Below are 57671 nucleotides of genomic sequence, written 5' to 3'. Positions count from 1 at the left end.
AAGTGCAGGATTGTTTACATCTTTACTGATTTCAGCGTCTGTCCACGTTAAGTTACCGGATAGCACGAAATTATCAGTTGCTGTCCAGCGGCCTTCAAGCTCTAAACCTGTTGCTTTATATTCGCGCATAAAGGTTAAACCACTGGTTACCTCTGCTTGCGTATCTTCAGTAACAGTATCAAACAAGGTTGCGTTAACCATGAGGTCTTTCGTACCGTATTTGTAACCTACCTCGAATTGCTTCGTTGTATCGTAACCCGATGTTGTGCTTGTTAAGCTGCCGTCTGTATTCAATGTACCGCCAATCTGCAGTAAACGATCGGCAATAGCACGGCCACCTTTTGAGTAACGGGCAAAAAATGTCTGACTGGCGCTTAGCAGGTACGAACCACCGATTGAATAAGACGTATTATTTGCACTGTAATCAACAATTTGAGAAGACGCACCGGCGCGATTTAAGTTGATAACACCACCGCTAATGAAGCCGCTGTTGATTGCTGAAGCATCTTCAATTTGCTCAATAGTTCCGTTACCGTTTAGGTCGAAGTCGGCATTTCCTCCGCAACATGAGCTGATGAGTTCACCTGAAGCTTCGGTCGTGTCATGACGTACCGATGCATCAATAAAAATGTTATCTGACAATTCAAAACCAACGTTCATGTACGGCGCTTTTGTTACATAGTTTAAGTCCCACTCCCACGAAAGGAAGCTTGGTGACAATAAACCGTTTGAAACAAGTTCCACGCCATCGCCATCTGTAATTGTTAGAAGCTGTGAATTGTCACCGTCTAGAGTTTGTATAAATGTCTGCCAGCTTGACCAGCTTGTGGCGATGTCCTGGTTTGAGTAGTAATAACCTACTGTGAGGTCGATACCGTTATCAAATTCTTTACGCAAGCTGAAATCGTTGATCATGTTACCCAGATCGTTGATTCTTGTGTCGAACTGAAGGTTTGTAAATGCTTGTCCTGTGTACACTTCACCAGCGCCAGGTCCGTTCGCGAGCACAACACTTGTGCTGTCGCAATTGAGCGCATTTCCGTCACCGTCTGTAGCGCCGGCACAAAGTGCAGAAGCGAAATTCGATACATCGCCAGGGCCCGCTGGAAATCCATCAGTAAATGGGGCAATAAAACCACCTGAGATATCTGAAATACGGAACTTGTTTAATAAGAACAAGTTTTCGGCCACTTCGAGGTCAACTTCAACGCCAAATGAGTTTACTTTTGATTCGATGCCATCGCGGACGTCGCGATTCTCTGGGTTACCATAGCTGTCAAAAGTAGAAATGTTTGTGTTGTAAGCTGAGTTTAATGCCTGTGAGCTGGCATCGTAACCAGGTACCGGGCCATATTCACCATCGCCTTTCACCAATACCGGAGAAGGAAGGTATGTTGATACTTTGTCATCAAGATTTTTATAGAAGAAACGGATGTGACCGTTATCTAGCATCTTAGTGATATTGAACTTAACCTGACCGCCTTGGTCGCCATTGTATCCCGTTTCTCGCGGGCCCTCTCCACCACGGGCAAAGCCAGCAATGTGGTAGTAAAGGTCGTCGCTAATTTCACCGCCATAGCGAAAATCTAAACGAAACTCTTCGTAATCGACGCCAAATGACGTTCCAATGGCACCGCCACCTACTTCGCCCGTGTTACTGATCAAGTTAATAACACCGCCTGGCGAGTTACTGGCGAATGTTGACGCTGAACCACCGCGCACTGCTTCCACATTCGCTACTGACCAGTCGTAGCGTAAAAAGTTATCGGCATTGCCAAAGTTAATATCACCATATTCTAAAACAGGTAAACCGTCTTCATGGATTTGCAAGAATTTAGAACCACCCGTCGCAAGTGGAATACCGCGAATAGTAATATTTGCGTTACCGCCACCGCCTGAAGACTCGGCACGAATACCGGGTAATGCGCGAAATACCTCAGCGGTAGAACGAGGAGCTAGTTTAAGAATATCGTCTTCATCGAATGCACTTACAGAAACACTAGCTTCTTGCATTGTTGCACCACCCGGTGCAGCGGTAACCACAATCTGTTCGAATTTTTCTTTCGACTTTGCGTCAGCATCAGCTGTTGATGATTCCTGCGCGATAACTGAGCCCGAAAAAGCGGCGCAAATCGCTAGGGTCAAAGCGTTGAGTGTGTGATTTTTGTTCATTTTTTCTCCGGCAATGTGTTGAATTTGTTAAATCCAAGGTAGCCTCTGCCCCTTTAACGTAGGGAGGCGGCAACACAATTCAAACTTAATCGATTAAGAATTTATAACAAAGGAACAACATTGTAAACATCCTGTGAAGAGTTTTTACTCTTGCGCAGCGCCTTATTTAACTTTTATATACTAAAGTTTTAGCTATATTCAGCGGTTCACATCGCAGATAAGAAATAAAAAGCAATATCGATTAAGAACACTACACTTTCAGGTATTCAGAAAGAACTGTGAAAAAACATATATAAACAAAAGCGGGTTGCTTTAGTCGAATTTTAAAATGCCCCCGTCATATGTATTATATTCAGCCTATACTACAATCATTTAGTGCACTTAAGTTTGAACGCTTCGCTCTATTCTGTACGACTAAATTTGCTTTTGAAGTAACGCATTCAATTTGAATCACAATGAAATTAAGGCTTTATCCGGTTGAACACGTATCAAGAATCGATATCACAAACTGAAATAGAACGAGACACCACCGACATGCTAATTGGCAATAGCTTTGTCGGCTTCTTGATGACGATATTTGCCTTTTCTGGTCTGGTATTTTTCTTTGAAAGCGACTCCCCTTCAACATTTGCAAATAAACTACAGATTTGGGGAGTAATGGTGTGCGTCTCACTTCTGAGGCTAATTGATGCATTATATTGGCGCACTAATTTGGCAGGAAAAGCTTATAACCCGCGCCCTGCTTTGATTCGGTTTTCGACCGGGCTTTATGTTACGGGTTGTATTTGGGCGCTTTACTCTGTGCTTTTCTATTCATCCATGGCAACTGTCGAACTAGCAGCGACTATGGTTGTACTCGCAGCGATGTCTGGCGGAGCTGGAACCGTCCTGTCTCCTAACATAAAACTCGTCGGGTTCTACTCTACTGCTCTTCTTGTACCTATGTCGTTATGTGCGTTAATAGATGCTAGCGGGAAATTTTTTATTTTAGGTGTGCTTGGCTTGGTTTTCTGGTTTGGTATTTTCGCCAGTGCTTTTCGCTACCATCGCTTTTTCATCAGTACGTTACACCTTAAAGCTAAGAATAATAGTTTGATGGAACAGATGCGTATTGAGCGTAGTGAAACAGTTAAAGTAAACAAACTACTCATAGCTTCAAACGAAAAGCTCGATGCATCTAACGCCAACCTTGAAGCGGAAGTGGAAAGAAGAACGGCGGATTTATATCGGTTGTCTAACAGAGATCCACTGACAAATTTGCTTAATCGCAATGGCTTTCTCAAGCATCTCAACAATTTGATAGACACAACACGTGCCCTTGATAACTCGCTCGCCCTTCTATTTATCGACTTAGACGGATTCAAGCAAGTTAACGACAGTTTAGGACATAAAGTCGGCGATATTGTCCTTGCAGAAATTGCCAACAGACTTCGTAACTATACGGAAGAAAATCACCTAGGAAGATGGGGAGGAGACGAATTCGTCGCCGTAATTCCTTATGCTAATGTTGATACCGCAAAGGCCGTAGCACACGCTATGCGCAGTGGCGTCACTATTCCCATTATTGCGAACGACAATCAGGTAACGTTAGACGCCACTATCGGCATCGCAATGTTCCCCGTCCATGGCGACAGCGCTGTTGATTTAATTCAACAGGCCGACCTGACTATGTATGATCAAAAGCGTAAGCAAAGAGGCTCTATTGGCGTATTTAACGAAACGTTGCACAACGAAATAAAGCGAGAGCAGCGCCTTTGTGAACGCTTAAGATTAGCCATTGAAAATAGTGAGTTTACTGTTTTTTATCAACCTATCATTGACGTCACGACAAACTCCTTGTCGTCAGTAGAAGCGCTTTTACGGTGGAACTGCGACGGAGAAAACATCTCTCCTGCGGTGTTTATCCCCCTTGCAGAGCGCAGCGGGCTAATGCCTGAAATAGGTGCGTGGGTATTAAATAGAGCGCTTATCGACCTTTCACATTGGCAGTTCAAACCCGGCCTCGCAATGTCGATAAATGTATCAGTCGCGCAGCTGCTCGATGACAGCTTCTTTAAAGTTTTAGACAATGCCCTCAGCACAACTAAAATTTCACCAGAACGCCTCTATCTAGAAATAACTGAAAGCGTATTCGCTATTGATAAAGATCTAGTGACTAAACGAGTGAGCGAACTCGTAGCCCGTGATGTCAAAATATCAATTGATGACTTTGGTACAGGTTATTCATCTTTAAACCGTCTTCAATCTATGCCATTCAATTTTATTAAAATTGACCGCTCTTTTATACAGAATAGCTCTGAAGAGAGTGATACCATAATAAGAGCAACACTTTTAATGGCTAAAGAGTTTGGCTGTAAAACCATTGCAGAGGGCATCGAAACTGAGCAGCAAAGGCAACATTTGTCCCAGCTTGGAACCGACTATTTGCAAGGCTTTTACTTCGCTAGACCAATGAACGCCAACGACCTTATTTCTTGGTATAACGAAAACTACTAATAACCATGGCTCAACTTTATTTTTATTACTCTGCAATGAACGCAGGGAAGTCTACATCACTCCTCCAATCAGCTTATAACTACCGTGAACGCGGTATGCATTCGGTGATTTATACCGCAGCGCTAGATGATCGATACGGCGTTGGGAAAGTCACTTCTCGTATCGGCTTACAAGCAGATGCCAAGCTATACGCAAAAGGCGATGATTTGTTTGCCTCAATAAGCAAAGACTGCGAAGCGTTAAAGCCCGACTGCATTTTTATTGACGAAGCACAGTTCTTAACAAAGGCACAAGTAAAGCAGCTAGTGGACGTAGTTGATGAACTTGATGTGCCGGTACTAGCCTACGGCCTGCGTACCGACTTTTTAGGTGAAACCTTTGAAGGCAGTCACTATTTACTGGCTTGGGCAGATAAACTATCTGAACTAAAAACCGTTTGCCATTGCGGCAAAAAAGCAAGTTTCGTGGTGCGTTTAGACGAAAATGGCAATGCAGTAAAAAATGGTGATCAAGTACAAATTGGCGGCAACGACACCTATGAATCAATGTGTCGCAAGCACTTTAAAGAACTGGTTTGGGACTAAATCCCAACGTCAAGTAACCTAACTAAAATAAGCGGTCACTGAACCTCATATCTGTTGCGGGCTATAGCATTTATTGTCCGCTTCTCATTCTCTAAAAAATTTGCCACTCCCCCTTCTGCTCTTTGCCAGATTTCAATCGGCGTTATCCAAACTTTCTCGGTACTATCTAGAGGAAGTAAGAAAAAGCATTAAGCATTCTTTCTAGCCACGAATAGCCGTTTATGACCTGTATTTGAAAACACTTTTCTTAAACAATTAAGAAAACACTTGCGTATGAGTAAAACAACTACTATTGTTAAAACGTTGTAAATAATAAAACCTTTGTTTAACACACTCAGCAAGGTATGACTCATGAAGCACACCAGTACGTTTAAACCTGCGTTAATCGCTATTTCAATTACCGCCGCCCTTAACAGCGGTTCAGTAGTAGCACAAGACACACCAGACGACGAACAAGTAGAAATTATTCAAGTTTCGGGTATTCGAGGCTCTTTAATGCGCGCCCAAGCGGTGAAAATGGACAACGATTCCATTGTTGAAGCCATTTCCGCAGAAGACATTGGTAAGCTTCCAGACTCTTCAATCGCAGAATCACTTGCCCGCTTGCCGGGCCTATCAGGTGAGCGCGTAGGCGGACGAACGTCTGGTATTTCGGTACGTGGCTTCAAAGAAGACTTTACCGGCACCTCGCTGAACGGACGAGAGCTTATCGGGATTGGCGATAACCGTGGCGTAGAGTACGACTTATACCCTGCTGAAATCATGACAGGCGCCACTATTTACAAAACCTCTGACGCGTCGCTTATTGTCCAAGGCATAGGCGGCACGGTTGACTTACAGACAGTACGCCCTCTAGCAGCCCAGGAAACCCTTACCGTCACTGGGGTCTACGAACTTGGTGGCAACGATTCAGATAATCCAGAGTTCGACAATAGCGGCAACCGTTTTGCCCTTTCCTTTGTAGAAAAATTTGCAGATGACACGGTAGGTCTCGCACTTGCCATTGCATCAACGGAGTCCCCCAGAAACGAGAGAAAATACGGTGTTTGGGGTTATGGTGAGAACGATGATGGCCAAGTGCTTCCGTTTGGTTTAGACACTCAGGCCATTAGTCGCGTGCTAGAACGCGACACGATTTCAGCCATTCTTCAATGGCGTCCCACCGATAGACTAGACATTGTTTTTGATGCGCTAGATATTGATTATTCCGACTCAGGTGTTATTCGCGGTTTCATCGAACCCTTCGCTGCGGCAAATGTAAGCGGTACAGGCATTAACAACTCGGGCACGCAAGTTAACGCGAATCCAGTACTGCGTACAGATCCCGCGCAAAAAGATGGCGAGCTTCAAACCTTCGGTTTAAATATCAAATACGACATAACCGATGAGTGGTCTCTTACTTTAGACGTGGCAGACAGTGAGTCGAACAAACGTGACTTGCGTGGTGAATCATACGCTGGTTTAGCGCGTTCTGGTGCGCTCGGCGAAGGGCAATTAGGTTCACGTCAATTCGAAATGAGCACTGATGGTATTTACTTTACCGGCAGTAGCGGCCTTGATGCATTCTCTGATCCCACCATGTTACAGCTTGCGGGTCCTCAAGTTTGGGGGGGCGGTATGGCTAACATTGCCGATCAGTTTACCACCGATGTTTTACAGGCAAATGGTCAACCTTACAGCTATTTCAACGCCCAAGATGGCTTCCTGAACTTTGCTGATTTTGAAGAAGAGCTGACCACAATACGTTTTGAGGCAGTTGGTTATGTAGATTGGGGAATCTTCAACACTTTTACGGCTGGCGTAAACTATAGCGACCGATACAAAGCAAAAGATAACAAAGGTTTCTTCGCAACCGCATCATCTTATCCATTTTCTGAAGCGATCCCTGAGCAGTATCTGTACAACGGCTTAGCTGACTTAACCTGGGCTGGCATGGGTTACGTTGTAGCCTACGACGGCTTTGCCCCTTATAACGATGGTGAATATACGCTTAATGATGCAGGGCTTCTAGAACCTGATCGTTTAGGTGATACCTACACCATTGATGAAGAAGTAACTACACTATACGCCCAGCTAGACTTTGAGACTGAAGTTCAAGGTTTCAATGTAAAAGGTAACGTGGGTGCACAATATGTACAAACGGACCAAAGCTCAACGGGTTTCATTGGTATTGTAGGCCCGAACTTTGCCGTGTGTGACGACGATGGCAACCAAGTGGTTGATGCGGACTGTATTATTACCGATGGCGATGATTACTCTCACTTCCTACCTAGCCTGAACGTAAGTGTCGAACTTAATGAGAATCGCTACCTGCGCTTGGCGGCATCGAAAACCATTAGTCGAGCGCGTATCGACCAAATGAAAGCATCGGGCTTTGTTAAGTTTGATCAAAATATTGAGCTGATTGCTACAGAGAATTCTGAGGCGGCGGTGAGAGAGTTCGGGTCGCCTTGGTCTAAATTTACGGGTAACCCCACCCTTCGTCCGTTAGAAGCCAATAACTTTGACATTTCATTTGAAAACTACTTCGATGAAGAAGGTTATGTCTCAATTGCGCTTTTCTATAAAGATCTGGTTAATTGGACCCGCGACGGCAACCAGCTTATTGATTTCACGAATGACGTAACCAATGACGGTGCTAACTACTTCATCCCTGGATTCCATGACAGGATAGTGGACGTTGCGGGTAACTACGGCCCGCAAGACACGCCTTACGAAGTGGGCGATTTAGTAACTCCGCCAGACCAAGGCTTCTATTCATTCTTCGAAGATGGCCTAAAAGGTGAAATGAAAGGGGTTGAGCTAACGGCCAATGTTCCTTTGAGAATGCTCACTGACTCTCTGGATGGATTTGGTATTGCCGCTTCTGCGACAATCCTAGATGCGGAGCTTGAAGATGGCACAGCCATTCCAGGCCAATCAGACAATACGTACAGCATTACAGCGTACTATGAGATGAACGGCTTTGAGATTAGGGTTGCGGCAACCGATCGTTCTGAGTTCCTCACATATCAGCGTGGAGGTTCAAACAAAATTGAGCCAGCAACTCGTAACGCCGTTACCCAAGTCGATGCTCAAATTAGCTACGATTTTGCAGATAGCGGAATTGAGTACTTGGAAGGGCTAAGAGTATCGTTACAAGGCGTCAACCTGACTGATGAGAAAGAAGAAACCATTGATGATGCGGGCATTGTTACGCTCCGCCGCGAGTTTGGTCCTTCTTATATGCTAAACCTCAACTATTCGTTCTATTAAAAGGGACTATCCCTTTTGAACGTACGAAAATAATGGCACGCATCTTTAGATAGTGGATACGTGCCTAGCATTACTGCCATGTAAAGTGTGGCAGTAATGCGCAACTCTGATACTGTTTAATTTTACCCTTCTTTTATTGCAGAGCCTTTAATGACAACACCACACCGAATTGTTATTGCTGGAGGCGGCACAGCAGGTTGGATGGCTGCCAACCTTTTAGCTCACCGCTGGGCTAATCAAGCTGTGACCATCACACTCATAGAATCAGAAGACATTGGCACAATAGGCGTAGGCGAAGGCTCGACACCGACTCTCAAGCGTTTCTTCCAAACTCTTGATATTCCTGAGTATGATTGGATGGAAGAGTGCCAAGCAACGTATAAAGTTAATATCAAGTTCACGGGCTGGAATGGCAATAATTCACACAGCTACTCTCACCCCTTTATTAGCCAGTTAGATGTTTTTAGTGAACGGGCATTTCACGTTAACGCCTTAACCAGAAGACTGGGCCTCGATGTTGAAACTCGACCTGATAAGTTTCTTATGGCTGGGTATTTGGCAAAGAAAAACCTTGCTCCACTTCCCTCACATAATTTTCCATTCGATATAGAATACGGCTACCACTTTGACTCTCTAAAACTTGGACGATTCTTACGCGAGCGCGCTAAATCAAAAGGCGTATATCACGTTGTTGGTAATATTGAATCGGTGCATACCTCACCATCTGGCGACATTTCACGTCTCGTCTGTCAAGACGGACAAAAACTTGATGGAGACCTGTTCATAGATTGCACAGGGTTTTCAGGGCTCCTTTTACAAAAGACGCTAGGCGTACCGTTTAGGGACTTTAGTGACAACCTATTCAATGACTCGGCCGTTGTGTTGCCTACCCCTTCATGCGCTAATTTACCGGTTGAAACCGAATCGGTTGCCATGTCGAACGGTTGGCGTTGGCAGATACCGCTTCGTAACCGCACGGGAAACGGGTATGTGTATAGTCAGCAGTACCAAGAGAAAGACGCTGCAGAATGTGAATTGCGACGCGCATTGGGGATGGAAAATACCGATGTTGAAGCAAAGCACTTGTCTATGCGTGTAGGTCAATGTGAAAGGCATTGGGAGAAGAATTGTCTTGCACTAGGCTTGTCGCAAGGGTTTATTGAACCTTTAGAAGCAACGGCACTACACCTAGTTCAAACGAGCATCGAGCTTTTCGCGGACAACTATTCTTTCAACGAAAATAGTGCTCAACAGAGACAGGCGTTTAATCAGGAAGTTTCAGAGCGCTTTGAACGCGTCCGAGATTATATCGTGTGTCATTACAAGCTAAACGGGCGCAACGACAGTGACTATTGGAGAGACAACAGAGCTAACATGAAGCTGTCCGAATCACTGCTTAGTTTACTAGATGTGTGGTACAGAAAAGGGGATATTGTTGAGGAAATAAAGCGCCAAGGTATTGGTCGACATTTCAGCACTACGTCGTGGCACTGTTTGTTGTCTGGCTATGGTGTATTCCCGCCACCGGCACTCAATCAGCCCGCTTCTTTGAAGGAAAGCGGCGATCTTTTTGAAGAAAAGAAACTTGCCGCATTTTTTAATCGCTGCTCGTTAAACTTTGATAAGCAATCTACCTTATTTAACGCGGGCTGAACCTCTTGGCTCAGCCTATACCGTCTCGCCGACTTGCAATTCAAAAGGCAGCGTACTCTTTGCTGTTACTTGATTAAGCAGTGCTTTTGTTGCTTCTACGCCTTTGCCACTGCTGGATTGGCAAACTGTAGTAAGACGCGGGCGCGCGCGCTCGGCTTCCCCAATACCATCAAACCCTGTAATTTTCAGCTCTTCCGGTACCTTAATATTCATATCCAAGGCTAAGTGAAGTAGCTCAAGGGCTATAATGTCACTCATACACAAAACCACATTAGGTCTTGGAGAGCTGGTCAGTACTTCTTTGGCTGCCTGTCTTGCAAAGTGTCTGTCACTTTCTGGAAGGTGCCAAATACGCTCATTGCTTACCGTGATGTTCTTTTCTTCAGCGGCCCTTAAATAACCATCAAGTCGACGGTGAGCAATTGAGCTGTCTACGTCAATCAACGGACTATCGTAAATACGACATGTAGAAGGCGAGTCAATCAGGCGAAGCCCAAAGATTGCCACATTGTCACCTTCATTTAACGCATGAGACGCAACGCGATAGGCCGCCTCTTCGTTATCAATATTAATAGATGGCTTGTCTTCGATATCAAAGTCAACGGTGACCACAGGTTTTGGCGACACTGCCAACTCCGCTACCAAGTTACTGTTGCGCGGTTGTCCGTAACAGATAAAACCATCAACAAAATCTACAACATCAAGAATGCTGTCAGAGTCGCCCGCGTACAGTAACAAATGCTTGCCATTTTCTTGAAGCGCAGAAGAAACACCTTTAATAAAAGTACTCGCGACGGGGTCACTCACCATATATGAAATGCTGTCGGCTAATACTAAAGCCACAATATTTGATGTGCCCTTTCTGAGGATCTGTGCTGCTTTATTGGGGCCGCTGTAACCAATCTTTTTGCACTGCACTAAAATCTCTTCGCGCTTCGCTTTTGATAATTGGTCCGGGCGGTTAAATGCATTTGAAATGGTTGCCGTTGAAACGCCCAACTGTTCAGCAACATCTTTTAGGGTAAGTTTTGTTTTATTCATTATTTTTAGCTCTTTTCACGAAACTAACTACCCAGATTTAAAAACAAAAAAGGGTAGCAAGCGTGCGCTCTGACTACCCTTTGACTATATCATTAACTTAAACGTTTAACGCGTGAAATTTAGCGCTAATTCGATGAGTTGTGTAACAAATTGCTCAATGGCATAATTTTTAGAAATTTTCGCTCTTAGCGCGTGCCAAAGATTTTGTCTCCAGCATCTCCTAATCCCGGTAGGATATAGCCTTTCTCATTCAATCTATCATCGATTGCGGCGGTAAAGATATCAACATCAGGGTGTGCTTCAACAACGGCTTTAATGCCTTCAGGCGCAGCAACAAGGAATAGTCCCATTATTTTTCGACAGCCTTTCTTTTTCAAAAGGTCGATTGTTGCAATCAAAGTACCGCCAGTGGCTAGCATCGGGTCAACAATTAGTGCAGTACGTTCATCAATATTTTTAACCACTTTATCAAAGTAGGCGACCGGCTGAAGCGTATCTTCATCACGGTACAGACCCACTACGCTAATCTTCGCATTTGGAATTAGTTCAAGTACCCCTTCAAGCATACCTAGGCCTGCACGAAGAATAGGAACGACAGTAATTTTTTTGCCTTTAATTTGTCTTACTTCTACCTCATCGCCCGACCAGCTTTTGATCTTAGCCCTTTCGGTAGGCAGTGTTCGCGTTGCTTCATAAGTCAGAAGGTTCCCTACTTCAGAGGCAAGCTCGCGAAAGTCTTTGCTGCTAATTTTAGCGTATCGCATAAGCCCTAGTTTGTGCGCAATAAGCGGGTGGGTAATTTCGTGAACGGCCATGTAAGACTCCTTGTAATCGATTTAGCTATATTTTAACCCAGAAGTATTTTAGTTAAAGCGATTAGTCGTAAAAATATGTTTATTCAATGCTTTAAAACGCCACATCAACGCTAGACAGAGTGGATAAATGCTATAACCTATTGCGTAGGCTATAGCCACAGTTCGTGGCGCAATTCACGATCATGAATGTATAGCGCTCGCTATGAATTGTCGTAGTTACGCGCTAATGAGATCGATTGAGAAAGTTTCAGGAAGTTCAATTTTCTCAAAACAGCCGAATCAAACTTACTATTCAAACCATGTTTATCTATGTCAAAAGGAATTGTTTATGCATTCTTACGCTAAACGTTTTCGCTATTTTGCTGTAATGGCACTGAGTTTCTGTGCCCATAATGCCTTTGCACAATGGGAGCAAATCACTCCTGAAAATGAGGTGGTGGTATCAGTACCTGGCGGCGGTGAAAAAACCGTGTACCCATCATGTTCTCTTCCCGCTTTACCGGGACCAGAGGGGTTAGCCCCCAACCCATTCTCGTTTTATTTCGAACAAGGAGAAAGTGATAACCTACTTATCTACTTCAATGGTGGCGGCGCCTGCTGGGACAGTGCCACTTGCTTAGCGTCAATGCAGCTTGAGTTTGACGACAACCCGATGTCGCGAGCCGCTTATAACCCATCAGCCGTAATCGAAAATACGCCATTTATTTCAGGCGGAATATTTGAAGATACACAAGAGAACCCTTTTCAAACTTGGTCAAAAGTTTTCATTCCCTACTGTACTGGCGACCTACACTTAGGCTCAAAAGACACGCAGTACGTCGACGAGCTTGGTATCGTTACAGGTCTACCTGGTGCCGAAGTTACTTTAAAGCACCGTGGTCACGACAACGCGCTAGTTGTTATGCAGTGGATTAAAGAAAAACTGAACAACGATGATTTATCACCCAACAAAGTGCTACTCAGTGGAAGCAGTGCGGGCGGTTATGGTGCAACGTTCAACTTCCCCTACTTCCAATCGCTGTTTGGTCGCACAAAGGTTGCCCTCTTCGCTGATGCGTCGCTTGGTGTTATATCCCGAGGCTTTACGCAAACAGTCCTAAACTATCAAGGGCCATGGGGGATAGAAGATACACTACCACGTAATTTCCAATCACTGATTGGCAATTTTAACCATCTAACGCTCAATAAGCAGGTGATGCTGCGATTAGCTTATCAGTACCCTTGGAACCGTTTTGCGCAATATTCAACAGGAACCGACATTGTTCAAATTCAGTTTTCTAAAATCTCTGATCAGGTCTCTAGAGGTAATTTAGACCCAACGACATGGGGTGTAACAGAATCTGATTTAGGCTACATACTTGGCTGGCAGCTTCAGGCTAATGCGTCACTTCATGCGCTGTCAGCTTTCACATGGAATTATCAATTTTACCTTGGTGAAGGCACCTGCCACATGGTGCTAAACGATTTTTGTGAAGATAATGCTTTCCCAGTATCCTCACCTAGCCCATTTTATAATGAGCAGAGTGCGCGGGGTATTTCCTTTAACGAATGGCTACACACGTTTGCTACGTCACGCCGCTTTAGAGAAAATAGCGCGGCATACTATCACTAGGATACGTAGTGCGAACTTGTAATAAAAAGTAATCAATAACATGGCAAGTCCAACCCAGCAGTGGTTGGATTAGCCATATTTTTACCTGCGGTAACACGCCGCGATTACGAACATTTTAAGTCTCGCTGAGTGGGTAATAATCTATAAGGACTGGTATTAAAACTAGGATTTGTCGTTCCTTGCTGTGCATTTATGCAGCAACAAATTAACACGCCCTACTACCCAACTTGTAAAGTAGCACCATCAGGCATAGTTACTTCAATTTTCATGTTCCCGCCAACCGCAGCTAAATATGCAGCCGCACGTTGAAGTGAAACGTCCTGAATACGTTTTGATTCCAACTTACTTACACCAGAAGCTGTGACCGATAACGCCATTGCTACTACTTCCTGTTTAACTCTGTGCTGCTTTCTGATGTCACCTAATGTGATTTCTTTCATTGTCTTTTACCGAGAATTACGGGCATTAAAAAAGCCCAGATGGTGATACCTTCTGGGCTTTTGCAAAACGTTCTACCTGCAGTGCCCAGAAGCCAATACTTGCCCCTGAACACCGACGGTCAGGTGCAATCAGTAATTAAAATTATAAAAATAACCAGTTGAAACGTTTTGCATGATAATTCTCTTTTCACAATGTGCTTGTACAAACGACCCTGTGCCGCGACTAAGCTAAATGTTGAGGCTTCGGTGCTTTTCAAAAATTCAGCAGCGGCCTTATGTCACTTATCCTTAACCATACCATGTAGATAAGCAATAGCAATGACTTTCCAAAAAGGAAAGTGTCTAAAACATGCTATAAGTGCGTGATTAGACAAGAAGTGCCTTTAAAAGGCTACGCTATCACCCACCGCCGCTTGCTTGAGTGATGCTAGAAAATTGGGGACCTGGTCGTTTCCTTCTTCAGGAGACCAGCTTGCAAAACCTTTATCATCGGTGACTTCGTAAGGGCCCTGTTTAACTTCCATGAAAACTACTGGCCGGTGGCATACCGTTGCGTGCCAAGTGTTAGGAGGAATCTCAATTCCGCTGGTCTCTCCACGAGCCGTTAGCGTTACTCTGTTTTCAACGTCGCCATCGTCGCTGAAAAATAGAATGTCCAACTCGCCCTCTACCACCATGAAGAACTCCCACTTATGAGACTGTACATGTCGATGAGGCCGCACGTAGGAGTCAGGCATCATTGCAATAAACAAACGCTGTACCATGTCGGTATAAGATTTATGTACGTTCAAATTAGCCCGTCGGCGAGGACTTTCCTCAGCCGACTGTTTAAGCGTTTCAAACAACGCTTTATCAAAATACTGAATCTTATCCAACATCACTCCCTGTCTACTATTGCGATAGTAATTTAAAGCGTATCGCTCCTCCCCCCGATGGCGCAAGCTTTAATGACAAGACATCGGCAGACGTGACTACCTTTTTCTCGATGTTCATTGCGTAGGGGTTTGATTTCCAATGCGCTTTCTCTCCATCTAGATAGAGCTGCGCTTCATACTGCTGACCTTCCTCTAGAAAGGTTAATGGCAATGATAACTCTCTGGCTTCTTCATTCGTAATCGCACCAACAAACCAATCGTTTCCAGAGTAGGATTTGTGCTTGCTCGCTTTACGCGCCATTACAATATATTCGCCCACTTCCCCTTGAAGCGCTTTACTATGAGACCAGTCTGTAGGGACGTCTTTGATAAACTGAAACGCCGGTAAATTATTCTCATAATTACGAGGCAAGTCTGCAGCCATTTGGATAGGGCTATACAGCACTACGTATTGGGCCAGTTGCTTGGCAAGCGTTGTTTGAGGGCGCATTACCTCTCCTTTGCCCCACTCTATTCCGCCGTCATTTTTCCGAACATAGTCAAAGTTGAAAATGCCAGGTGTGAAATCCATCGGACCAGCGAGCATGCGAGTAAACGCCAACATAGGAATATGGTTGGGTGGATTAGGTGCTGCCCACCCTGAGTTGTATTCCTGACCACGAGCGCTTTCTCGCGATATCCAGTTTGGATAAGTACGGCGAAGGCCGGTATCTTTTACCGACTCATGAGTGTTGATAGACAACTGATATTTCGCAGCGGTTGTGACGTTTTTAATGAAATGATTTACCACGTCCTGGCTGTCGGTATATTCATAGCGCAGTACGTTGTTGTCGTCGCGTACTTTGAGATTTTGGCCGTGGGCAACATAGCCCGTTTTAATTTGAGAGACCCCCAGCTTGTTGTACAGGGCAAAACCGTCTTCCATCTGCGCTTCGTAGTTGGTTATTCCCCCCGAAGTTTCATGGTGCCCTATTAACTTCACGCCGTAGCTGGTCACCGCTTCAATATCAAAGTCTGGATAGCTTTCTGTAAAAGAAAATAGCTCTGAATTCGCTATCCAATCACCGTCCCAACCTTTATTCCAACCTTCTACCAATACACCATCAAAACCGTGTTTAGCGGCGAAGTCCATGTATTGCTTTGTGCGCTGAGTAGTAGCACCATGCTTGTTTCCAGAGCCCCACGTATACTCATCAATGTGCATTCCCCACCAAATACCTATGTATTTGCCTGGCTCAACCCAGCTCACGTCACCGAGTTTATTTGGCTCATTAAGATTCAAAACAAGGTATGAATTAACCAAATCCGTTGCGTCATTTCCTAACGTAATAGTGCGCCATGGGGTAACAAAACTGCCAGTTTTATGCACTAAACTCCCGTCGTGACGAGGTGCCAGCGACGCTGTAAAACGCCCTAACTCTTGTCTTTTAAGGCTCATACCCGCGTAATCAACAAGGGCAGCTTCATGAATAGCGACATGGGTGCCGTTTTCATATTTCACCGTGAATGGCGTGTGAGCGGTGTGAACGTCTTGCAGATTAGTGGATTGATAAACATATTCATATCTATCTCGACCATGGGCAGGGATCCAAAACGCTTTTGCTTGATGAGAATCGACTAAGTTAAATTCAGTCAGCTCTCTAGTAATTATGCGGTTACCGCTTGCAGGTAGCTCGTAGCGAAAGCCGATACCATCGTTAAAAACTCTGGCTCTTACAAGAAAAGTGCGGTCTTTATCGCTTGGGTTATAGAACTTGACCAAAAGCTCATTGTGGTTGTCGCGAATGTCTCGCTGCTCTCCCCACGGCTGCTGCCATGTTTGATCCACCGTATTCCTGCTTATCTCTTCTACTTTAAAGTCGCGATATAAAGGGGCGGCTTTTGCAAAAGTAAAACCAAGCTTACCGAGCCCTAAAACGGGTTCTCCGTTAAATGACACCCGATATTGCGCTAATTCGCCATCATCTGTGAACGATAACTTTACTTTTTTATCTGGGGAGAGAACCGACAACTCATTAGCTATTGAAGGCAAGGAGACGGCCAATAGAAGGAGCAAAAATACGCGCATAAAATATCCAACAAAAGTTGTTAACCTAATGTTAGTATCAAGTAATAGCGAATTTTTGCAACCTATTTCTTAATCGATTAAGCCTATTTTTTAGTTAGCGCTTGTTTTTCTTCATCCTACGGCTTTGTTCTTGACGCTTCTCTTCTCGTTTTTCTTTCCGATCTTTCTTATCAGGCGTTAACGAGCCTGTTTTGAATTTTGCTTTACGCTTGGCTTTCGCTTCAGCTTTCTTCGCCGCCTCAAGTGCCATTTCTTCTTTTTCAACTTCCAGCATTTCTGGTGTCTCTAGGGTTATTCGCCCCAACTTACCCGACTGCAGTTCTTTAAGCAGGATCTCGCATATTTTATGAAGATTTACGCGACCACCCGCTTGAATTGCTCCACGCGTTTTGGCGGCGGCTTCCAGAAACTCTATTTCAGTATCTGGCAACTCGTCCAGCTTATAGCGCTCCTTCATTACTTCTGGATACGCTTTAATAAGGTAATCTGCCGCAAAAAAACCGACATCGTCGTATTCCATGGCAGTATTTTTAACAGCGCCCGATGAAGCTAACCGATAAATTGAATGTGGGTTTTCAAGCTTAGGCCACAGTACTCCCGGTGTATCAAACAAGATAATACCGCTGCCTAAATTTATGCGCTGCTGGCTTTTCGTTACAGCTGGCTCGTTGCCTGTTTTAGCAATGATTCGGTCGGCTAAAATATTAATTAGCGTCGATTTACCCACGTTAGGTATACCCGTGATCATAGCTTTAATTGCTTTTGGTTGACCGTCTTTATACGAACAAATGCTTTTAACCAGCTGCATAATTTGCTTGCTGTTGCCCGGGTTATCGCTAGAGGTCGTGATCGTCTTCACGCCGCGCTCTTTCTCTAAGCTCTCCTGCCAGCGCGCAGTAATTTCTGGGTCTGCCAAATCATACTTATTAAGAATTTTAATACAGGGCTTATCGCCGCGTATTTTTGCAATTTCGGGGTTTTCACTGGAATATGGAATACGCGCGTCAAGCACCTCAATAAGAATGTCTACTTGATTAAGCGACTCTTTAATTTCTTTCAGGGCTTTGTGCATATGCCCAGGGAACCATTGTAATGCCATGGTTAATTCCTATCGTAATCGAGTTGAGGGGCTGAACTTAACGGGTTAATTCATAAGCGCAAATATTCACAGCGCTGGCTAAATTTAGCGAGTCAATCTTACCGCTTCCCGTAATGGTATACGCCTTTGCGTTAAGCTGTGATAGTGCGTCAACAGGCACGCCACGGGCTTCGTTACCAAACAGATAACACTGATAATCACCAAAAGTGTCTGAGGTAATATTGTCACCGTTCATATCCAAAAAAGCGAAGCGTTCGAACCGCTCCCCTAGGCTTTCAAGCGCCACGTTTAATTCCATGTTTACATGGAAAATAGCCCCCATACTTGAGCGTACAACTTTCGAGTTGTATGGATCTACGCTATTTGGGCTTAGTAATAATGTAAAATCACCAAACCACGCTAGCGTTCTTAGTATGGTGCCTAAGTTGCCAGGGTCTTGAACTTCATACAAATAAATGTACTTTTCGGCACTGGATTTGTTTGCTGAAATGCTGGTTTGTGACCGCTCTGAATATAACGCGGAGTTAGGAAGTGGAACGCGAGCAATAATACCTTGAGGTGATTTGGTATCGCTTAGTTGCTGCATTTGTTGAGACGATACCGTTTCTACCTTCATATTAGAGGCTGAAAAATCAAGTCTTTCTTTCACCCACGCCTCATAATCAGCTGTCACATATAGGGTGATATCACCTAATGTACTGCTGTCATGCTGAGCAACATTAATTAACTCCAAAACTAAGTGCTCTCCTTCCACCAAATAGAATCCGAACTGCGTTCTAAATTTCTTTTGATGAAGCTTTTTCACGTCACTTAGTTTCATTTGCACTGCCCTTTTTATAACTTTCGGCGCAAGTGTAAGGTATGAAACCCAAAACGCAAAGCGGCAACGCTTAATAGTGCGGTAAAAAAGGCGTCATACAATTACCAATAGGAGAAGGAATCACCTATCTTTTTTGAACAACAGTAATACTCTCGGGGCTGTTTAGTACCGCTTTAGAGAGGCTTAAAGCATAACCAGGCCCTTCATTGTTTAAGATATGGGAAGGTAAATAAAACGTTTTAGCAGACTCAGCACCGTACATTGCCGCGTCTATTCGCCACCAACGCCCATCAAACCAAAACTCATTCCATGCATGCCCAATCGCTTCTACAGTGCTGCCGTCGTCAACTATTATCGTACCAACGACGACTCTGGCTGGGATAGCCAGCGCTCGTGCTAATGCGGCAGAAAGTACCGCGTACTCAGTGCAATCTCCGCTTCTAGATTTCGCAACCGTCGATGCAAAAGAGAAGCTGTGAATATAAGAAGGCTCAGTAATATAGTTTGCAATGAATGCTTCAATCTTCGCGCCTACCTCAGCAGAGTAACTCTCTACTTTTGTTTCTTGAACGCTAGCGCCTTTGCCGTCATCCTCTGCTTTTAAACCTTTACCATAATCAGACAAGAAAGCGTCGGTTACTGCTTTAACCGACGCTTCTTCATAGTCAATTACAAACGTATTAGCGAGATATTGAGAGTCTGGGGATTGGGCATCTACCACCGCCATCACATTCTCACTTATCGAAAGCCTTAAAACACCATTATGGTGACCTGCTACTTCTATGCCACGCCACTGGCCTAAAACCGAACTCACTAAGTCGGGGTCGTAAACCTTTACATCAAGCAATATCTCTTTACCAAGGGGCAACGACACATTTTCGCTTAACGTTAGAGGAATTACTGCGAACTTAGGCGAGCTTTGCGCATAAACAATGTTGGAAGCCCAAATGCTAAGCAATAATGTGATAATAGCGACTTTTTTCTGACTATTGTATGTTTCATAAGTTATCGAAAGCCGAGTTACAACTCTGTTGGCTTACCAGACACATACATGGGTGAAATGTGGAAATCCATAGGCCCCATTTTCATTTCAGCGTTTTGCATGATAAACGCCTCATCCACTGTATAGTTGACTTTAAAACCTATGACGTCCGCAGTCAGTTTTAATAAGCCATTTTCAGTGCCATTTTTTTGCAACTCTGTAGCTGTCGCCTGGGTGGGGTCTGTGTCAGCATTCCACATATAATAGGTAGCCGACGTTTTATCTGATGCCGCAAGTTTTTGCGTTTCAAGATAGGCACCAAAGTTTGAAATAAACTCTCCGGTGAAAGCGAGTTCAGAAGAAATTGCCTTCCCTTGAATTTCACCTTCTAACACCCATTTATCGTCTGGCATAGAAACGCCCATCGCAGAACTTAATTCACTATTTTCTACTGCATACTGATAAGCGTTAATTAGCGTACCATCAGCCCGGCTCCAAGAGCGAACGCGAACATCAGTGGAAGCTACCGTGTTTTCGTCGACGGGTAATATTAACGATGTTGTCTCAACAATCTCCACATCGCCGTCGGTATCTTTTATAAACTTTTCCGACACTACTCCCACTAATTCGCCGTGCATTTTCATACCATTAATAGCGTGAAAGAAAGGCTGCGGGTTTGAGGATTTGTCTACGGCATTCACAAAAGAGGCAAACACGTCTTTAAATGTTTCTCGGTAGCCGACTTCATTGTGTAAACACACTTGAAGCCCATTTGCTGTTTCAGCAGACATCCCCTTGAGCAGGCCCGACACGCGCTGTTCAGGCTCACCAAGGTTGTACAGCAAGTTGTAGGCGAAAACCGGTGTATCACCCATCGTTGACATATCTAAACTAAAATTAAACTGGCTATCGAGCACTTTCTCCTGTGCTTTTGAAATATTGGATACTGCATATTTCATCATATTCACAAGAGAGTTTGCTAAGCCGTCATAGTCTTGAAAAGCCCAGCATTCGACGGGAGACTCTGAACCAATATCAACGGTAAAATACCAATAGTCATCAATTGGTTTAGCATCAGACCACGTACCAATAGCGGTTGCGTTGATAGGAAACACCGGTAGCGAGACTCGGGTGCGAGGCAAGTCCCTCGCCTCTTTCTTCAATGATGTATTAAACCACTCAGGTAACTGTTCGCTTGTTACATAATCTTTAGCGCTCAAAGGTGAAGCAACAAGACCTGACATTAAGCCGCATACAAGCAAAGAACGTTTCATCATTTTTAATTCCTTTTAACTTTAAGGTTTTTATTTATTAGTTCAGTTTATTCTTCAGCGACAACATAAATTTCACCGTCGTAAATACCTTGGACGGTAAGCTTCTGGCTTGCCAGTGCCTGAAGGTAATCAATATGCGCTTGTTCCACTTTCTGTCCAGGAACAATAAGCGGAATACCAGGCGGATACGGTGTAATTAAACCTGCTGCAGTGCGTCCAACGCTGTTTTGCCATGGAATGGCTTCCCTAGGGCTGAAAAACGCTTTTGACGGAAGGTCATCTAAATGAATTGGCGGAATGTCTGCCGGTAACGGACTCTTGCTCTTGCGCTTGCTTAGGTTAACGGCGCCATCATCAAGACGTTTTAACGCGTTGTATAGCCTTACAATTTTAGAGCGCATTCCACCTAGCGTAAGCAGTACTAGAATAGTGCTATGAGTGAACTTCTCTATTTCTAAACCGACTTCGTCCATCAAGAAACGATGTATTTCTTGATTAGAGTAATCTAGCGCAGATACGTCAATTAAGATTTTAAGCGGGTCGTGCCCAATGTTATCGCTTTCAAAGTGGGAAAACATATTCGCAAAGTCACTAGGCGAAAGTATTTTAAGTCGCTTGAACTTGGCCATTTGCGATTTGAGTTCGGCAACATTGCTTAATAGCTCATTAAGGATTTTGTAGCCTTCCATTTCCAGCTGCTGACGACATACATCAAGCGAGGCAATCAGTTGATACTTGGGCGAGGTACTGGTGTGAATTGCAAACACTTCTTTAAAGAAGTCTTTATCGAAATCTGGATCGTTTACATGAATAAAGGATGCTTGCGAGAACGCCGACACCACTTTGTGCGCAGAGTGAGTAATATAGTCTGCCCCAGCGGCGATAGCCGAGTAATCACGCAATGCAGGGTGGAACAAGGAATACGCAAACCATGCTTCGTCAATGAACACTTTAATGCCATGCTCGTGGGCTAAATTTACGACTTGCTTAAGGTCAGTCAATAACCCGTCGTAGGTACAGCCCGTCAGTACGATAAGTTTAGCATCAGTATTTTCTTCAATAAGCTGCTTAATTTGCGCCATTCTAGGCGGTGAGAAAATACCGTATTCAGGGTTAAATACACTGTCTAAATACACTGGCATAGCGCGCGCCTGAATAATGCCGTAGTGCACTGACTTGTGGCAGTTTCTGTCGGCAATTACTTTGTCGCCCTCACGCAACAGCGTCTGCAAAATGATTTTGTTTGATGTCGAAGAGCCGTTCGTGACGAAATAGGAATGGCGAACTTCAAATGTATTCGCGACAGCGGCTTGCGCTTTGCCGATAGCGTGAGTGCCATCTGATAGTGAGCCCAGCGAGTCTACGCTTACCGATAAGTCACTAACAAACACGTTACGACCAAAGAAGCGATAAAAATCACTGATATAGGGTGAATTTCTAAAGCTTGCGCCACCGCTGTGACCTGGCGTATGCCACGAGTCGTTAGACTCCACTACATAGTCTTTGTATTCAGTCCAAAACGGCGTTTCGTTTCTATCATCAAAGTCATTGATGATATAACCCAAAATGGACTCTGGGTCTGAAATAATGTCGTTACGATAGAAGAATGATTCAATGCCATTGGCTTGGTTTACAATATCCAACCCTTTTACTGCATCGCCTAAGACATACACGGGGAGTTCAGGGCGAATGCGTTTAATGGCGTCGATAACTCTGGCGTTATTATCAATAACAGCGTTGCGTGCAGACGACTTTTCGCTTGTGGTTTTCTCGTTCGCGTTTTGTGAACTAACGCTTTCGGCTGCGGGGCTCGTATTTTCATTAAGTACGCCATTTAAAGGTACTACGTCTGTTAGCTCTTTAACCTTCGCCACCACATCCCAGCTAAATACCACAGCCTGAATGTCACCGTCTTCACGAACAAATTGTAGTGCTTTTGCAACGGAGTTCGCTTCAAGCAGGCTTATTTCAACGTCACTTCGGTCAAAGTAAGTGATGGTGTTGCCTATACTCGAAGTGATTTGTTCCAATAAATCAACAGCATCTTCTATAACAAGAATTTTTAAATGAGGGCGCATTAACCAACCATGTAATTAATAATGAGCATTTAGCGCTAGGCTAAAACTCATAAAACTAAGAATCAATAAACTAAGAATCTATAAACAAAAACAGTAAAACTAAAAATAGTGTAACTCTGAATTTCATTGGTGTCGTGTAAACTCTTGCTATGTAGTAATAAAAGTGCGTAAACGAATTGGACGAGGGCTAAATCACGCATGCACACACCTTCCCTTCAGAACCAATTCCCACACGCTTATCTCTCAAAATCAACGGAGCACACGAAGAACCTACGAGAATTTCTACACTACGCGAAAAATGTGCTCCCTTCTATTGCATCTACAAAGAAAAACGCCTGGCCAATACATCATGACCACTGTTTTATGCGGGTGATTTTAGACAATATTGTCGGCTGTGCGTGGTATGAGGTCATTCCCTCGCCGGCCTATAACGACCTGACCGACGAACAAGCCAGCGCAGCATTAAACCTTGCCAAACAAATAGCCACTGAGAGTGTATCGCTTCACGCACTCAACCAACGCTCGAAACAATGGCGCAATAAGCAGCTGAAGTTGGAGTTTTAGTATGACAAAACGAACAACCATTAACGACGCAATTTTAATAGAGGATGGCCAAGACCTAGAGCGAATTGTGAAAGACAAACGTGCGCAGTGGAGGGCTAATAACGCTAAAGCGCGACGCAGGCAACGTCGATATAAAAAGAAGCTTATTGCAGAACTTCCGCGAATTATTACCGATATTCATAGCACATATCCAGAAGATGAAGCCTAAAGCACTATCATAAAAGAAATCAATTACCTACAATCACTGCTAGAAAGTTGCGCTTAACAGAGTGTAACGTAAATTAATTCCTCCCCAGAAAGTGACAGGACATACCATGGCGTTTAATTTAGCTATTAATAACGATATTGCAGTAATCACCTTTGACGACGGAAAAGTTAACGCCGTAGGCTTTGATCTTATTCAGCAGTTCAACGATGCCTTAGATGAAGCAGAGCAAAACGCAAAAGCGGTTGTATTACACGGCGGTGAAGGCAAGTTTTGCGGAGGGTTTGATTTATCGGTAATGAAAGCCGACGACAAAGCAAAACAACACGAGTTGGTATCAAAAGGCGCTGAATTAATCGTACGCCTATATAGCTTCCCACTACCTGTAGTCGTTGCTGCAGAAGGTCACAGCATTGCAATGGGCGCAATTATGCTTATGGCTGCTGACCTGCGTATTGGTAAAGACGCAGATACTAAATATGGGCTTAATGAAACCGCCATTGGTATGGTGCTGCCGCCTTTCGGTATGGAGCTAGCAAAAGCCAGACTAGCGAATACATCTCAAACTGAAGCATTGCTTTTTTCACGTATTTACCAAGGTAAAGAAGCAGTGAAAGCGGGCTTTATCGACGCTGCGGTGCCTCAAGAGCAGGTACTAGCGACAGCCATGGGTTATGCAGAAAAGTTGAAGATGTTGCCTAGACAGTCTTTTGCTGAATCTAAGCTTCAGTTGCGTAAAGAAACGATAGAGAAGATGAAAGCTTAGCGATTATGTTATGACAGCGCGTTGAGACTGGTTGTTTCAACGCGCTGTCTAAAGCAGTTACTTTATGGGCCCCGACCGGCGTTCTATCTCTTCTTTAAGTGCACTTCGAAGGCCTAGCTCAAAACTTAATTCCGCAAGCACAAATAGTGGTCCTATGGCCAACCCCATTATGTCGTCGACAAACGCAGGCTTTTTACCCTCATAGTGATGACCAATGAACTGTAGCACCCAACCACCAATAAAAATGCCAAGTGAGATAGCAAGCCATGTTCCCATTTCATTCTGTGCGATGGGTTGAGCGAAATAGACCATAGCCCCCGTAATAAGCGTCATCACTATGCCAAGTTTTATATCTAACTTAATGTAGAACGCATTACCAATTGCCCAAACAAAGAGCGCTGGGCTTATGATCATATCTCCAAAAATTGGCGCGCTAACTAGAAACGCAGGCTTACTTAGTAGACAGAAAACCGAGAAAACAATTAGCGGAATACCGACATAATGGGTGTATATGTTTCTTTGATCTCTGTGGTACTTGGCGTACTCACTCAAGTGCTGTTCTAAATTTTTCATACTGCGTCACCCATAAGTTATATCAAGGTGTTAGTTTACTCCGTTCATTCGCTTACGAACTGTCGTTTTGACGACAAAGTGGAGGTATAGTGGTGCTCTTCGTGCTATTTGAGCTCAACGATTAAAGATGAACTTAGTTGGCTATCGCGAATCATAGTGAAATTGATTAAAAACAATTGGAGTTTTCATGACTTACAGGAAGTACCTTTGGGCTTTGACAGGTTCTGCGCTTCTTTCTTTAACAGCGTGCAGCTCGGTCTCCTCTCTCTATTCAAATGAAAGTGAAGGTAGTGAAAAGCATACCGAAGGCAAACCACTTACGTTAGCGGACAGTCATTGGCAGGTTGAAAGTATAGACCGAGCAGGAATTATCGATTTCAGCCATGTTACGCTTAACGTAAATTCAAACGGAGACACTAGCAGAGTAAGCGGCAGTACAGGTTGTAATCAGTTTACCGGAGCGCTAGATGTTGATGATGCCGATACGGTATTTAGTGATAAAAGCTCAGCTGAATCCTTTTCCACTGATAAGCTCATTCTCACCAAAAAGGCATGTGCGCCTGCACTGATGAAACAAGAGCAACGCTTCATCGAAATGCTAGCCGCATCGGCAAGTTATTCGATAGTGGAAAATACTTGGTTGGTGCTTTACGACAGTAGTGGCAATGAAACGATTAGAGCGATTGCTGCACAGATTTCTCAATCGACGACAAACAAATCGGCAAGTGCGACAAAAAGTAATGTAGATACGAAATTGTCTGACCTGGCTTCATCGCAAAAACAAGATGTGGTTGGCTCAAATGAACAAGAGTCGACCAAAACGTACAAATGTGAAACGCCTAATGCCAATCTCGCTACATTACGTGTAAATACGCTTGGGCCTGACACATTGGCCTTATCATTAAACAACACCCATCATATTGTACAGTTATCACGTTCAGCATCGGGGGCAAAATACACCAACAACAAGAACGTAGTGTTTTGGAATAAAGGTGATGTTGCTACCCTATCGATCAACTCAGGTTATTACCATTGCAGTTTAAGCACCTAAAGCGAAATCGACGCTTACTTGTCTGTTTTAGGCTTAGTCTCTACCTTAATATTTACCTCACATGATGAAAGGGCCTAAGCTGCCCTTTTAACTTCTCTTTTCAACAGCATCAAATTGCGAAGAGCAATTGCTTTTAGCCCCGCATGGTTAACCCTTACCTCCAACTCAATTAGTTTCAGTTAAACATTTTCGCACCTTTAATTGATCAATCAAAAAGGAATTAAGTATGGGGATAGCTAATTCTTTATATATTTAATGTTTACACTTTTACTATTTAAAATCAATCGCTTACCAGCGAGTTTCACAGGTTACTCCTAGTAATTACGCGTCTGTAACAATGCTCACAAGTTGAAACAATAGTTAGAACACTATACAATTTATTTTTATTGAACGACCAATTAAAATAAAAGCATCAGTAAAAAGACGTGCGACATTGCGTTTTAAAACCTTCAATAATGCGTATTTGGCGCAGTAGGTAATGATGTTTTTTACAGGGTGACTTTTACAAAACGAAAGTGTTCTATTCGTGCAAGTTAACAACTCAATAGAGAAAATAGTTTCAACACTATTCATCATTTTGAAACTATTTCTACGTATTAGGTATTCGTAATAGAAGTTAATTCGCAGTACCCGCAAATTGGCGAAAGTTTTAGTCCTTTTAAAAGTAGGAGTTTATGCATGTCATTACCGACTTATCAGAATTTCATTCACGGCAAGCCGATGGCAAACAAAAGCAAAGAAACCTTTGCAGTAACCAACCCCGCAACCGGTGAGGTAATTTACCACGTAGAAGTGGCTGATGAGTTTATTCAACAAGAAGCAATTAAAAGCGCTAAAGAAGGTTTTTCAGTGTGGTCAGCAATGATGCCAATTGAAAGAACCCGCATTCTTAATAAAGCGGTTGCATTGCTTCGTGAGCGTAATGACGAACTCGCTAAGCTTGAAGTACTCGATACCGGTAAGCCTATTCAAGAAGCCGACTGTGTTGATATTGAAACTGGCGCTGATGTCATTGAGTACTATGCCGGCCTAGCTCCTACTCAACTAGGTACCCAGCAACCTGTGGGTGGCGATTTCTTCTACACGCGCAAAGAAGCGCTAGGTATCTGTGCCGGTATTGGCGCATGGAACTACCCTATTCAAATCGCTTGCTGGAAATCAGGCCCAGCCCTAGCCGCAGGTAATGCGTTTATATTTAAGCCGTCAGAAGAAACCCCAATGGGGGCGCTTAAACTGGCTGAAATTTTCACCGAAGCTGGCGTACCTGACGGCGTATTCAATGTGGTTCAAGGCGCAGCACAAGTAGGTCAGTGGCTTACAAACAGCCCTGACATAGAGAAAGTATCGTTTACTGGTGAGGTAGGCACAGGTAAAAAAGTGATGCAAAGCGCCGCTGCGTCGAACTTAAAAGACGTAACAATGGAGCTTGGCGGGAAGTCACCGCTTGTAGTATTCGAAGATGCCGACATTAGCCAAGCTATTAGCGCCGCTATGCTTGGTAATTTTTATACCCAAGGTGAAATCTGCACTAACTGCACCCGTGTTTACGTTCAACGTTCTGTTTATCAAGCCTTTATTGATGAGCTTAAAGCCCGTACCGAAAACAACATTGTTATGGGCGATCCGCTTGACCCTAACGTAAACCTGGGCGCACTTATTTCTAAAAAGCACCAAGAGCTGGTACTTAGCTATATTGCCAAAGGAAAAGAAGAAGGCGCAACGCTGTTAACCGGCGGGAACGCTGCCTCTCCGGCATCTGCGCCAAATGGCTATTTTGTTGAGCCAACAATTTTCACTGACTGCACTGACGATATGACTATCGTTAAAGAAGAGATCTTCGGACCAGTAATGAGCGTGTTAGTTTTCGATGATGAAGACGAAGTGATCGCGCGCGCGAATGACACTGAGCTAGGTTTAGCTGCCGGTGTATTTAGTAAGGATATCCAGCGCGCGCACCGCGTTATCCACCAGCTTCAAGCCGGTATTTGCTGGATAAATGCATATGGTAACTCTCCGGCTGAAATGCCTGTAGGCGGCTACAAACAGTCTGGCATTGGACGTGAAAACGGCGTTGAAACGCTTAATAGCTACACACAAACCAAGTCGGTTTATGTAGGTATGAGCCAAATTGAGAGCCCGTTTTAAGCCGCAGTAGGAGTACATATGCAGACATTTGATTACATTATTGTTGGAGCAGGTTCTGCCGGCTGCGTGCTAGCGAACCGCTTATCAGAAAACCCAAAGCACAAGGTGTTGCTACTGGAAACCGGTGGCTCAGATAAAAGCATTTTCATCAAGATGCCAACGGCGCTGTCTATTCCTATGAATACCGACAAGTATGCGTGGCAATTCAACACTGAAAAAGAGCCCTATTTAAACAACCGTGAAATGCACTGCCCACGCGGTAAAGTGTTGGGCGGCTCGTCATCCATTAACGGAATGGTATACGTACGCGGCCACGCTAAAGACTTTGATGAATGGGAAGCTCACGGCGCAGAGGGCTGGAATTATCAGGCGTGCCTACCCTATTTCCAAAAAGCAGAAACCTGGTACAAAGGTAACGACGCGTACCGAGGTGGCAATGGTGAACTCGGCGTTAACAACGGCAACGAAATGAAGAACCCGCTTTATACGGCCTTCATTAAAGCCGGTGAACAGGCGGGCTACGATATCACTAGCGATTACAATGGTAAGCAACAAGAAGGCTTCGGCCCTATGCATATGACCGTTAAAGATGGTGTGCGCAGTTCGGCAAGCCGTGAATATCTTGACCCGATAAAATCGCGTAAGAATTTAACTATAGTGACTGGCGCGCTGGTTACTAAAGTTGTGCTGGAAGATAAAACCGCAAAAGGCGTTGAATATGTAGTTAACGGCAAAGCCGAAACTGCCGCCACATCTAACGAAGTGATTTTAAGTGCCGGCTCTATTGGCTCGCCACACATACTGCAACTTTCTGGAATTGGCGACAAAGAGATTCTTGAAAAAGCAGGTGTTGATGTTAAGCACCACCTGCCGGGTGTAGGTCAAAACCTGCAAGATCATTTGGAATTTTATTTCCAGTACAAGTGCAAACAGCCAATTACGTTAAATCGCAAACTGGGCTTAATTTCAAAAGGGTTGATCGGCGCTCGCTGGTTGCTAAACCGTTCTGGGTTAGGCGCTACGAATCACTTTGAATCTTGCGCGTTCATTCGCTCAAAAGCAGATGTGGAGTGGCCTGACATTCAGTACCACTTCTTGCCTGCCGCTATTCGATACGACGGAAAGTCAGCGTTTGATGGCGATGGTTTTCAAGTGCACGTAGGTCACAACAAACCTAAAAGTAGAGGTAGCGTAACCCTTCAGTCGGCTAACCCGACGGTTCCACCTAAAATTTTGTTTAACTATTTGCAGCATCCAGATGACATCGAAGGGTTTAGAGCATGCGTAAGACTTACACGAGAAATCATCGCACAGTCAGCATTCGACGACTTCAGAGACGGCGAAATTCAGCCTGGCGAGCACATTCAGACGGATGAAGAAATAGACGCTTTTGTGCGTGAAGCTGTTGAGAGCGCTTACCATCCATCATGCTCTTGCAAAATGGGTGAAGATGAGATGGCAGTGGTAGATTCTCAAACCAATGTTCATGGCATTGAAGGGTTGCGAGTGGTGGATTCTTCTATCTTCCCCACAATTCCAAACGGAAACCTAAATGCGCCAACCATCATGGTGGCGGAAAAGGCTGCAGACATCATTCTGGGTAAACCTGCTTTGCCACCACAAAATGTACCCGTGGATATTCACCCGCATTTGCAAACAAAGCAACGCTAAATTTTTAAACTATCTCGCACCAGTGTGCTTGTTGTTAAAACAAGCGCACCTTCCACAGTGCCTACATACCGCCTTTACTATAAGGCTTTAATGTGTAGTTGGGTGGACTGTTTAATAACGAAAAAAAGGAAAAAACATGTTTCATTTTTATCAATATTGGGAGGGTGATAATGACAGTATGGCTTAGTGCAGGCATTATTTTCACTCTACTTTCTGTAGCCTATATTTTGTTTAAATGGGGCAACATGAAAGTGGTCGGCGTAACGCCAGTTAGAACCTTTACCTTTATTGCCATTCTCTTTACCTCAGGTTTGGACGTGGGCCTTATTATGTTCCCGCTCACTGAATTTGCTGGTTATGCTGACATAAGCGCAAGTCCTGAATATGCCTTCACCAATCCGCTCGCCATTGAGTTTGGGTTCTGGGGATTCTTAATTTGGGGATTCTACTTTCTTACTTGTTTTTATTTCTGCGTAATCGAACCTAAAGTAAAGTTCTTCGAGCTTCCTGTTGTTAAGTTCGTAAACAACGTTGTAATCATCGGAACCTGTGCTTTCACGGCGTTTCTATTACTGTCTAACCTTCCGTGGTATTTACCGTCGATAGGCGACGGAGAATCTGTCGTGCCTGCGTTCTACTTGATTGTGTTTGCAGCCATTGCTTTTGCCGTATATTCGAGCACTAGCATTAAATACGTGCGTATATTAAGCCTAACAACCACATGGGTATTCATCGCCCTCATTGTTGGCATGTGGGCGGCAGCATTTGTATTTGGCGAAAGTGAGATAACGGCTTATTTTACCAACCTAGGTCTTATTGGCGGGTACTTTGCGAACATCGATAACTTCGTATTGCCCATTAATGAGTATCACGAGTTCTATCTATTCTGGTGGTTCAGCTGGAGCATCATGATTGGTCAGTTTACGTCTCGCTTCGTGGGCGGTCTTAAAACTTATCAAGTTATGCTGGCTATGATGGTCATTCCATCTATTCCCATTGCGGCTTGGTTTTCAGTACTGTACCACTATCACAGTGCAGGTATTCCTACTGAGGGGATAACCAATTTAGCCATGGTGTGTGTGGGTGTCGTCTTTGTGATCAACTCACTTGATTCACTGATTAGACTGTACACAGATAATCTAAACATGACCGTTGAACGCATCGGTAAAGGCAATTACATTACTCTCAATATCGTGGCGCTTTCGCTACTCACGCTGCTGTTCAAACTAGACTTCTTGCAAATTCAGTGGGTGGGTGCGTTAGTTATCGCTATCTTCTTTAGCTGCTTTGCTTTCATTCTAAGTCAGAAGTTTAAATCGGTGACGGCCATCAAAACATCGCCGAAAGAAAACAAAATCGACTTTACCAAGATAGAAAATCTCAACTAATTAAATCAATCACTTCTTACCTCATTAACATTGGCTCACTTTGAGCCAATGGGGGTAAGTGTTGCCCGAAACCGGCGTAAAAGCGCATTAACTAGGAAGCGGGCCAAATAAAACAACGATAAAAACAGGTGTTTAACAATGAAAAAATTGAATTCTTTTTTTACATCCGCGCATATTTTCACAGTGGCTATTGTCGCAGCGTTATATTCTTCAGCTTCATTCGCTGATTGGAGCGCCAATATCTCTGCGGTTTCAGATTATACCTTCAACGGCGTTAGCCAAACGCAAAACGACCCTGCACTACAAGGCGGTGTTGACAAAGCATTTGATAACGGCACTTATGCAGGCACGTGGGCATCAAATGTAGATTTTGGTGGCGATACAAACCTTGAATGGGATTTTTACGTGGGTCGTTACCAAATGCTAACCGAAACGGTGAGTTTGGACTACGGCATCGCTTATTACTCTTATCACGGTGGCGATGATTCAAGTGATGGCAATTACCCAGAGGTGTATACCAAGTTTGGTTATGCCAGTGACTACGGTAGCTCAGAACTAAACTTCTGGTACACGTGGGATTACTTTGGAACAGGCGCAAAACACGCTATCGCAATGGTTGCTCATACCTTTGAACTAGCACCCAACCATCATTTACGTGCAAGCTTTGACGTATCTAACTCACTAGACAGTGACAAGTGGCTGTGGAATGGTGATGACACCTCTTTCTACCACTACCGTTTGGCTTACCAAACAAGCTATGAAGGGTTCGATTTCGAAATTGCTGCTGAAAACACCAATCTTGATTTTGATACCGCCGATGAGCGCATTGTGTTTGGTGTATCAAAAACCTTCAGCTTCTAAACGTTGAATTGGAAAGTGGTTCTTCAGAACAAGAGCCACTTTCCTTAGCAAATGCTATGCGTGCTCGCACTACGCTGCTTCAACTGTACTCGGTCAATTTAACTTAGCGATACGACGGTTAAAAAGTCCACGCAACAAAACGACTCAATTTACTTCCCTGTCCCATATCAATCACTTTACACTGCGCAGCACCGTAATAATCAATACTGGTTTTAATTGGTTTCAAATGGGCACTCTTCGACACCAAGCAGGTGAACCATTCTACATTGTCTTTTACAGAGACACTCTCTTTAACCATGCGCTGAATAAAGGCAAGTTCACCGCCTTCGCACCACAGTTCATTCGCTTGGCCCGCAAAATTCAAGTTTGCGTCCTTACCTTGGTAAGCGGCATTTTTACCTTGTAGCTTGGATGTACGATGCCCAAAACCTTGCTCACGATTATCGGTGAACTTCGCACCACTTCGTTTCTGTTTATTACGGGTTAAATTAGATGTCTTCCTTCGCGTGCCTGACAGTGCCTCTTGCGCAGACTTATGAAACGGAGGATTGCACATAGTAAACGTAAATCGTTCATTTGCTTCAATCACGCCGTTGAAAATACTTGCTCTATTCAATTGTTTACGCACTTGGAATTTATGGGCTAACACACTATTTTTACTAGCAATAGCTTTAGCACTTTTTACTGCGACGTCGTCAACATCACTCCCTACGAACGACCAGTCATAGGATGTAACGCCGATAATAGGATAGATAGCATTTGCGCCTACGCCTATATCAAGCCCACGAACGTTTTGATCTTTCCTCTGTTGACTCTGCTCACCCTGCGCACTGCTGCTCGTTGATTTCAATAAATCAGCAATACCGTGGATATAATCTGCTCTTCCAGGTACAGGAGGGCATAAGTAGCCATCAGGAATATCCCAATATTCAAGGCGGTAGTAGTGATGAAGTAAGGCCGCATTAAGCACCTTCACCGCTTTTGGGCTGGTGAAATCTATACTGGTATTGCCGCTTTTAGCACGAACGAGAAAAGACTTGAGCGCTGGGTATGTCTGGCACAGCGTATCCATAGGATAGCCGTTCTTGTGAAGATTTTTTGGGTGCATGAAACGCTACTTTTTGTGTGAAACTAAGAACTGGGATTGCACGTTTTCATCGAGCAACTGGGCACCGCTACCTTGGGCTGCCACTTTATCGTCGGTATTGTAAAGCCTACAGCGATCTAATGACAAACACCCACAGCCAATACAGCCTTCTAACGACGTCTTCAAACTGGTCAGCGCGGCTATTTTTGCTTCGATATGCTGATTAAACACCGTACTTAATTTTGCCCAATCAGCTTGTGTTGGCGTTCTGTTGTCTGGAAGTGTAGACAACAGACTCTTTATCTCAGCAAGGGAATACCCCATATTTTGCGCAATCAAAATAAAGGAAACTCTGCGAATGACAGAGCGAGGAAATGCTCTATTTCCGCCATTTGTGCGCACAGAAGGAATTAGCCCTTCGTTGGCATAATAGCGAATTAATGAAACAGCATTGCCAGTACGTTTAGCAATAAAGCCAATGCTTACCATAGGTTCTGGTGCCATAACGCCCCTTTTCCAATTTCAAAATAGCGGGTAAAAATCGCTTGATCTAAAGTTAGCTTTAGATATTAAGCTGTTTTTCGTTGATTATCTACAAAAGGAAAAACACATGACAACTGCATATTTAGAGCACGCGAATATCACCGTTGAAAACCCAGATGAGCTAGCCAGCTTACTTTGTACGCTATTTGGTTGGAAAGTACGGTGGAGCGGCGGCGCCAAAAATGACGGCTACACGGTGCACGTAGGAAACGATAAAGACTACCTAGCCCTTTACAGACCTAAAACTATCAATGATATTGAAAGCGATTATAAAACCCTCGCCAATATCAACCACATCGGTATTGTTGTGCCTAATTTAGACGAAACAGAGCAGCGGGTTCTGGCACTAAATTTCAATACTTTTAGCCATGGCGATTATGAACCAGGTAGACGCTTTTATTTCATGGCTCAGCAAAACATAGAAATTGAAGTCGTTTCATATAACTAAGGCTATCAGGTTATACACCTAGCTGAACTTTCAAATTTAGTGTTAGATTAACGTTACCCCACTCGTGCGCGTTTTACTTTGTATTTGTGTTTGCTAGGTTTGTTTACTAAAAATGAACGCGCACTGTGGTCATTTTAATAATAATAGACAGGAAACATGGATGAGAAAGTTACTAGCGATAAGTTTAGGTTTAGTAATGTTATCCCTATCGGCAAACGCATGGGCGAATAACATTCTTAGTATGAAACAGCGAAGCGAGCTGATTGATAAGATCACCGTTGAACGCTTCAATTCCGTGCTGCCCCAAATTATGGAGCGTGAAGGCATCGACATGTGGGTGTTAATGTCCCGGGAATACAACGAAGATCCCGTTTTAAAAACCATGTTACCTTCTACTTGGATTTCCGCACGACGTCATACCATGTTAGTCATTTATAACCCCGGCAATGGTCAACCGCTAGAACGTTTGGCTGTTGCAAGATATGCGGTAGGGTCACTATTTAAAAAAGCGTGGGATAAGGAAGCACAACCCGACCAGTGGAAGGCATTGAAACACGTTATCGAAGCCCGGAATCCCGCTAAAATTGCCATTAATACGTCTGATTCATTTGCGCTCGCTGATGGCATGACCTCTACCGAACACGATAAATTTATGGCCGTACTTCCTGAAGCGCTGAAAAGCCGCGTTGTAAGTGGCGAAAGACTCTCAATCGGTTGGCTGGAAACGCGCAGTGACCTTGAAATGCAATATTATCCGGTACTTACTCAAATTGGTCATTCACTGATAGCAACGGCATTTTCAAATGAAGTTATAACCCCTAACGTGACAACTACAGACGATGTGGTGTGGTGGCTGCGTGATCAAACGCGCGCTTTAGGGCTGACCAACTGGTTTCATCCTACTGTCTCAATTCAACGTAAAGACAGTGAAGTCTTCGACCAAATTACCGCGTTTAGCAAGCGTCCTGGTGAAAACATCATTCGGCCGGGCGATCTCATTCATGTCGATTTCGGCATTACTTACCTTCGACTTAATACTGATCAACAGCAGCATGCTTACGTGTTAAAGCCTGGTGAAAAAGACGCGCCAGCTTCACTTAAGGAAGCACTTAAATCTGGAAACCAGTTGCAGGACATTCTGACCGGTAATTTTAAAGTAGGCAGAACAGGTAACACTATTTTGAGTATGTCGCGGCAGCAGGCTATCGAACAAAGCATTACACCCGCTATTTACACCCACCCGCTTGGTTTTCATGGGCACGCGGCAGGTCCAACGATAGGAATGTGGGATGCACAGGAAGGAGTGCCAGTTCAAGGTGACTATCCAGTGTTTGCACAGACGGCTTATTCGATAGAACTCAATGCAGCAAGCTTTATTAAAGAGTGGAACAAAGAAATTAGAATTATGCTGGAAGAAGATGCATTTTTTGACGGTCAGTCAGTAACCTATTTAGATGGCAGGCAAACTGAGTTTCATTTGATTCATTCAGATGAAAACCAATAACTATAGGTGGAGCGTTACGCCTATTTTTAGGCCTATACGAAATGAAAAAACTGAACGGTGCGGCTAAAGGTTGGCCGATGCGAGAAGACTTACGTAGAATTAAATCAAGCGAAGCGTAAAGTGTCAGGCCTTTCGCCCTTTCAAGCGAAAGGCCATGAAACTGTACTAAATATTAGCAGTAGGTTGCTATCCTAAAACGCAGTCTTATTCAGCAGCAGTGCGAACAACTACGTTCTCTGCACTGTATTCGCGAACGAAATCAGACATTGTTTTGTGGTTACAAATAATGTTCTCACCTTCCAAACCAAACTTCGCTAGTGCCGCTTCTTTACCTACTGAAAGCGCTTCTAGACAAGCCTGTGACGCAACATCTTGGTTTTTAGCAACAAGTGCTACAGTTTTCGCGTTTTCAGTCGCCTTGTTGTTTTTGTACATGTAAGCAAAAGTGCGAAGTGATTCGCCGTTGCAACGTACAGATGCACTGAACTCTTCTGCGTTAAAACCTTTTGAACGGATAAGACGCAATGCTGGACCAAAACCATCTTCAGCAGCAGTTAAACATGCTTGTGTTTCGATGTTGTCGTTAATTGGCTTTAGTACGACATCTTTTGCGAAAGATTGAGTGGCAGCAACAGATAGTGTTAGAGCAATTGCGAAAGTAGACAGTTTCATTTTTGAATTCCTATTTTGTAACTAAATTAGATATCACCTGAGTGATGAATACATTATGAACAATACTTTCAAAAAATAAAGCATTTTTCGTAATTTAATTACAGAAATAGCAAAATAAACAGACAGATCACGACAAAACTGAAAGTTATTTACAAAAATCAACATATTTTATATAAAATTTTACATATAAGTCTTTTTAGTTACAGATTTCCAAAAGGTCTACTAGGGTTAAACTTCCACTATTTGAGATGGTTCATTGAAGTTAGACCGAACGACTTGATCCCTTCCACTGCGTTTCGCCTCATAAAGAGCTTGGTCAGCATCATTTAACCATTCGTTAAGAGACTTAAATCGATCATCAAATGCTGATACACCTATGCTTACTGACACTTTTCTTTGTCCAAGCAAAGTACAGTCCTCTAGCTCTCTAACTTTAACTCTGATCCTCTCTGCTATATCCATGGCTTGCGCAGCATTTAGATTATTAAGTATTACTGCAAATTCTTCACCACCGTAACGACCTGCATAATCTCGCTCTCTAATACAGTCCATCACCTGCCCAGAGACCATAGAAATAACTTTGTCACCCACTGTATGACCGAAGTTATCGTTAATAGATTTGAACATATCGATGTCAATAAAAAGCAGTACTGCCTCTTCGCTTCTACGACTCTTACTCAACATGGAGAACGTTTGCTCCAGTTTCATTTGCAAGAATCGACGGTTGAGCATTCCCGTTAATAAGTCTGTTTTGTTTGCGATTTCAAGCTTTTCGTAAGCTTTTCTCTTGCTTACAATCATTTTGACTAAAAATATCGCCATCAATGAAATGGAAACGATACAGAAAACAAGGAGTTGATTAGTTTGTTCTAGCTGACGTGCTTTGTCTCTTGAATCAAATAGTGCCTTACGCTCCTGCTCTTTCGCATTCGTTAGCTCTTCCAAGTAATTCAAACGGTCCATTGTTACGTCAAAGCGGAATCGCCTAAACTCGGCTTGAATCTGCTTTAATGCACTCGCAACGTTACCCTGTGACGATGAAAGCAGTGTGTTGGCAATTTTGAATTCTGAAGGCTCGTCCAAGCCATTCGAATTAAGTACGTTACTTAAATATTCTGACAATTGATTTGCTCGCTCTAGTTGACCAAGGGAGGCGAGTAACTCAACTTTCAAAAACTTACCTTGTAACTTCCAGCGCTCGGGTACTGAATTGTGGCCATTTTCAGCCTGCTCCAACAGTACGAGAGCTTCTTTGTTTTTGCCTAATAAAAATAATTGTTCAACTTTCTTTAGTGAGGCAAAGTAGATCTCGTTTTGATCCTCAGATGCGGTCGCGTAGGCCAAATATCGATCGGTGTAAGTGCCTACAATATTGGGGTCACCTATTTGCTTTAGAAAGTAGCTAATAACGTTGTAAAAATGAATGAAGTATTTAACGGGTATATCATGAGCTTCACAGAAGTCTATATACCGATTTAAAAGCTCAATTTTGATAGAGGGAACGTTTTCTACTACATAGGCAGCGTGTAAACCCATCATCAAATCCCCCACTCCAGAGTTATTTTCTGATAAATAGTTTACTTCCGTGCCAAGAAGCATGGCCTCTCGACTACTCCTTTCAGATAGCGCGACAAAAACAATATAGTTGAACTTGAGTGCTTCTTTTACCTGTGAAGAGAGACCGGAATAGTACCTTTTTAAATCATCACTTCCAGCGCGCTTCCCTTTGACCCTGTCCAAACGGCTTAAAATAGCGATTTCGGATAGCTTCGCAAAAGCGAGTTGGCTTTCAGACATAGTATTCAGAGCGTTTTGTTCAATTGCCTTTACTTGCTCTAGTGCGAGTGAATATTCGTCGTAAGATATATAGTAATACATCAACAATTTACTCAACTCGAACTTTGATTGAAGCGGCGAACTCAATGCACCGAGTTTATGGAGTTTATCTTGAGAAGATGCATCTAATTTATTGGCTAACCGTTCCAATAATTTTTCAGCGCTATCGGCATAAGTCCTATCAGCATTCAATTCAGAAAAATCATTGATATTAGCTAATGCCTGTAGACTGAAAAGACAGGTGATCAATAGATAATGTTTGAGGCGCATTTGAGTTGACTTCATTTGAAGGGAATATAAGGACTGAGAATGCTTCAAGACGTGCTCCCCTATTTTAGTTATAACTTAATGTATAGCACTAAAACTTCTTTAAGGAGCAAACGCTTACCTATACTTCAGCAAAAACGTCGAAAAAGAACCAACATTTTCATCCTAGCAACCTTTTAACTAGCCTCTAGGCTCGAAGCATCAGCAAACCCTTATATTACTCTAATTCGTCAACTTAAACAATTAAGTCATGCATCCAATTTAGTGAAGGCAACTGCTGCTCTGGTTGGTAAAAGAGTCGATTTAGTCTACCTAATAAATTAACCGAACGGCTGGGATCGTGCGCTTTAACCCTATGTTCACTCTCGGTTAGCATGAATTCCCAAGGCTGAAGATTGAGTTCGTCTACTTCTTCCTGCCTAACGCCCAGTGATTGCAATGTTGACAAAATTCGCTCTGTTTTACTTTCGGCAATAGGAATGATTTCGTTGCCGTATAAATCATCGAGCGGCGCATTGATAGCTTCTAACGCGTGATTTATTGCTGCCCACACTTCATCGTGGTCAAACGCCCAGCCTCGCGGAGCATAGTACCCCTCTATTTCCCACTCAAACTCTGCGTTGCTTACAGCAATAGAGCTTTCTGCTTCAGGAGAATAAGCTAGATCAGGTTTAGCGCCAATGTTGTAGGCGTCTACACTCATGGCGACGCAAATGATCAAATCACCACAATGTTGCTTGTTTGTGTAAAGCGCTTCAAATGCTGCCCGCTTAACCCCCATCCAACCGTGTACTCTCGAGGGTTGTTCAACAAAGTGTCTTACATCATCGGGTAAGTCTTCGCCATAGGCATTGATGAGCAGAGGAAGCGGATTTTGATCTGGCGCTTCGTCTGGCATCCACACTTCGTATTCTTGTCGGTTGTCAGCTTTTCCGCGACTTTTAATTCCGAACGACAAATTCACAGGGCGGCAAATACTTCTATCTTCATCCACTTTGTGAAAATACTCAGAACGCATACGTTTAATAAATGGCGCGTCTAGCCCAGCCAACGCTGCCGTTGGGTAGCGATACCCTATTTCACTATGCTCAACCATATGTAACGTGGGAATAGCCTGTGTCAGCTTATTCTTCAAACCCGACAACGCATGAACTTTAGGCAGTACAATGCTTCTCTCTGGCTCTATGGTAAGCCGACTTCCATCTTCGGTTACGAACTTTGGCGTTTTATGAAATTCATACCCCGTAAACCCCAAGGTATCTACAGCGGCGTTTCGATACTGAGAAAGCTCATTGAAAAGCGCTGTATGATTGCGAATATGCTTAAATAACGGTCTTGATGCGGTCATCTTCTCTCCATTTACGCTACTTCCATTAGAGCTAATTACACTTAGCGTTCTATGCGGCCAAATAATTACTTACCGTCTCATCTTTCTGACTGTTCTCACACAATACATCTATATGTGAAATTTACGCTCAACTGTGTGTAACGTATCTGTAACCCTCTTTTTGAGCTGTTTACCTTTAATCTCGCTTAGTTTTGATTTAAAAAGCGGTGCCAAATTTGTGCGCCAGCATCATCGTACCGTTTTACTAGATTACGGTAGCGCTCACGCATTGCTACATCTGCAAGTGGCGATGGCAATAAGGGGTCAAACACCAAGTGGTATAACGCCCTGTCTCCTATCACATAAGATTCTTTGGTTGCTTCTTCAAGGGGTAAAGACGTTAATCGAGCAAGAGATTCCTCTATTTCGATGCATCCGTCTTTATAAAGTGCCTCTAGGTTTAGGTGGCTCCATAATCCCATCGCCCTGCTGTGTGCTTTAGTGTCAAAGTCGCTGGCACTAAACACGAGCGCCTTTCTCGATAGACCAAGTGTGTAAAGTTTGTCTCTTACTTCGCCTGCTCCGCCTGAGAAATTGTTCGGTCTGAGGTAAACGTCGTTTGTCAGCTTTCTCATCCCCAAAAGCTTCAGCGCTCGTTCATTATTTCTGAGCTGCTTTTTATCACTTTTAGGAAGCGTGCTGGTTTGAGCGACAACCCAATCGTTTTGCCAGGGTACAAGCCCATCCTCATCCTCTCGCCACTGATGAATTTCCTTTGCAAAACGAATGCCTTTGTCGCCCAGCTTGTAAAAACCGCGTTCAACCAAGGTAATAAGCTGTGCAGACTGTAAACGCGTGAGCGTTACCCGAATGTTATTTTCAGAAATATCAAACAGCGCCCCTACGCGAACAGCTGCGCTGGCATTCATTTGAATATTGTCACGGGAGCCCAATAGCTTTAGCAGTAGCTTTCTTGCATTGGGCTTTTTCTGTTTTTCTAATTGCAAACTCTATTTACTTCTTTGTCTCAGATAGGACGTAATTTTAATTAAAATATAAGTTGGCTTAAGGCCAAACATATACGCATTCATCATTATATAAACACGCGCCGCGCACAAACATTACATGAAATACCAATTTACAACTATTAATGTAATGTTTTAAGGTAGTACTTGGAGATAGTGCTTTAACGTAGCCCTTTAAAGTAAAAGCCCATTTCAAGGGTACACCTTGTATATTCACCAAGTGGAAATGCCATGACTTCATCAAATCGATTTGTTACGCACGTTGTAGAAAACCAACCCACCATTTCCACGCCCTACAATTTGTGGCGTGATGACACCTTACTGCGCGTGTTAGTCGATCAGCATTTGCCATCATCCCACCAGCATGACGAAGGGTTATTAGGCCAGTATGGTCAAATCGCGGGGGATGCACTTATGGCTCACGGAGAGCTTGCTAATAAGAATAAGCCAACTCTCCACACATTCGATCGCTATGGCCGCCGCATTGACGATGTTGAGTTTCATCCCAGCTATCACGCGCTTATGGAAAGTGCGATGCAGCACAATGTACACAACTATTCGTGGAAGCATGAAGGCATTGAAGGCGCACACACCTTCAGGGCAGCGCTAATGTATATGCATTATCAGGCTGAGTCTGGCACGTCTTGCCCGCTGACTATGACCCACGCAGCTATTCCGGCCATGCGGTATGGAAAACAGCTGCCGCCCGTATACCTAGAGAAAACCATTAATGGTGTTTATGATCCTCGTTCCCTGCCTGCTAGTCAGAAACATGGACTGACTATTGGTATGGGGATGACTGAGAAACAAGGTGGGTCGGATGTTAGGCGTAATACCACTACAGCGGTGAAACAGGCTGATGGAAGTTACCATATCGTAGGGCATAAATTCTTTTTCTCAGCCCCCATGTGCGACGCTCATCTTATACTTGCGCAAGCCGAAGGCGGACTAAGCTGTTTTTTGCTACCAAGGTTGTTGGAAAATGGTGCACTCAATAACGTGCGAATTCAGCGTTTGAAAGACAAGCTGGGTGACTGGAGCAATGCATCGTCTGAAGTTGAATTTCAGGAAGCCACGGCATATTTGATTGGCGAAGAAGGCCGTGGTGTGCCGGTGATCATAGATATGGTGTCGCTTACGCGGTTAGACTGTATGATTGGCTCATCAGCACTTATGCGACAATCACTGATTCACGCCTTACACCACGTAAGTCATCGCGACGCATTCGGCAAGACCTTAGTCAATCAGCCTTTAATGCAAAATGTGTTGGCAGACCTCACCATTGAATGTGCGGCTGCTACTGCACTCACTATGCGCGTTGCCAAAGCGGTTGATAGTGCATCGAGCGATAATCATGAAGCTGCACTGGCAAGGCTGGCCACCGCCATTGGAAAATACTGGGTTTGTAAACGCACGCCTATGTTTGTTAACGAAGCTCAAGAGTGTTTAGGCGGTATTGGTTACGTTGAAGAAAACCCCATGCCACGATACTACCGCCAAGCGCCTCTGAACTCTATTTGGGAAGGAAGCGGAAACGTACAATGTTTAGATGTATTGCGCGCACTCGCCAAAGAGCCCAATGTTAAAGAGGCTTTGTTTAGTGAGCTTAAAACACAAGCAGGCAAAAACAAGCACTATGATATTCATCTAAGTAAGCTATTCGACGAGCTATCAAACACGCAGAATATGGAAACGCGCAGCCGATATTTAACAGAACAAATGGCGCTAGCGCTACAAGCATGTTCACTTCTTGCTACGTCACTTAATAACGACAACGCCCTTATCGACATTGCCCACACCTTCTGTGAATCAAGGCTTGGGAATGCATGTGGTTTTGCCTTCGGTACATTACCCGACACCACACCGTTTGAGAAAATTATTGCCTTTGGGCAGGTATCGTCTAGGAAGCTATAATAAAGCTCCTGTGCGCAAGAGGAATTAACTCACAACTTAAAAAGGGTTAACCGAATACCCTTTTTGTGCCAGGCGCGCGTGGGCTGTCATGGCTGACAAATCCATTTTCACTCCGTCTATCAACGCACTTTTTTCAACGCCATGGGCAGCGGCAGACTGCCCACACACTATTACGTCTACACCTTTCTCCATCAACGCTACAAGTAGCGTTTCGTTTCCATTCGGTAAGCCCTTACGCTCTTTGAAGTTTGCAGTTTTAAGCACTTCTTCTGTGGCAGAGCCGTGAACGACAAGCGCAAGCGAAAGATTTTCCTGCTTAACGCCGTTGGCTACGTGCATATTGATAAACCGTGCCAGCGACTCAAACTTGCGGTTTACCTCACCAGGGCTTGCCGCTTTGGCTACGTCAAACGCAACCTTGAACGTCTGATTTTCAGGAAAACTTACGCCCTCAACATGAGCATGCTTGCCGAAAGTGTCAAACACAGGGCCATAATCAAAATCTGATTTAGCTGAAGCTTGCCCGGCTACTAAGAGTGCTGCTGCAACCCCCAGTGACGCGCTGCCAACCCCTTTTGTGATGCTCATTGCTAATTCCTCGAACTTTAACGCGCAGGTAGCGCTGTCTTATACACTTCAAATGTCATGTCGCTAACATCACTACCCGCATCTTGTATTTTGCTATTGGTATAGTAAAGCGCATTGTTGTAGATACTAAAGGTATCAGCCCAATTCACCACATCACCTTTCACAAGGGTGCGAAGGTCTAGACTTGGCGTAAGGTACTGTACTTCTTGCTTTTCCAGGTCAGCTAAATAAACATTACCTTGATGAAAAATCATGCCATCTGGTGCGCCTGTTGTCGCTACTTTTCGCACTTTTTCTGCCAACACGTCATTTGACGATTTCTCGATGTCAGATGTGTTAATGGCATACAGCGAATAACCAGACAATGCGTGAAAATATAGTGTGTCGTTTAACGTATCAAGCGCGATCCCGTCAGACTGAACAGGCATAGTAAAGGGTTTGCCCTGAATACTTAACGCATCGACTTCAGCTTTAGTGGTTTTATGGTTATCTAAAATACGATAGCTGGTATTGTCATCAAGGTTATATACCACTAAACCCGCGTGAGCCGAGTCGGTCATATAAATGCGATTCGTTTTTTCGTCTACTCGCAAGTCATTAATGTACGAATCAGGATGGTAAGCGTCTTCGCTAAGTATCAAGGTCCCTTCAATTTCGTTTGAGGCTAAATCAACGACAAACAAGCGAGGTTCATCCACTACACCTTTAAACTTGGGGTTTCGGGTGTCCAATACATACAGCTTATCCTTGTGCGCAACCACTGACTGCACCGCTAAAAAGCAGTCTTTTCTTACTTCGCTTTGTGCCACACACTCATTTGTTTGGCTATTAGGGTAAGCGACAAATTCTCCAGTGTCGGTAACCTGAGCTACGGAAAAGCGAACGCCGTCACGCCAGTTAGGCGCATTCACAAATACACGACCATCATTACTTACCGTAACACCGGTAATTTGCGTGCCCTTTATGTCGCCCACTAATTCAACATTCGCGTCTGATGAATGTTGCGCGATTGCATTTACAGAAAAAAGTGCGGCGACAGTGGTGGCAAGTAACCCTAGTTTTATACGCTTTGTATTCATGTCCTTTTACCTTTAATTAGTGGCTTCGCTTGTCAGCACACACCACAAAGCGGTGCGCATTAACAAAACTGAATGGAATAAAGCATACGGTCTTATCGTGAATGTGGAACACCTTTTAGCGGCTTATCTATGCAGGCTGACGAAAATCAAGTGGTGAAACTAGCTTTACCACTTATGAGATCCAAAACACGCTATGCTCTCGTTTAAGTTAAGAGCTAACAAACTTTACTGAAAATTATGCACAGCAGTATGATGAAAAAACGTGAAACTGGTTTAATGCAAAAGGCAAAGTATTTGAAAACAGTGCTACTTTTAACAGCATGTATGGTCGTGGTTGCCGCATGCAGTAGCAGTAAGCCTCAAGTAAATATGGATGAAACACAAAACTTTGCCGATATTAAAACGTTCTATATTCAGCCTCCTCTAAACCCAATCAACGCAACGCTGGCCAATCATCTTTCCTCAGCCATTACCCAGCGCCTCATTGAGAAAGGCCTCACCCCATCTTCGGAGGAGGACGCCGATATCGCGGTGGGATACCTACCTTCCACCACCACTAAAGAGGATGGCACCACCTTGAATCTAGGGCTGGGCACCGGAAGTTACGGTCGCTCTGGCGGCATTTCATTGGGCAGCATTTTTAGCATTCCGGTTGGAGAGCAAACCACGCTTCAACAAGGGCTTCAAATTGACATGGTTAAAGACGGTACATTTATTTACAGCGCGTCGGGAGCGGTAGAGCTGGAGTCGAAAGACAGTATCAGCATTCAAAATAAACTTGATGAACTCGTCATCAGGCTCCTTGAACAATATCCGTCTAACAGATAGCTCACACCTGGGTCAGCAATAAGAACCGACTTCTTCGCTAAGGGCTCGCAAGAGCCCTTACTCCATACAAACTCTTCATAACGATGAACTTGGCGCTGATTTTGCGTATGAATGCCTATATTAGGTCCCCCACTTTTATGCCCCACGCTATGAAGTGAGCTACACAGAGTCAGAAATGGATACCACATACAGCCACTTGTCATCTTCACCTTCACTATTCAATTACTTGGGCGACACAGCAAATGCCCAAAGCGCACTTCAAGATGTTGTAGAAAAATCCAAGCAGGCTAATGCTCTCGGTGATGCGTTCAGTGCGTTTAATGGTGAACTACAGGGCAATCAAATTGACACATATCTTGAAAAAATAGAAAGCGGCGAGGCCTCAATCAACGGCAACACAATTGCAAACTATCTCGATTTTAATCGGCAAAAGCTTGCCTCGGAGTTAAGTAATTTAGCGGCAAAACTTGGTATTTCAGACGATACAAAGCTAACGGTGAGTAAAGGCGAGCTGGTGATTGAAAGCAGTCAGGGCGAGCAAGAGCTTGATAAAACCATGTTGCGCCTACAACAGTACCTAGAAAAGGACACCAACCTTACGTCACTTATTCGACAAACATCTCGTCTGTCTCAGTTCAAAGAATGGGGAGATGCCACGTCATTTGCATCAACACTACAAGAGAAAGGCACTGACGAAGCGACTATCCAGTCATTTTTAAAAGAAGCTCGCACGTCAGTGACGTCTGACAATACGCTGATATTCAATAAAAACGGGTTCGGCTTTTCTTCCGATGGTAAAACTGATGCGCTAATTGATGCACTTGATAAGCAGTAAGAGCAATCTTACAAAGTGAATAAGTCACTATTCATTACCTCCCTCTTACACGAGAGCAGATAAATACCGAATATCACAAATTAAGAATCACTTTTTCTGTGCGAAATTAGAGGAAGTCGACGCGAAATAACGCTATGCTTGGCTGCATGATGAAGTGCAGATTGACATAATGGCAGCGCAACAGCCGCTTTCCGTTCAGCAAAACCTAACCATTAGGTTATTGCGCGTATTGCGATACAACAAAGCACGTATTGAGCGTGCACTTACGCTCATGCCTGAAAAGCACAGGCCGCTTTTTCATGTGCTTCCCTTTCTTGTACATGTTAACCACGAAGCCCTTCCAGGATATGTGGCCCCACTCACCTCGGGTGAAACCGTTCCATTTGGTATCAACAATTACTCGTTTAGACCTGATGTAGAACAAGCTTTGCAGCGCTGTTTTCCTGCACAGAGTCACTTGTTTTCAGACATTAAGCAAATTTGGCCAAGACAGCGGGCGGTTGATGCACTGGTTTTAATGGGTAGCGTGGGGACTATTGCTCAGACTGACGACTCAGACTTTGATTTTTGGGTGTGTATTGACGGTAAACGTTTTTCGACGACTGAGCTGACTTTACTTCAACAAAAGCTAACAGCCATTGAAAAATGGGCGGATAACACCTTTGGTATTGAAGTGCATTTCTTTTTATCTGAGATAGATAAAGTTAAGCAAAACGATTTTGGCGTCGCTGAAGGTGAAAGCGCGGGCTCGGCGCAAGCCCTGTTTCTAAAAGCTGAGTTTTACAACACCAATATAGTAGTAGCAGGCAAAGCGCCGTTTTGGTGGCTTACTCCAGAGAAAACAACAGAGAAGCAGTATCAGGCTATTTACAATAGTTTGGAAAAAGGCGGCTCACCAGACGTAGACTGGTTCATGGACTTAGGTCACCTAGAGCGACTAGACGCAAGCGAACTTTTTGGCGCCGCCATCTGGCAATTAGGCAAAGCCATGGACTCGCCATTCAAGTCCGTATTAAAAATGGCAAAGCTTGAAGTATACCTTGCCAATATCTCTCACGGACAACCACTGTGCAACCTTTTGAAAAAGCATGTACACCGCGGTGCTGAAGCTCCAGGGCATGTTGCAGATATCGACCCCTACGCACTCATGTTTGACGAACTCATCGCTCATTACAAAGCCAATGGTCAGGCGGAAGATATTGCTGTATTGCAGCAGTGTTTATATTTGAAATGTGGGTGTACATTGAGCCACCCGCTTGTAGAAGGTGAGCAAGCGAATTTCAAACGCAAAATTATGGCCTCGTACGCAAAACAGTGGGGGTGGAGCCGCAAACTACTTGCCCACTTGGATAACCAACAAGATTGGACATTCAATGAACGTGTGCAGCTGAGCCGTCGAATTCACCGCTTTTTATTAAAGTGTTATCGCCGCATCTCCAAAGAGATTAGTCACCATCAACAGGTGATGGATCAAAAAGACATGACCGTTCTAGGTCGCCGATTAAGTACCTATTACGCTAAAAAGCCGGATAAAATTGAGTTTTTGCGACGCGCTTTTGACGAAAGTCTTTACTGTGAAAAGATCACCATTGCTATGCGTCAGCTCAAAAATGGTGATGAAGTATGGTCAGCCTATGCTGGTGATTTACTGAGCAAATCGGGCATTATCGACGATTCACAGAAAGTTACTCAAGCAGCTAGCGCCATTGCACTGATGGTCTGGCTTGTGTCGAGCAAAATAATAGATACAAACAGTAAGGTTTATCTCGATTACAATTACGGTGAAGTGAGCGAACTAGACTTGAACGATTTGCTTAAGCATTTGTGCAAGTATTTTCCTCCAGTCAAAGTATCGTCACTACCGCGTAATGACTTGCTGGCGCCAGAACGCATAACGGCATGTTTTGCCATTGTGAACTTCCCCACCCTACGCCAAAAAGCCACGGTAGAGAATGTATCCATTCTTTATACGACGTCTTGGGGTGAAACCTTTTTGAGACACGGCAGCGACGTGCTGGATACGCTGTGGTACGACTTACAAGAAGTAACCCCAAAGCCGCCGTGCTATGTAATGGTGCCACGTGGAAATCAACAAGCACGAATACTCGGCGAGTTCTTAGAAGCTAACGAGCTTAATTTCACCGTTTTATACTGATACGTCCAACGTAACGCTTTCAAAGAAGCGCCAAGCGTAGCACTCCATCTCACACTATCTCTCCGTTTAAAAAATATGCAGAAAAAGCTTGCGCTTTAGAATTACAAGTGTAATCTAAAAACATGGACTACAAATGTAATCAAAACAAAAGACGTCGTAATTATGAGTAAAATGTCAGACAAACCCGAAATTTCAAACGCTGAATTTGAAGTGCTGGACGTACTGTGGGACGACCATCCTGCCACGTCGAACGAGGTTATTGCGCGACTGAATGACAAAAAAGACTGGCACGAAAAAACCGTAAAAACCTTGTTAGGCCGCTTGGTAAAAAAAGAAGTGTTAGGTTTTGAAAAGCAGCAGCGCCAGTATCTTTATTATCCACTGATTGCTAAAGAAGACTATACAAAGAAAGAAACCACGAGTTTTGTTAGCCGACTGTTTAAAGGCAAGATCGCCCCTATGGTCGCTGGTTTTGCAAATCAAAACTCGTTATCTAAACAAGATGTGGACGAGCTCAAAGCCCTTATCAAGAAATGGGAAGAAAACAATGATTGATTGGATTATTGCTCAGCAGGGTATTTTGTCGCTAGCGCTTGTTTTACTCATGGTGTGCGAACACTTTTTCACTAACAAAATTGGGGCTTCGCTTACCTATAAGCTATGGGCGCTGATACCAGCTTGCCTCATAGTCAACAACCTTCCAATGTCGCTGGTTAACATTCCATCGAATAGCTTTGCTCGCTATGTGGTTGGCGTTAAGCCCACATTAAACACCGTAGCGTTCGAAACCTGGTTTACTGTATGGGCAATTGGCGTAAGCGCAATTACAGCCTATGTCTTAGCGCATCATCTTAAAATATGGGCATCGATAGGAAAGCGCAACGCTATCCACACCAATGCCTACTATTCCAGTAAAGCTACCACACCTATGCTATTTGGTTTTATCTTCCCAAAGGTGCTTATTCCCTTCTCATTTAAAAGTGCATTTTCGATTCAACAACAAGCACTGGTATTAGAGCATGAGAACGTACATCGCAAGCATTACGATCACCTGTGGAACGCGTTAGCGCTGGTTATCGCTATTGTATTTTGGTTCAACCCACTGGTTTGGCTTGCGCTAAAATCCTTCAGAATTAATCAAGAATTGGCTTGTGATCACGCAGTACTGAAAGACAAGACAGACAACGAAAAACTCACCTATGCAAAAGCACTCGTGCAGTGTGCCGAGCATGGTTCAGACGCCCTGCACTTTACACGCGGGCTTTACCCAACCTTTGGAGAAAAAAGGACTATGATCAAACGTTTAAACGCGATAAAGCAACCTATGCGTAACAATAAAGTACTAGCTGCAGGCGTACTTTCAATTGCCGCCATGCTCACCATCAACACGGCTTTAGCCAATGCGCCAGTAGCAGAGACAAAATCTGAAGCTAAGATTAACCAGGCATCGCCGGTTAAACGAGTTCCACCAAGCTATCCAGAAAAAGCAGCACAGCAAAATGTTGAAGGTTTCGTTGTACTCTCCTTCGATATTACTGAAACGGGCGCTACAGATAATGTAAAAGTAGTAAAATCAGTGCCTGCTGGCGTGTTTGATAAAAGCGCAAAAGTTGCCCTGAAACAATGGGAATACAAGCCTCGTATTCAAGGTGGCAAAGGCGTGAGGCAGACCGGCCTTCTGGTGCAGCTAGACTATCAACTCGGAGCCTCTCTTGATACGGCGAGTGTTGAAAAGAATGCTTCCCCTGATGTAGAGCGTATAATCGTTCCACCCAAACAGAGCAAGTAAGCCCCAAAATTATCAGAATACTAAAAGGAGCGTATCGCTCCTTTTAGTGTTTTGTCTAATTGACTTAGTTCCTGCCTACTGCACACTACCACTCGATCACCCAAGTCTCTTATAAAATGTAAAGTGCCTTTACAATTTCTATAGAGAATTTACGACCTCACTACGTTAGAATGTGAGTATTTACACACCTGAAAACTTCTAATTTATGGAAGGTTTAAATAGTCGATAGCGCAATTGCTATGGTTATTTTCAATCAAGTTACTCCAGACGGGCTTTCGCTGCTGGTGTACAAAAAGGAAATCTATAATGAATCGTATCGTTTTAGCACCTACAGTGCTTGCCCTTACTTTTTTTACTACTTGTGCTAATGCCAATATTGATCAGCTTAAAGGTCTGTTAGGCGGTAAGAAAGCGGAATCGACAGTTACTTCCAGTAGCCTAACTGAAATGGCAACCAGCGCAGCATCTAATATCGACTTGGCTAGCTTAGTGAGTTCAGTTGCAGGTAACCTTAACGTGTCTGAAAACCAATCGGAAGGTGGCATAGCGTCAATTATGAACTATGTACAAGGCAACCTTTCAGGCGCTGATTACGCCCAGTTGGCAAACAGCATTCCAGGTATTGATGCCCTGCTTGAAGATGTTCCCTCTCTTAGTGGTAACTCAGCAGCAAGCTCAAGCTCTTCACTATCAGGCTTACTCAATAAGGCCTCTGAGTACAGCTCTACACTTAAATCGGTAAACGACTTAAAGCAACAATTTGAAGCGCTAGGCCTTTCAACCGATATGATTGCCAGCTTTGTCACTCAAATCAGCTCGTATTTAAATGTAAATGCAGATGAAGAAACACAGGCGTTGTTTAAATCTGGCCTAGATAATTTGCTAACCGCTCTGTAACCTGTCTAAGGCGTATTAATTCTCTTCTACAATCCAAATTAATACGCTTTAACTTTTTTTGCAGGGGCTTTTAGCTTGGTGAAATAGCAACTCCTGTTTATCTTTTTACACTCAAATACACAGCCTAATCGCCTATGCAAAATGCAATGTCTCTGTTTTCTACGAAGCCCAAATGGTTTCGACTATCCACTTATCTTGTTCTCATCTACCTTACTTACGCGCTTCTTATCGGCGTAGTTACGCCTGCGGTGTTAAAGGCAAAGTTACCCAACATAGTGAAAGAAAACACTGGAAGAGATGCTGCTGTTGAAGATATTGCAATCAACCCTTTCTTGCTAAAAATAGAAGTGACTAATTTTGTTATCTATCCAAATATACACTCTTCAAATGAAAGCGAAGATAACGCCGTAATCCAGAACCAAGAAAATCATTTCTTTAGCGTAGGCAATGTTTCACTGGACGTTGGATTCTGGCAATCACTTTTCACCTTCACTCCTGCCGTTGAATCGCTAACCATAGACGAACCTTTTGTTTCCATTGCACGTTTAAGCGAAAGTGAAGACACACAAATCTTCAACTTCTCTGACATTCTTACCCACGTAGAGAAACGCAGTACAAAAGCACCTGAAGAGCCTAATGACACTAGCGAAGGACAAATTCCCCGAATTACGTTACGTGATTTTGCACTTAACGAAGGGCGAGTGGTTATTGAAGACAAGGTGACCAACACCCTACTTGATTACCCAGAATTGAGCGTTGACTTGCAAGATTTGGATACTCACGCTTTGATCAGTTCAAGCAGTGTTGGCAACAAAAACGCTAACCCTAAAAGCGATAAAAGTGAGAGTGCTCAATCAAAAGGTAAGTTAGCGTTCAACCAATATCAATTTAACTTGCTCACCGCAGAGAAAGGTAACATCGCCATTGATGGCGAGTTTCAGCTATCTCCGTTAAAAGTTACGACAGACATAGCAATAAACGATGTAGCGCTTACGCCGCTTTGGTCACTTTCCAAAGATTTGATAGAAGCAGATTTAGTAGACGGCAAGGTTAACTTAAGCTTACATGCTGAAGTTTTTGAACAAGATACAGCCTTCCAGTTTATTCTAGAGCGTGGCGAATTTGCTGTTAACAACCTTGTGTTTAACGCTGGTTCTTCGCCTGCCACAACAGGCACCGCCAAGAGTTCGCAAGAGATCATTGCCATACCCGCGTTTGCCATACACGATATAAACGTAAACGCATTAGAACAGCAAGTTAGCATTGCTGAAGTTGCTTTTGACAACGTTCGAGTGTCGGGCCTATTTGACAAGTCAGGGCTTGATTTACAGCGTCTGTTTACCCCCAAAAGCCCTGCGGCAGATGCTACATCAGCTAACGCTAACCCCAGCGCAGCGCATATAGGTAATAGCGCAGCGCAAAAGGGAAATAGTGAAACAGAAGATGAGGATGTTTCTAACGTAGCAATCGACAGCACAGAAGAACTAGCACATGACACTTCGTGGTATGTTGAGCTTCACCAGTTTGCATTTAATGACGGTAGCATTGACCTTATAGAGCGTAGCGTAAGTGACGGTACTTACTACCGCATCAGCAACCTCAATATTAAAAGCGGAAAAGTCACTACTGACTTCTCTAAACCTATTTCCTACACCACCAGTTTACATGTCTCTGCCGACCCACAGACGTTTAGCGACACATCCAAAGGTGCACTAAGCAGTAGCGGCAGCGTAGTTATTGCAGAACAAACTGTGCAGGGTAAAGCAGCGATTGAGCAACTGGTGCTAAGTCAGTTCCAGCAGTACGTTTCTCCCCACGCAAATGTGACCCTTGAAGATGGGCTATTTAATTTAAACATTGAGTTTGATGGGGCATTTAAGAACGCCGCTGATAAAGACGATATAGACTCATTAAACGTTAAGGCGAGTACTAGCATTGATAATTTAAGTGTATTGGATGACGCCAGCTCTCCCCTACTACAATGGCAGTCTTTAAATGTAGACAACATTGAATTTGACCACGCATCGAACCAGCTACGCGTAGACAACATTCACCTACAAGCGCCATTTGCACGACTTATTATTGATGAAGCTAAACAGACCAATGTGAGTAAGCTGATTGTCGCTTCATCAGACAAGTCCGCTAACAGTGAAAGTGCCAGCGAAAATGGCAGCGCAACCACGTCGAAAGCATCAAACGCAAACGTGCCTGCGGGCACTACAGCTGAGCCTTCACAAGCCAACGAATTGGCCATTGCCGTTAACACCATATCAATAGAAAACGGCAAAGCGTACTTTGCTGACCATTCATTAACTCCAAAATTTGCGTCTGCTATAGAAAGTTTAAATGGCAAAGTATTGGGAATTGACTCTCGCTCAACTTCCCCTGCCAATGTTGATATCACCGGAAAGATAGACAACTATGCTCCGGTCAAACTAGCAGGCACTATTCACCCATTAAAAGATGATATAGACCTTGATTTAGATTTTTCAGTCAAAGGCGCTGAACTCACTTCAGTTAACCCCTACTCAGGCACCTACATGGGCTATTACATTGACAAAGGCTTGCTGTCTTTGGCTGTGCAATACAAACTGAATGGTAAAGCACTGGAAGGTAAGAACCGTGTGGTTATTGACCAATTAACGTTAGGCAAGAAATCGAATTCTGAGCAGGCATTGAGTTTACCACTTGGGCTTGCCATTGCGTTATTAGAAGACAGAAACGGCGTTATCGATTTGGGTTTGGATGTGTCTGGCGATATCGATAGTCCGGACTTCAGTTTCGGCTCCATTATCCTCAATGCTATTGGCAATATTATTACCAAAGCTGTTACTGCACCGTTTTCGCTACTTGCGAACCTGGTTGGCAGTGACGACGAACTCGACAACGTTGAGTTTGGGTTTGGAGAGCATTCGCTCAATGCGGACGCTCAAGAAAAACTGAATACCCTTGCCAAAGCCCTTAAAAAACGTCCAGGACTTAGGGTTAATATCGAAGGTACTGTCAACGCCATGTCTGATGCAAGTGCCCTAGCGCAACGTCAGTTGAACACTACACTTTTAACAAGAAGCGGCTATGCTGATTCATCTGCAACTACCGGCAACGTTAGTACTAACGAAAAATATCTTGCTGGCGGTGAAAATGAAAGTTCCAACACCCTTGGCAGAGTACAGCGCGACTCAATAAGTGGCAGTAGTATCCCACTGGAAGGCCCGTTAGCCGATGCGCTTTTATCCTACTATGTTGAAGTGTTTACACCTGACCTTAATCAAGAATATGACAACATGGTGGCGCAGCTTTACCCTGAACTCGCAAATTCAGACAATGAACAGAGCCAAAAGAGTGCTGATAACAATAAGGAAGTCATTAACGAAGAAAGTGTAAACCGAGCATTAAGCATTGCCCGATACAACAAACTACGTAACAACATTGATATCCCTGAAAGTGACTTAATCCTTCTGGCTGACGCGCGCAGTAAAGCGGTGAAAGGTTATTTGGCAAATGAAGCTGAGGTAGAAGCGAATCGCTTATTCTTGCTTAATACTCAGCACGACTTACATACCGAATTTAGCGGTGTGGAATTAACGTTAGAAGCGAAGTAATGAACGGGTTGGCTTGAAAATAAAACCCTATAATTTAGGGTTCCATAAGGTCACTAAACAAAAAAGGGTAGCTTATTCAGTTAAGCTACCCTTTTTTGTAAACAGTGACTTCTGATACTACTTGCTACTTAAAACCCAGCTAGCAAATGGTACCGTAGTGCGTGCCTCGCCTACTTCTTCAAATGGGGCGCGCAAGTTGCGGATACGTTAGACGCGTTGAAAATTTCAATCCAATAGCCGTCTGGGTCTTTGATAAATGCGATCCCTTTCATAGAACCATCATTGAGCCCTTTTTGAAAAGGAACGTTTAGTGATGCAAATCGTGCACATGCAGCTTCAGCATCAGGCACATGAAAACCAATGTGCCCAAAACCTTTTGGCTCTGTATTTCCGTTGTGATAATCCACTGTTTCTGGAGTATCACCCCAATTGTGGGTTAGCTCCAACATGGCCGGGCGACCAAAAGTTTGCTGAGTACGTTCGTCTACATCGTCAGAAATATCAGAGAAATCATCACCTGCCGCCAAAAAATAAAGGCTGAATTTCATTTCTTCAAAATCTAGACGCTTAATTAGCGTCATTCCCATAACTCGCGTATAGAAATCTAGCGAACGCTTGGGGTCGGCAATGCGCAGCATAGTTTGGTTGAACACAAAACCTTGTGTCGCGGCATCTTTCTCTTCATACAGGCCTTCGGCCTTATCGAAATGTCGGCTCATAATAGTCGTCCTTAGCGATATAGATAATTAAGGCAAGGCAATCTTGCTTTGCCTAAAAACGAGTGCATAGAAGTGAGGGGTAATTTTCTTTTCACAACAGCACTTAGTCTATCCTCTTACGCGCTTTACCTCAGATGCGTTTTATTCAACGTCTATTTTTACAGCGCTTTTATTTTTTAGGGAGCTTTCCCCAAACCGAACCTGCATCACTTTTTTTCACTGGCGACACTTTAGTATTGGTGTTTTTGCCAGCCGCTTCTTTTTGTTTGCTAGCGCCTTTATTAAATGAGCTTGGCTTAGTACCAGAAGTGCTTGGGCTATCTGATTTTTTAGGCGAAGTTTGTCGCGTGGACTCCGGTCGATATTTTTTCACCATACCTTGCAACAAATTGCGAACCACTTGATCGCCAGCAGGTTTAAAGTTGCGATGGTCTGGCTTTCTAAAAAACGCCGACAGCTCACCTTTACTCATTCTAAAGTCTGCTAATTTAAGCACCGCTATCATATCGTCATCTTTATAACTCATCGCAATACGGATTTTGCGCAGTACTTCATTATTACTTAATCGCTCTTTTGGCCCCAGCTCTTGAGGCATTTGCCCTTCTTGACGACCACGATTTTTAATAATCAATCCATCTAGAAACAGCGCAATAATCTTATCGCGACACGGCAGATAGCCCTCTTCGCCTTCCCGCTTCATCACAGCATGTAAATAATCAATTTCCATGTCGTAGTTCACTAATTTAAAAATACTTATGGCGGCGGTATCGTTGATAGCTAATGCATAACGAAGGCGACGTAAAACATCGTTGTGGATCATGGAAATGGGCCTGAAAAGTGGAGTAGCTAGTAATTGGTATGGATTAAAGTGTAGCGCAACGCGCGCTTTCGCATATTTTACACTACTTGGCCATTCGCATCTATCGAGAGTGTTCCCTTACTCAAGGGAGCCACCAAGACGCAGCAACTTGAAGTGGCGAGGGGTCGTTGGTATCAGAGACCCAAACAACGAGGGCGTGTTTTTTGGCTTTTATATGAGTATTACTGGGCAAAGGCAGACTAGCCACATATTGCTGAGTATGAGCATTGTCGCCGTTGCTACTCAATAACGCGTTTTCATAATCGACTACTATAAAGTCGTGAGTGAGTTTACGCCCAGCGTTTTCTCCCCGCTTGACCGAGGTTTCTATGCCAAAGCCAAGTAACGCAGCGTGAACAACTAGCGTGTTCGATGTACTTCTGTTGATATTGTTGAAGGACACATCAACGATGTTGTTTTGAACCGAAGCATGAAGCGCACCAGACAGAGGGGCGACTCGGTTAGGTAACGACTGCCCCCGAAACCATCCATTCCAAGCACGACCGTTTAAAGCAAAACCAGGCGTGGCAATGGTGTTTGCTTTGCCTACACGCTTGTAGTCTCGCTGCCGTTTACTAAAAGTACTGTCAGCAAATGGATCCTTCCAGCCTAGATAATCCCAGTAGTCCACGTGAAAGTTAATGGGAACCAGTTCAGTCCATAATCTATCGCTCTCTACTAACCCTGAAATCCATTTTTCCGCAGGCGGACAGCTGCTGCAACCTTGGGATGTATAAAGTTCCAAGACGATTGTTTGGTTGGGCGAACTGGTAAGTATAAAGGGCACGTCTGTTGATTCATTGGTTGCTATATTTGTTGCTACGTCTGTCGCTACATCTGTTGCTAGCAGCGGCGTAGATGACAGCGTAGTTAATAGCGCTGATTCTGACGCTAGTGCATGGGCTGAACCTGACGTTTTGCTCTCATTAGAATGCAGAGTGAGGGCAGCTTTAACTATGGGGTTCTTTGTGGCTTGACTTGAAGCATTATCAACGTCGCTATTTGTAGATGTTGAAACCTTCGGTTTTTCCGGTTGCGCATTAATACGCCAGTCATAATCAATGAACCGCAGTTTATAATTCTTAGGAATAGGTTCGACTAGATACGGGTTAATGTATTGAGGTAAGTCCTTTGCTTTTCCTGAAGCGACAAAGTCTTCAGTATAAAAATCGAGGATTTCCGAAACGTACACGCGCTTGCGTTTGTCAT

At 43.9% G+C, this 57671-nt stretch carries 46 protein-coding genes (2 of these 46 only partly in view); 23 read left to right on the top strand and 23 right to left on the bottom strand.

The window, feature by feature from the left end; all coding sequences use genetic code 11:
• Nucleotides 1–2172: the 5' portion of a TonB-dependent receptor gene (locus AWH61_RS10290; RefSeq protein WP_075177001.1), read on the bottom strand. 339 nt of this gene lie to the left of the window's left edge; the window shows 2172 of its 2511 coding nt (coding positions 1–2172); it begins with the start codon at nucleotides 2170–2172; the stop codon falls past the left edge of the window.
• 477 nt (nucleotides 2173–2649) lie between these two features.
• On the opposite strand from AWH61_RS10290, the gene AWH61_RS10285 reads away from it, so the two are divergent.
• The 4 genes from AWH61_RS10285 to AWH61_RS10270 all read left to right on the top strand — a co-directional run bounded on the left by AWH61_RS10285 (nucleotide 2650) and on the right by AWH61_RS10270 (nucleotide 10160).
• Nucleotides 2650–4668 (top strand): putative bifunctional diguanylate cyclase/phosphodiesterase, encoded by a 2019-nt coding sequence (locus AWH61_RS10285; protein WP_075177000.1) that lies wholly within the window; start codon nucleotides 2650–2652, stop codon nucleotides 4666–4668.
• Between the two features lie 5 nt (nucleotides 4669–4673).
• Nucleotides 4674–5252 carry a thymidine kinase gene (locus AWH61_RS10280; protein WP_014950261.1) on the top strand — a complete coding sequence of 193 codons (579 nt, stop codon included), beginning with the start codon at nucleotides 4674–4676 and terminating at the stop codon, nucleotides 5250–5252.
• Between the two features lie 351 nt (nucleotides 5253–5603).
• Nucleotides 5604–8507 carry a TonB-dependent receptor gene (locus tag AWH61_RS10275; RefSeq protein ID WP_014977109.1) on the top strand — a complete coding sequence of 968 codons (2904 nt, stop codon included), beginning with the start codon at nucleotides 5604–5606 and terminating at the stop codon, nucleotides 8505–8507.
• 150 nt (nucleotides 8508–8657) lie between these two features.
• Nucleotides 8658–10160, top strand: coding sequence for a tryptophan halogenase family protein (locus AWH61_RS10270; protein ID WP_075176999.1), 1503 nt, complete (start codon nucleotides 8658–8660; stop codon nucleotides 10158–10160).
• Nucleotides 10161–10175: 15 nt separating this feature from the next.
• Here the strand turns inward: AWH61_RS10270 and AWH61_RS10265 are convergent, their stop codons facing one another.
• Entirely contained in the window at nucleotides 10176–11201 is a 1026-nt protein-coding gene (locus tag AWH61_RS10265; protein WP_075176998.1) for a LacI family DNA-binding transcriptional regulator, read from the bottom strand.
• A gap of 185 nt (nucleotides 11202–11386) precedes the next feature.
• Entirely contained in the window at nucleotides 11387–12016 is a 630-nt protein-coding gene (gene upp / locus AWH61_RS10260; RefSeq protein ID WP_014999131.1) for a uracil phosphoribosyltransferase, read from the bottom strand.
• Nucleotides 12017–12344: 328 nt separating this feature from the next.
• Here upp and AWH61_RS10255 point away from each other — a divergent pair, with 328 nt between their 5' ends.
• Nucleotides 12345–13628, top strand: a complete 1284-nt coding sequence (locus tag AWH61_RS10255; protein WP_039228476.1) for a pectin acetylesterase-family hydrolase — start codon at nucleotides 12345–12347, stop codon at nucleotides 13626–13628.
• A 218-nt stretch (nucleotides 13629–13846) separates the two neighbouring features.
• On the opposite strand, the gene AWH61_RS10250 is transcribed toward AWH61_RS10255, so the two are convergent.
• The 8 genes from AWH61_RS10250 to AWH61_RS10215 form a co-directional block, all read right to left on the bottom strand.
• The gene (locus AWH61_RS10250; RefSeq protein ID WP_014950268.1) at nucleotides 13847–14068 is read right to left on the bottom strand and encodes a helix-turn-helix domain-containing protein; all 222 of its coding nucleotides are present in this window, start codon (nucleotides 14066–14068) and stop codon (nucleotides 13847–13849) included.
• 383 nt (nucleotides 14069–14451) lie between these two features.
• Complete coding sequence (locus AWH61_RS10245) at nucleotides 14452–14946, bottom strand: WbuC family cupin fold metalloprotein (RefSeq protein ID WP_075176997.1); 495 nt, start codon at nucleotides 14944–14946, stop codon at nucleotides 14452–14454.
• 13 nt (nucleotides 14947–14959) lie between these two features.
• The gene (locus tag AWH61_RS10240) at nucleotides 14960–17011 is read right to left on the bottom strand and encodes a glycoside hydrolase family 97 protein (protein WP_075176996.1); all 2052 of its coding nucleotides are present in this window, start codon (nucleotides 17009–17011) and stop codon (nucleotides 14960–14962) included.
• 94 nt (nucleotides 17012–17105) lie between these two features.
• Nucleotides 17106–18110 (bottom strand): ribosome biogenesis GTPase YlqF, encoded by a 1005-nt coding sequence (gene ylqF, locus AWH61_RS10235; protein ID WP_075176995.1) that lies wholly within the window; start codon nucleotides 18108–18110, stop codon nucleotides 17106–17108.
• 37 nt (nucleotides 18111–18147) lie between these two features.
• The gene (locus AWH61_RS10230; protein WP_075176994.1) at nucleotides 18148–18930 is read right to left on the bottom strand and encodes a TrmH family RNA methyltransferase; all 783 of its coding nucleotides are present in this window, start codon (nucleotides 18928–18930) and stop codon (nucleotides 18148–18150) included.
• 124 nt (nucleotides 18931–19054) lie between these two features.
• Nucleotides 19055–19804 (bottom strand): transglutaminase-like domain-containing protein, encoded by a 750-nt coding sequence (locus tag AWH61_RS10225; protein ID WP_249922636.1) that lies wholly within the window; start codon nucleotides 19802–19804, stop codon nucleotides 19055–19057.
• A 146-nt stretch (nucleotides 19805–19950) separates the two neighbouring features.
• The gene (locus AWH61_RS10220; RefSeq protein ID WP_075176993.1) at nucleotides 19951–21189 is read right to left on the bottom strand and encodes a hypothetical protein; all 1239 of its coding nucleotides are present in this window, start codon (nucleotides 21187–21189) and stop codon (nucleotides 19951–19953) included.
• 44 nt (nucleotides 21190–21233) lie between these two features.
• Nucleotides 21234–23264 carry an aminotransferase class I/II-fold pyridoxal phosphate-dependent enzyme gene (locus AWH61_RS10215; RefSeq protein ID WP_083605909.1) on the bottom strand — a complete coding sequence of 677 codons (2031 nt, stop codon included), beginning with the start codon at nucleotides 23262–23264 and terminating at the stop codon, nucleotides 21234–21236.
• A gap of 363 nt (nucleotides 23265–23627) precedes the next feature.
• On the opposite strand from AWH61_RS10215, the gene AWH61_RS20230 reads away from it, so the two are divergent.
• From AWH61_RS20230 to AWH61_RS10200, 3 genes are all read left to right on the top strand, one after another.
• Nucleotides 23628–23828: a hypothetical protein gene (locus AWH61_RS20230; protein ID WP_249922635.1), complete on the top strand. Its 201-nt coding sequence runs from the start codon at nucleotides 23628–23630 to the stop codon at nucleotides 23826–23828.
• Nucleotide 23829: 1 nt separating this feature from the next.
• Nucleotides 23830–24036: a hypothetical protein gene (locus AWH61_RS10205; RefSeq protein WP_014977119.1), complete on the top strand. Its 207-nt coding sequence runs from the start codon at nucleotides 23830–23832 to the stop codon at nucleotides 24034–24036.
• A gap of 106 nt (nucleotides 24037–24142) precedes the next feature.
• On the top strand, nucleotides 24143–24799 hold the full coding sequence (locus tag AWH61_RS10200; protein ID WP_075176991.1) for a crotonase/enoyl-CoA hydratase family protein: 657 nt from the start codon (nucleotides 24143–24145) through the stop codon (nucleotides 24797–24799).
• Nucleotides 24800–24856: 57 nt separating this feature from the next.
• Here the strand turns inward: AWH61_RS10200 and AWH61_RS10195 are convergent, their stop codons facing one another.
• On the bottom strand, nucleotides 24857–25372 hold the full coding sequence (locus AWH61_RS10195) for an Mpo1 family 2-hydroxy fatty acid dioxygenase (RefSeq protein WP_075176990.1): 516 nt from the start codon (nucleotides 25370–25372) through the stop codon (nucleotides 24857–24859).
• A 187-nt stretch (nucleotides 25373–25559) separates the two neighbouring features.
• Between AWH61_RS10195 and AWH61_RS10190 the strand changes: the two genes are divergently transcribed.
• From AWH61_RS10190 to AWH61_RS10170, 5 genes are all read left to right on the top strand, one after another.
• On the top strand, nucleotides 25560–26423 hold the full coding sequence (locus AWH61_RS10190) for an META domain-containing protein (protein WP_075176989.1): 864 nt from the start codon (nucleotides 25560–25562) through the stop codon (nucleotides 26421–26423).
• 678 nt (nucleotides 26424–27101) lie between these two features.
• Nucleotides 27102–28568, top strand: coding sequence for a betaine-aldehyde dehydrogenase (gene betB / locus AWH61_RS10185; protein WP_014979913.1), 1467 nt, complete (start codon nucleotides 27102–27104; stop codon nucleotides 28566–28568).
• 18 nt (nucleotides 28569–28586) lie between these two features.
• Entirely contained in the window at nucleotides 28587–30239 is a 1653-nt protein-coding gene (gene betA, locus AWH61_RS10180; protein ID WP_075176988.1) for a choline dehydrogenase, read from the top strand.
• A gap of 170 nt (nucleotides 30240–30409) precedes the next feature.
• Nucleotides 30410–31627 (top strand): choline transporter, encoded by a 1218-nt coding sequence (locus tag AWH61_RS10175; RefSeq protein ID WP_075176987.1) that lies wholly within the window; start codon nucleotides 30410–30412, stop codon nucleotides 31625–31627.
• A gap of 138 nt (nucleotides 31628–31765) precedes the next feature.
• Nucleotides 31766–32488: a TorF family putative porin gene (locus AWH61_RS10170; protein WP_052235417.1), complete on the top strand. Its 723-nt coding sequence runs from the start codon at nucleotides 31766–31768 to the stop codon at nucleotides 32486–32488.
• Nucleotides 32489–32606: 118 nt separating this feature from the next.
• Here AWH61_RS10170 and rlmF read toward each other — a convergent pair whose 3' ends face one another.
• On the bottom strand, nucleotides 32607–33596 hold the full coding sequence (gene rlmF, locus AWH61_RS10165) for a 23S rRNA (adenine(1618)-N(6))-methyltransferase RlmF (protein WP_075176986.1): 990 nt from the start codon (nucleotides 33594–33596) through the stop codon (nucleotides 32607–32609).
• 6 nt (nucleotides 33597–33602) lie between these two features.
• The gene (gene soxR, locus AWH61_RS10160) at nucleotides 33603–34079 is read right to left on the bottom strand and encodes a redox-sensitive transcriptional activator SoxR (RefSeq protein ID WP_014977126.1); all 477 of its coding nucleotides are present in this window, start codon (nucleotides 34077–34079) and stop codon (nucleotides 33603–33605) included.
• 106 nt (nucleotides 34080–34185) lie between these two features.
• Between soxR and AWH61_RS10155 the strand changes: the two genes are divergently transcribed.
• Entirely contained in the window at nucleotides 34186–34566 is a 381-nt protein-coding gene (locus AWH61_RS10155; protein WP_049587211.1) for a VOC family protein, read from the top strand.
• A 160-nt stretch (nucleotides 34567–34726) separates the two neighbouring features.
• Nucleotides 34727–36070, top strand: a complete 1344-nt coding sequence (locus AWH61_RS10150) for a M24 family metallopeptidase (protein WP_075176985.1) — start codon at nucleotides 34727–34729, stop codon at nucleotides 36068–36070.
• 204 nt (nucleotides 36071–36274) lie between these two features.
• Here the strand turns inward: AWH61_RS10150 and AWH61_RS10145 are convergent, their stop codons facing one another.
• The 4 genes from AWH61_RS10145 to AWH61_RS10130 form a co-directional block, all read right to left on the bottom strand.
• On the bottom strand, nucleotides 36275–36742 hold the full coding sequence (locus AWH61_RS10145) for a hypothetical protein (protein WP_014950289.1): 468 nt from the start codon (nucleotides 36740–36742) through the stop codon (nucleotides 36275–36277).
• Between the two features lie 228 nt (nucleotides 36743–36970).
• On the bottom strand, nucleotides 36971–38896 hold the full coding sequence (locus tag AWH61_RS10140) for a GGDEF domain-containing protein (protein WP_139308983.1): 1926 nt from the start codon (nucleotides 38894–38896) through the stop codon (nucleotides 36971–36973).
• Between the two features lie 184 nt (nucleotides 38897–39080).
• Nucleotides 39081–40193, bottom strand: a complete 1113-nt coding sequence (locus tag AWH61_RS10135) for a hypothetical protein (protein ID WP_075176983.1) — start codon at nucleotides 40191–40193, stop codon at nucleotides 39081–39083.
• A 185-nt stretch (nucleotides 40194–40378) separates the two neighbouring features.
• Nucleotides 40379–41179 (bottom strand): PaaX family transcriptional regulator, encoded by an 801-nt coding sequence (locus AWH61_RS10130; RefSeq protein WP_075176982.1) that lies wholly within the window; start codon nucleotides 41177–41179, stop codon nucleotides 40379–40381.
• A 249-nt stretch (nucleotides 41180–41428) separates the two neighbouring features.
• Between AWH61_RS10130 and AWH61_RS10125 the strand changes: the two genes are divergently transcribed.
• Nucleotides 41429–43111, top strand: a complete 1683-nt coding sequence (locus AWH61_RS10125; RefSeq protein ID WP_075176981.1) for an acyl-CoA dehydrogenase family protein — start codon at nucleotides 41429–41431, stop codon at nucleotides 43109–43111.
• 36 nt (nucleotides 43112–43147) lie between these two features.
• Here the strand turns inward: AWH61_RS10125 and AWH61_RS10120 are convergent, their stop codons facing one another.
• Entirely contained in the window at nucleotides 43148–43699 is a 552-nt protein-coding gene (locus tag AWH61_RS10120; protein ID WP_075176980.1) for a DsrE family protein, read from the bottom strand.
• 17 nt (nucleotides 43700–43716) lie between these two features.
• On the bottom strand, nucleotides 43717–44778 hold the full coding sequence (locus tag AWH61_RS10115) for an L-dopachrome tautomerase-related protein (protein ID WP_075176979.1): 1062 nt from the start codon (nucleotides 44776–44778) through the stop codon (nucleotides 43717–43719).
• 252 nt (nucleotides 44779–45030) lie between these two features.
• On the opposite strand from AWH61_RS10115, the gene AWH61_RS10110 reads away from it, so the two are divergent.
• From AWH61_RS10110 to AWH61_RS10080, 7 genes are all read left to right on the top strand, one after another.
• A complete protein-coding gene (locus tag AWH61_RS10110) occupies nucleotides 45031–45606 on the top strand; it encodes a DUF4136 domain-containing protein (protein ID WP_075177124.1) in 576 nt (191 codons plus the stop codon).
• Between the two features lie 175 nt (nucleotides 45607–45781).
• A complete protein-coding gene (locus AWH61_RS10105; protein ID WP_075176978.1) occupies nucleotides 45782–46441 on the top strand; it encodes a hypothetical protein in 660 nt (219 codons plus the stop codon).
• Between the two features lie 169 nt (nucleotides 46442–46610).
• Nucleotides 46611–48596, top strand: coding sequence for a class I adenylate cyclase (locus AWH61_RS10100; RefSeq protein ID WP_014977135.1), 1986 nt, complete (start codon nucleotides 46611–46613; stop codon nucleotides 48594–48596).
• A 162-nt stretch (nucleotides 48597–48758) separates the two neighbouring features.
• Nucleotides 48759–49151 carry a BlaI/MecI/CopY family transcriptional regulator gene (locus AWH61_RS10095; RefSeq protein WP_014950296.1) on the top strand — a complete coding sequence of 131 codons (393 nt, stop codon included), beginning with the start codon at nucleotides 48759–48761 and terminating at the stop codon, nucleotides 49149–49151.
• Nucleotides 49144–50385: a M56 family metallopeptidase gene (locus AWH61_RS10090; RefSeq protein WP_075176977.1), complete on the top strand. Its 1242-nt coding sequence runs from the start codon at nucleotides 49144–49146 to the stop codon at nucleotides 50383–50385. Before AWH61_RS10095 ends, AWH61_RS10090 begins: the two co-directional genes overlap by 8 nt.
• 306 nt (nucleotides 50386–50691) lie before the next feature.
• Nucleotides 50692–51282: a DUF2780 domain-containing protein gene (locus AWH61_RS10085; RefSeq protein WP_061095627.1), complete on the top strand. Its 591-nt coding sequence runs from the start codon at nucleotides 50692–50694 to the stop codon at nucleotides 51280–51282.
• A 146-nt stretch (nucleotides 51283–51428) separates the two neighbouring features.
• Nucleotides 51429–54884 (top strand): DUF748 domain-containing protein, encoded by a 3456-nt coding sequence (locus AWH61_RS10080; protein WP_249922633.1) that lies wholly within the window; start codon nucleotides 51429–51431, stop codon nucleotides 54882–54884.
• A gap of 170 nt (nucleotides 54885–55054) precedes the next feature.
• Here the strand turns inward: AWH61_RS10080 and gloA are convergent, their stop codons facing one another.
• The 3 genes from gloA to AWH61_RS10065 form a co-directional block, all read right to left on the bottom strand.
• Nucleotides 55055–55603 carry a lactoylglutathione lyase gene (gene gloA, locus AWH61_RS10075; RefSeq protein WP_075176975.1) on the bottom strand — a complete coding sequence of 183 codons (549 nt, stop codon included), beginning with the start codon at nucleotides 55601–55603 and terminating at the stop codon, nucleotides 55055–55057.
• Nucleotides 55604–55772: 169 nt separating this feature from the next.
• Nucleotides 55773–56423: a YehS family protein gene (locus tag AWH61_RS10070; RefSeq protein WP_039228169.1), complete on the bottom strand. Its 651-nt coding sequence runs from the start codon at nucleotides 56421–56423 to the stop codon at nucleotides 55773–55775.
• A 121-nt stretch (nucleotides 56424–56544) separates the two neighbouring features.
• Nucleotides 56545–57671, bottom strand: partial view of a DUF1223 domain-containing protein gene (locus AWH61_RS10065; RefSeq protein WP_075176974.1) — the 3' portion only. 667 nt of this gene lie beyond the right edge of the window; the window shows 1127 of its 1794 coding nt (coding positions 668–1794); its start codon lies beyond the right edge, outside the window — the gene reads right to left on this strand; it ends in the stop codon at nucleotides 56545–56547.

The organism is Alteromonas sp. W12 (assembly GCF_001924945.1).
In the GTDB taxonomy this organism is placed as follows: Bacteria; Pseudomonadota; Gammaproteobacteria; order Enterobacterales; family Alteromonadaceae; genus Alteromonas; species Alteromonas macleodii.
This window is presented reverse-complemented; position numbering and strand designations above follow the sequence as displayed.

Excerpts from the sequence above, each read along its gene's own strand:
- AWH61_RS10280 (WP_014950261.1), top strand. The coding sequence starts at position 4,674 with ATGGCTCAACTTTATTTTTATTACTCTGCAATGAACGCAGGGAAGTCT.
- AWH61_RS10275 (WP_014977109.1), top strand. The coding sequence starts at position 5,604 with ATGAAGCACACCAGTACGTTTAAACCTGCGTTAATCGCTATTTCAATT.
- AWH61_RS10270 (WP_075176999.1), top strand. The coding sequence starts at position 8,658 with ATGACAACACCACACCGAATTGTTATTGCTGGAGGCGGCACAGCAGGT.
- AWH61_RS10265 (WP_075176998.1), bottom strand. The coding sequence starts at position 11,201 with ATGAATAAAACAAAACTTACCCTAAAAGATGTTGCTGAACAGTTGGGC.
- upp (WP_014999131.1), bottom strand. The coding sequence starts at position 12,016 with ATGGCCGTTCACGAAATTACCCACCCGCTTATTGCGCACAAACTAGGG.
- AWH61_RS10255 (WP_039228476.1), top strand. The coding sequence starts at position 12,345 with ATGCATTCTTACGCTAAACGTTTTCGCTATTTTGCTGTAATGGCACTG.
- AWH61_RS10250 (WP_014950268.1), bottom strand. The coding sequence starts at position 14,068 with ATGAAAGAAATCACATTAGGTGACATCAGAAAGCAGCACAGAGTTAAA.
- AWH61_RS10245 (WP_075176997.1), bottom strand. The coding sequence starts at position 14,946 with ATGTTGGATAAGATTCAGTATTTTGATAAAGCGTTGTTTGAAACGCTT.
- AWH61_RS10240 (WP_075176996.1), bottom strand. The coding sequence starts at position 17,011 with ATGCGCGTATTTTTGCTCCTTCTATTGGCCGTCTCCTTGCCTTCAATA.
- ylqF (WP_075176995.1), bottom strand. The coding sequence starts at position 18,110 with ATGGCATTACAATGGTTCCCTGGGCATATGCACAAAGCCCTGAAAGAA.
- AWH61_RS10230 (WP_075176994.1), bottom strand. The coding sequence starts at position 18,930 with ATGAAACTAAGTGACGTGAAAAAGCTTCATCAAAAGAAATTTAGAACG.
- AWH61_RS10220 (WP_075176993.1), bottom strand. The coding sequence starts at position 21,189 with ATGATGAAACGTTCTTTGCTTGTATGCGGCTTAATGTCAGGTCTTGTT.
- AWH61_RS10215 (WP_083605909.1), bottom strand. The coding sequence starts at position 23,264 with ATGCGCCCTCATTTAAAAATTCTTGTTATAGAAGATGCTGTTGATTTA.
- AWH61_RS20230 (WP_249922635.1), top strand. The coding sequence starts at position 23,628 with ATGCGGGTGATTTTAGACAATATTGTCGGCTGTGCGTGGTATGAGGTC.
- AWH61_RS10205 (WP_014977119.1), top strand. The coding sequence starts at position 23,830 with ATGACAAAACGAACAACCATTAACGACGCAATTTTAATAGAGGATGGC.
- AWH61_RS10200 (WP_075176991.1), top strand. The coding sequence starts at position 24,143 with ATGGCGTTTAATTTAGCTATTAATAACGATATTGCAGTAATCACCTTT.
- AWH61_RS10195 (WP_075176990.1), bottom strand. The coding sequence starts at position 25,372 with ATGAAAAATTTAGAACAGCACTTGAGTGAGTACGCCAAGTACCACAGA.
- AWH61_RS10190 (WP_075176989.1), top strand. The coding sequence starts at position 25,560 with ATGACTTACAGGAAGTACCTTTGGGCTTTGACAGGTTCTGCGCTTCTT.
- betB (WP_014979913.1), top strand. The coding sequence starts at position 27,102 with ATGTCATTACCGACTTATCAGAATTTCATTCACGGCAAGCCGATGGCA.
- betA (WP_075176988.1), top strand. The coding sequence starts at position 28,587 with ATGCAGACATTTGATTACATTATTGTTGGAGCAGGTTCTGCCGGCTGC.
- AWH61_RS10175 (WP_075176987.1), top strand. The coding sequence starts at position 30,410 with ATGACAGTATGGCTTAGTGCAGGCATTATTTTCACTCTACTTTCTGTA.
- AWH61_RS10170 (WP_052235417.1), top strand. The coding sequence starts at position 31,766 with ATGAAAAAATTGAATTCTTTTTTTACATCCGCGCATATTTTCACAGTG.
- rlmF (WP_075176986.1), bottom strand. The coding sequence starts at position 33,596 with ATGCACCCAAAAAATCTTCACAAGAACGGCTATCCTATGGATACGCTG.
- soxR (WP_014977126.1), bottom strand. The coding sequence starts at position 34,079 with ATGGCACCAGAACCTATGGTAAGCATTGGCTTTATTGCTAAACGTACT.
- AWH61_RS10155 (WP_049587211.1), top strand. The coding sequence starts at position 34,186 with ATGACAACTGCATATTTAGAGCACGCGAATATCACCGTTGAAAACCCA.
- AWH61_RS10150 (WP_075176985.1), top strand. The coding sequence starts at position 34,727 with ATGAGAAAGTTACTAGCGATAAGTTTAGGTTTAGTAATGTTATCCCTA.
- AWH61_RS10145 (WP_014950289.1), bottom strand. The coding sequence starts at position 36,742 with ATGAAACTGTCTACTTTCGCAATTGCTCTAACACTATCTGTTGCTGCC.
- AWH61_RS10135 (WP_075176983.1), bottom strand. The coding sequence starts at position 40,193 with ATGACCGCATCAAGACCGTTATTTAAGCATATTCGCAATCATACAGCG.
- AWH61_RS10125 (WP_075176981.1), top strand. The coding sequence starts at position 41,429 with ATGACTTCATCAAATCGATTTGTTACGCACGTTGTAGAAAACCAACCC.
- AWH61_RS10120 (WP_075176980.1), bottom strand. The coding sequence starts at position 43,699 with ATGAGCATCACAAAAGGGGTTGGCAGCGCGTCACTGGGGGTTGCAGCA.
- AWH61_RS10115 (WP_075176979.1), bottom strand. The coding sequence starts at position 44,778 with ATGAATACAAAGCGTATAAAACTAGGGTTACTTGCCACCACTGTCGCC.
- AWH61_RS10110 (WP_075177124.1), top strand. The coding sequence starts at position 45,031 with ATGAAAAAACGTGAAACTGGTTTAATGCAAAAGGCAAAGTATTTGAAA.
- AWH61_RS10105 (WP_075176978.1), top strand. The coding sequence starts at position 45,782 with ATGGATACCACATACAGCCACTTGTCATCTTCACCTTCACTATTCAAT.
- AWH61_RS10100 (WP_014977135.1), top strand. The coding sequence starts at position 46,611 with ATGGCAGCGCAACAGCCGCTTTCCGTTCAGCAAAACCTAACCATTAGG.
- AWH61_RS10095 (WP_014950296.1), top strand. The coding sequence starts at position 48,759 with ATGAGTAAAATGTCAGACAAACCCGAAATTTCAAACGCTGAATTTGAA.
- AWH61_RS10090 (WP_075176977.1), top strand. The coding sequence starts at position 49,144 with ATGATTGATTGGATTATTGCTCAGCAGGGTATTTTGTCGCTAGCGCTT.
- AWH61_RS10085 (WP_061095627.1), top strand. The coding sequence starts at position 50,692 with ATGAATCGTATCGTTTTAGCACCTACAGTGCTTGCCCTTACTTTTTTT.
- AWH61_RS10080 (WP_249922633.1), top strand. The coding sequence starts at position 51,429 with ATGTCTCTGTTTTCTACGAAGCCCAAATGGTTTCGACTATCCACTTAT.
- gloA (WP_075176975.1), bottom strand. The coding sequence starts at position 55,603 with ATGAGCCGACATTTCGATAAGGCCGAAGGCCTGTATGAAGAGAAAGAT.
- AWH61_RS10070 (WP_039228169.1), bottom strand. The coding sequence starts at position 56,423 with ATGATCCACAACGATGTTTTACGTCGCCTTCGTTATGCATTAGCTATC.